The organism is Robertmurraya massiliosenegalensis JC6 (assembly GCF_000311725.1).
Taxonomy (GTDB): Bacteria; Bacillota; Bacilli; order Bacillales; family Cytobacillaceae; genus Robertmurraya; species Robertmurraya massiliosenegalensis.
The window spans coordinates 63,380-121,050 of the sequence record NZ_HE978512.1 but is presented as its reverse complement, the minus strand read 5'-3'; the positions used below and the strand labels follow the sequence as shown (position 1 = coordinate 121,050).

55 protein-coding genes, 1 tRNA gene, 1 other RNA gene and 1 pseudogene (1 of these 58 cut by a window edge) are annotated in these 57,671 nt (G+C 37.1%); 45 read left to right on the top strand and 13 right to left on the bottom strand.

The annotated features are described in order from the left end of the window. From BMSHG_RS06820 to BMSHG_RS06800, 5 genes are all read left to right on the top strand, one after another. Positions 1 to 147 carry the end of an NUDIX hydrolase gene (locus BMSHG_RS06820; RefSeq protein ID WP_019153689.1) on the top strand. 312 nt of this gene lie to the left of the window's left edge, so the window shows 147 of its 459 coding nt (coding positions 313-459); its start codon lies off the left edge, out of view; its stop codon occupies positions 145 to 147. Between the two features lie 229 nt (positions 148 to 376). Beyond that, a complete protein-coding gene (gene rapZ, locus BMSHG_RS06815) occupies positions 377 to 1,270 on the top strand; it encodes an RNase adapter RapZ (protein WP_019153688.1) in 894 nt (297 codons plus the stop codon). Beyond that, the gene (locus BMSHG_RS06810) at positions 1,267 to 2,250 is read left to right on the top strand and encodes a gluconeogenesis factor YvcK family protein (RefSeq protein ID WP_019153687.1); all 984 of its coding nucleotides are present in this window, start codon (positions 1,267 to 1,269) and stop codon (positions 2,248 to 2,250) included. Before rapZ ends, BMSHG_RS06810 begins: the two co-directional genes overlap by 4 nt. 50 nt (positions 2,251 to 2,300) lie before the next feature. Continuing rightward, positions 2,301 to 3,245 carry a DNA-binding protein WhiA gene (gene whiA, locus BMSHG_RS06805; protein WP_019153686.1) on the top strand — a complete coding sequence of 315 codons (945 nt, stop codon included), beginning with the start codon at positions 2,301 to 2,303 and terminating at the stop codon, positions 3,243 to 3,245. 64 nt (positions 3,246 to 3,309) lie between these two features. Then, positions 3,310 to 3,564, top strand: coding sequence for an HPr family phosphocarrier protein (locus tag BMSHG_RS06800; RefSeq protein WP_019153685.1), 255 nt, complete (start codon positions 3,310 to 3,312; stop codon positions 3,562 to 3,564). A gap of 449 nt (positions 3,565 to 4,013) precedes the next feature. Here BMSHG_RS06800 and BMSHG_RS06790 read toward each other — a convergent pair. Further along, positions 4,014 to 4,085: transfer RNA gene (locus BMSHG_RS06790), tRNA-Arg, on the bottom strand. A 267-nt stretch (positions 4,086 to 4,352) separates the two neighbouring features. On the opposite strand from BMSHG_RS06790, the gene clpP reads away from it, so the two are divergent. The 9 genes from clpP (at position 4,353) to eno (ending at position 14,198) form a co-directional block, all read left to right on the top strand. Continuing rightward, on the top strand, positions 4,353 to 4,991 hold the full coding sequence (gene clpP, locus BMSHG_RS06785) for an ATP-dependent Clp endopeptidase proteolytic subunit ClpP (RefSeq protein ID WP_262362258.1): 639 nt from the start codon (positions 4,353 to 4,355) through the stop codon (positions 4,989 to 4,991). Between the two features lie 303 nt (positions 4,992 to 5,294). Continuing rightward, positions 5,295 to 6,626, top strand: coding sequence for an RNA polymerase factor sigma-54 (rpoN, locus tag BMSHG_RS06775; protein ID WP_019153681.1), 1,332 nt, complete (start codon positions 5,295 to 5,297; stop codon positions 6,624 to 6,626). Between the two features lie 15 nt (positions 6,627 to 6,641). Beyond that, positions 6,642 to 6,902, top strand: coding sequence for a glutaredoxin family protein (locus BMSHG_RS06770; RefSeq protein ID WP_019153680.1), 261 nt, complete (start codon positions 6,642 to 6,644; stop codon positions 6,900 to 6,902). Positions 6,903 to 7,021: 119 nt separating this feature from the next. Next, positions 7,022 to 8,044 carry a sugar-binding transcriptional regulator gene (locus BMSHG_RS06765; protein WP_019153679.1) on the top strand — a complete coding sequence of 341 codons (1,023 nt, stop codon included), beginning with the start codon at positions 7,022 to 7,024 and terminating at the stop codon, positions 8,042 to 8,044. A 72-nt stretch (positions 8,045 to 8,116) separates the two neighbouring features. Then, positions 8,117 to 9,124, top strand: a complete 1,008-nt coding sequence (gene gap / locus BMSHG_RS06760; protein WP_019153678.1) for a type I glyceraldehyde-3-phosphate dehydrogenase — start codon at positions 8,117 to 8,119, stop codon at positions 9,122 to 9,124. Positions 9,125 to 9,321: 197 nt separating this feature from the next. Beyond that, positions 9,322 to 10,506 carry a phosphoglycerate kinase gene (locus BMSHG_RS06755; RefSeq protein ID WP_019153677.1) on the top strand — a complete coding sequence of 395 codons (1,185 nt, stop codon included), beginning with the start codon at positions 9,322 to 9,324 and terminating at the stop codon, positions 10,504 to 10,506. An 88-nt stretch (positions 10,507 to 10,594) separates the two neighbouring features. Beyond that, complete coding sequence (tpiA, locus tag BMSHG_RS06750; protein ID WP_019153676.1) at positions 10,595 to 11,356, top strand: triose-phosphate isomerase; 762 nt, start codon at positions 10,595 to 10,597, stop codon at positions 11,354 to 11,356. After that, positions 11,349 to 12,884 (top strand): 2,3-bisphosphoglycerate-independent phosphoglycerate mutase, encoded by a 1,536-nt coding sequence (gene gpmI / locus BMSHG_RS06745; protein ID WP_019153675.1) that lies wholly within the window; start codon positions 11,349 to 11,351, stop codon positions 12,882 to 12,884. Before tpiA ends, gpmI begins: the two co-directional genes overlap by 8 nt. Positions 12,885 to 12,902: 18 nt before the next feature. After that, entirely contained in the window at positions 12,903 to 14,198 is a 1,296-nt protein-coding gene (gene eno / locus BMSHG_RS06740) for a phosphopyruvate hydratase (protein WP_019153674.1), read from the top strand. A gap of 207 nt (positions 14,199 to 14,405) precedes the next feature. Here the strand turns inward: eno and BMSHG_RS06735 are convergent, their stop codons facing one another. Continuing rightward, on the bottom strand, positions 14,406 to 15,362 hold the full coding sequence (locus tag BMSHG_RS06735; RefSeq protein ID WP_235776340.1) for a nuclease-related domain-containing protein: 957 nt from the start codon (positions 15,360 to 15,362) through the stop codon (positions 14,406 to 14,408). 57 nt (positions 15,363 to 15,419) lie between these two features. Beyond that, positions 15,420 to 17,435, bottom strand: coding sequence for a molybdopterin-dependent oxidoreductase (locus BMSHG_RS06730; protein ID WP_019153672.1), 2,016 nt, complete (start codon positions 17,433 to 17,435; stop codon positions 15,420 to 15,422). 150 nt (positions 17,436 to 17,585) lie between these two features. Between BMSHG_RS06730 and BMSHG_RS06725 the strand changes: the two genes are divergently transcribed. The 8 genes from BMSHG_RS06725 to secG all read left to right on the top strand — a co-directional run bounded on the left by BMSHG_RS06725 (position 17,586) and on the right by secG (position 25,316). Then, the gene (locus tag BMSHG_RS06725) at positions 17,586 to 18,143 is read left to right on the top strand and encodes a 4Fe-4S dicluster domain-containing protein (RefSeq protein ID WP_019153671.1); all 558 of its coding nucleotides are present in this window, start codon (positions 17,586 to 17,588) and stop codon (positions 18,141 to 18,143) included. Positions 18,144 to 18,145: 2 nt separating this feature from the next. Beyond that, on the top strand, positions 18,146 to 19,651 hold the full coding sequence (locus tag BMSHG_RS06720) for a PucR family transcriptional regulator (RefSeq protein WP_019153670.1): 1,506 nt from the start codon (positions 18,146 to 18,148) through the stop codon (positions 19,649 to 19,651). A 290-nt stretch (positions 19,652 to 19,941) separates the two neighbouring features. Then, on the top strand, positions 19,942 to 20,619 hold the full coding sequence (locus tag BMSHG_RS06715) for a TorD/DmsD family molecular chaperone (protein ID WP_019153669.1): 678 nt from the start codon (positions 19,942 to 19,944) through the stop codon (positions 20,617 to 20,619). A 29-nt stretch (positions 20,620 to 20,648) separates the two neighbouring features. Further along, on the top strand, positions 20,649 to 23,213 hold the full coding sequence (locus BMSHG_RS06710; protein WP_019153668.1) for a molybdopterin-dependent oxidoreductase: 2,565 nt from the start codon (positions 20,649 to 20,651) through the stop codon (positions 23,211 to 23,213). A gap of 16 nt (positions 23,214 to 23,229) precedes the next feature. Continuing rightward, positions 23,230 to 23,784 (top strand): DMSO/selenate family reductase complex B subunit, encoded by a 555-nt coding sequence (locus BMSHG_RS06705; protein ID WP_019153667.1) that lies wholly within the window; start codon positions 23,230 to 23,232, stop codon positions 23,782 to 23,784. Positions 23,785 to 23,809: 25 nt separating this feature from the next. Further along, positions 23,810 to 24,658: a dimethyl sulfoxide reductase anchor subunit family protein gene (locus BMSHG_RS06700; protein WP_019153666.1), complete on the top strand. Its 849-nt coding sequence runs from the start codon at positions 23,810 to 23,812 to the stop codon at positions 24,656 to 24,658. A 99-nt stretch (positions 24,659 to 24,757) separates the two neighbouring features. Next, complete coding sequence (gene tatA / locus BMSHG_RS06695; RefSeq protein ID WP_019153665.1) at positions 24,758 to 24,967, top strand: twin-arginine translocase TatA/TatE family subunit; 210 nt, start codon at positions 24,758 to 24,760, stop codon at positions 24,965 to 24,967. 115 nt (positions 24,968 to 25,082) lie between these two features. Beyond that, the gene (gene secG / locus BMSHG_RS06690; RefSeq protein WP_019153664.1) at positions 25,083 to 25,316 is read left to right on the top strand and encodes a preprotein translocase subunit SecG; all 234 of its coding nucleotides are present in this window, start codon (positions 25,083 to 25,085) and stop codon (positions 25,314 to 25,316) included. A gap of 49 nt (positions 25,317 to 25,365) precedes the next feature. Here the strand turns inward: secG and BMSHG_RS06685 are convergent, their stop codons facing one another. From BMSHG_RS06685 to sigY, 6 genes are read right to left on the bottom strand one after another with little or no spacing between them, the layout of a single operon-like run. Beyond that, on the bottom strand, positions 25,366 to 26,142 hold the full coding sequence (locus tag BMSHG_RS06685) for an ABC transporter permease (RefSeq protein ID WP_019153663.1): 777 nt from the start codon (positions 26,140 to 26,142) through the stop codon (positions 25,366 to 25,368). Next, complete coding sequence (locus BMSHG_RS06680) at positions 26,139 to 27,020, bottom strand: ABC transporter ATP-binding protein (protein ID WP_019153662.1); 882 nt, start codon at positions 27,018 to 27,020, stop codon at positions 26,139 to 26,141. The genes BMSHG_RS06685 and BMSHG_RS06680 overlap by 4 nt, the downstream gene beginning before the upstream one ends. 16 nt (positions 27,021 to 27,036) lie before the next feature. Beyond that, positions 27,037 to 27,234, bottom strand: coding sequence for a PLDc N-terminal domain-containing protein (locus BMSHG_RS06675; RefSeq protein ID WP_026073354.1), 198 nt, complete (start codon positions 27,232 to 27,234; stop codon positions 27,037 to 27,039). After that, a complete protein-coding gene (locus tag BMSHG_RS29020; protein WP_019153660.1) occupies positions 27,231 to 27,437 on the bottom strand; it encodes a hypothetical protein in 207 nt (68 codons plus the stop codon). The genes BMSHG_RS06675 and BMSHG_RS29020 overlap by 4 nt, the downstream gene beginning before the upstream one ends. Then, positions 27,434 to 27,748, bottom strand: a complete 315-nt coding sequence (locus BMSHG_RS06665; protein ID WP_019153659.1) for a YxlC family protein — start codon at positions 27,746 to 27,748, stop codon at positions 27,434 to 27,436. The genes BMSHG_RS29020 and BMSHG_RS06665 overlap by 4 nt, the downstream gene beginning before the upstream one ends. Next, a complete protein-coding gene (sigY, locus tag BMSHG_RS06660; RefSeq protein WP_019153658.1) occupies positions 27,745 to 28,266 on the bottom strand; it encodes an RNA polymerase sigma factor SigY in 522 nt (173 codons plus the stop codon). Before sigY ends, BMSHG_RS06665 begins: the two co-directional genes overlap by 4 nt. 186 nt (positions 28,267 to 28,452) lie before the next feature. On the opposite strand from sigY, the gene BMSHG_RS06655 reads away from it, so the two are divergent. The 9 genes from BMSHG_RS06655 (at position 28,453) to BMSHG_RS06610 (ending at position 37,215) form a co-directional block, all read left to right on the top strand. Further along, positions 28,453 to 29,199, top strand: a complete 747-nt coding sequence (locus BMSHG_RS06655; protein ID WP_019153657.1) for an alpha/beta hydrolase — start codon at positions 28,453 to 28,455, stop codon at positions 29,197 to 29,199. A 20-nt stretch (positions 29,200 to 29,219) separates the two neighbouring features. After that, complete coding sequence (gene rnr / locus BMSHG_RS06650) at positions 29,220 to 31,544, top strand: ribonuclease R (RefSeq protein WP_019153656.1); 2,325 nt, start codon at positions 29,220 to 29,222, stop codon at positions 31,542 to 31,544. 276 nt (positions 31,545 to 31,820) lie between these two features. Continuing rightward, positions 31,821 to 32,288: an SsrA-binding protein SmpB gene (smpB, locus tag BMSHG_RS06640; RefSeq protein ID WP_019153655.1), complete on the top strand. Its 468-nt coding sequence runs from the start codon at positions 31,821 to 31,823 to the stop codon at positions 32,286 to 32,288. A gap of 303 nt (positions 32,289 to 32,591) precedes the next feature. Continuing rightward, positions 32,592 to 32,928, top strand: a transfer-messenger RNA (tmRNA) gene (ssrA, locus tag BMSHG_RS27415). Between the two features lie 728 nt (positions 32,929 to 33,656). Next, the gene (locus BMSHG_RS06635) at positions 33,657 to 34,196 is read left to right on the top strand and encodes a hypothetical protein (protein ID WP_019153654.1); all 540 of its coding nucleotides are present in this window, start codon (positions 33,657 to 33,659) and stop codon (positions 34,194 to 34,196) included. Positions 34,197 to 34,212: 16 nt separating this feature from the next. Then, entirely contained in the window at positions 34,213 to 35,193 is a 981-nt protein-coding gene (locus tag BMSHG_RS06630) for a cytochrome D1 domain-containing protein (protein WP_019153653.1), read from the top strand. 159 nt (positions 35,194 to 35,352) lie between these two features. Next, entirely contained in the window at positions 35,353 to 35,697 is a 345-nt protein-coding gene (locus BMSHG_RS06625) for a four-helix bundle copper-binding protein (protein ID WP_019153652.1), read from the top strand. Positions 35,698 to 36,093: 396 nt separating this feature from the next. Beyond that, the gene (locus tag BMSHG_RS06615; RefSeq protein WP_019153650.1) at positions 36,094 to 37,005 is read left to right on the top strand and encodes a YIEGIA family protein; all 912 of its coding nucleotides are present in this window, start codon (positions 36,094 to 36,096) and stop codon (positions 37,003 to 37,005) included. Positions 37,006 to 37,008: 3 nt separating this feature from the next. Then, entirely contained in the window at positions 37,009 to 37,215 is a 207-nt protein-coding gene (locus BMSHG_RS06610; protein ID WP_019153649.1) for a capping complex subunit for YIEGIA, read from the top strand. Positions 37,216 to 37,429: 214 nt separating this feature from the next. Here BMSHG_RS06610 and BMSHG_RS06605 read toward each other — a convergent pair whose 3' ends face one another. Beyond that, positions 37,430 to 39,007: a multicopper oxidase family protein gene (locus BMSHG_RS06605; protein WP_019153648.1), complete on the bottom strand. Its 1,578-nt coding sequence runs from the start codon at positions 39,005 to 39,007 to the stop codon at positions 37,430 to 37,432. A gap of 311 nt (positions 39,008 to 39,318) precedes the next feature. Here BMSHG_RS06605 and BMSHG_RS25865 point away from each other — a divergent pair, with 311 nt between their 5' ends. From BMSHG_RS25865 to lgt, 6 genes and pseudogenes are all read left to right on the top strand, one after another. Next, complete coding sequence (locus tag BMSHG_RS25865) at positions 39,319 to 40,620, top strand: methyl-accepting chemotaxis protein (RefSeq protein ID WP_019153647.1); 1,302 nt, start codon at positions 39,319 to 39,321, stop codon at positions 40,618 to 40,620. 96 nt (positions 40,621 to 40,716) lie between these two features. After that, complete coding sequence (locus BMSHG_RS06595) at positions 40,717 to 41,220, top strand: QcrA and Rieske domain-containing protein (RefSeq protein WP_019153646.1); 504 nt, start codon at positions 40,717 to 40,719, stop codon at positions 41,218 to 41,220. Positions 41,221 to 41,555: 335 nt separating this feature from the next. Next, on the top strand, positions 41,556 to 42,704 hold the full coding sequence (locus BMSHG_RS06590) for a YncE family protein (protein WP_019153645.1): 1,149 nt from the start codon (positions 41,556 to 41,558) through the stop codon (positions 42,702 to 42,704). A 274-nt stretch (positions 42,705 to 42,978) separates the two neighbouring features. Next, entirely contained in the window at positions 42,979 to 44,175 is a 1,197-nt protein-coding gene (locus BMSHG_RS06585) for a coiled-coil domain-containing protein (RefSeq protein ID WP_019153644.1), read from the top strand. A 186-nt stretch (positions 44,176 to 44,361) separates the two neighbouring features. Next, positions 44,362 to 44,451 (top strand): annotated as a pseudogene (locus BMSHG_RS28170) (prolipoprotein diacylglyceryl transferase family protein); the annotation flags it as partial. Between the two features lie 800 nt (positions 44,452 to 45,251). Beyond that, positions 45,252 to 46,091 carry a prolipoprotein diacylglyceryl transferase gene (gene lgt, locus BMSHG_RS06575; RefSeq protein WP_019153642.1) on the top strand — a complete coding sequence of 280 codons (840 nt, stop codon included), beginning with the start codon at positions 45,252 to 45,254 and terminating at the stop codon, positions 46,089 to 46,091. 262 nt (positions 46,092 to 46,353) lie between these two features. Here lgt and BMSHG_RS25855 read toward each other — a convergent pair whose 3' ends face one another. After that, positions 46,354 to 47,085: a class I SAM-dependent methyltransferase gene (locus BMSHG_RS25855; protein ID WP_019153641.1), complete on the bottom strand. Its 732-nt coding sequence runs from the start codon at positions 47,083 to 47,085 to the stop codon at positions 46,354 to 46,356. 177 nt (positions 47,086 to 47,262) lie between these two features. On the opposite strand from BMSHG_RS25855, the gene BMSHG_RS06565 reads away from it, so the two are divergent. Both BMSHG_RS06565 and BMSHG_RS27410 read left to right on the top strand, forming a co-directional pair. After that, entirely contained in the window at positions 47,263 to 47,532 is a 270-nt protein-coding gene (locus BMSHG_RS06565) for a hypothetical protein (RefSeq protein WP_019153640.1), read from the top strand. A 48-nt stretch (positions 47,533 to 47,580) separates the two neighbouring features. Then, positions 47,581 to 47,706, top strand: a complete 126-nt coding sequence (locus tag BMSHG_RS27410; RefSeq protein WP_019153639.1) for a YjcZ family sporulation protein — start codon at positions 47,581 to 47,583, stop codon at positions 47,704 to 47,706. A gap of 113 nt (positions 47,707 to 47,819) precedes the next feature. Here BMSHG_RS27410 and BMSHG_RS06555 read toward each other — a convergent pair whose 3' ends face one another. Beyond that, on the bottom strand, positions 47,820 to 48,395 hold the full coding sequence (locus tag BMSHG_RS06555) for a hypothetical protein (protein WP_019153638.1): 576 nt from the start codon (positions 48,393 to 48,395) through the stop codon (positions 47,820 to 47,822). 177 nt (positions 48,396 to 48,572) lie between these two features. Between BMSHG_RS06555 and BMSHG_RS06550 the strand changes: the two genes are divergently transcribed. From BMSHG_RS06550 to BMSHG_RS06530, 5 genes are all read left to right on the top strand, one after another. After that, positions 48,573 to 49,178, top strand: coding sequence for a multicopper oxidase domain-containing protein (locus BMSHG_RS06550; protein ID WP_316245664.1), 606 nt, complete (start codon positions 48,573 to 48,575; stop codon positions 49,176 to 49,178). 292 nt (positions 49,179 to 49,470) lie between these two features. Beyond that, positions 49,471 to 50,904 (top strand): MATE family efflux transporter, encoded by a 1,434-nt coding sequence (locus tag BMSHG_RS06545; protein WP_019153636.1) that lies wholly within the window; start codon positions 49,471 to 49,473, stop codon positions 50,902 to 50,904. A 33-nt stretch (positions 50,905 to 50,937) separates the two neighbouring features. Beyond that, a complete protein-coding gene (locus tag BMSHG_RS06540; RefSeq protein WP_019153635.1) occupies positions 50,938 to 51,621 on the top strand; it encodes a hypothetical protein in 684 nt (227 codons plus the stop codon). Positions 51,622 to 51,995: 374 nt separating this feature from the next. Next, a complete protein-coding gene (locus BMSHG_RS06535) occupies positions 51,996 to 52,703 on the top strand; it encodes a response regulator transcription factor (RefSeq protein WP_019153634.1) in 708 nt (235 codons plus the stop codon). Continuing rightward, the gene (locus BMSHG_RS06530) at positions 52,700 to 54,091 is read left to right on the top strand and encodes a sensor histidine kinase (RefSeq protein WP_019153633.1); all 1,392 of its coding nucleotides are present in this window, start codon (positions 52,700 to 52,702) and stop codon (positions 54,089 to 54,091) included. Before BMSHG_RS06535 ends, BMSHG_RS06530 begins: the two co-directional genes overlap by 4 nt. A 140-nt stretch (positions 54,092 to 54,231) precedes the next feature. Here BMSHG_RS06530 and asnB read toward each other — a convergent pair whose 3' ends face one another. Continuing rightward, on the bottom strand, positions 54,232 to 56,139 hold the full coding sequence (gene asnB, locus BMSHG_RS06525; protein WP_019153632.1) for an asparagine synthase (glutamine-hydrolyzing): 1,908 nt from the start codon (positions 56,137 to 56,139) through the stop codon (positions 54,232 to 54,234). Between the two features lie 493 nt (positions 56,140 to 56,632). Between asnB and BMSHG_RS06520 the strand changes: the two genes are divergently transcribed. Further along, positions 56,633 to 57,493, top strand: a complete 861-nt coding sequence (locus BMSHG_RS06520; protein WP_019153631.1) for a C39 family peptidase — start codon at positions 56,633 to 56,635, stop codon at positions 57,491 to 57,493. The last annotated feature ends 178 nt before the right edge of the window (positions 57,494 to 57,671 follow it).

The window sequence follows — 57,671 nt, the reverse complement described above, 5'->3', positions numbered from 1 at the left end:
CCGCTTGAAGAGATCAAGAATTTACCAATGGCAGAGGGTGACTATCATATATTAGATTATATGGTACAGGGTAAAGGGATTATTTACGGCACCTTTACTTACACAGAAGATTTTAAACTTTTACAATACCGTTTAGACCCAAGCTAAAAGGGGAAATTACACTATCCTTTTAAAACTCTTCAGCATATTTTATTAGAAATCATAATGGTGGGGAAAAATATTTTTCTTTAACCGTTGTGAAATTTACTCAACTTTATATTCTGTCAGAAGTAAAACTTTGGTGGGAAACATAATCTATACAAGAACAGCCTAAGAAACAGACTCGCCATAACTACAAACGGCACTCTTAGTGAAACAAATGAATGGGGGAATAAATATGAGTACCGGAGCAGTTAATGATACACAATTGGTCATCATAACAGGAATGTCAGGTGCAGGAAAAACAGTTGCAATTCAAAGCTTTGAAGACCTGGGCTTTTTCTGCGTAGATAATTTACCTCCAACATTGTTACCGAAGTTTCTTGAGTTGATGAAGGATTCAGGTAGTAAGATGAACAAGGTTGCCTTAGTCATGGATTTAAGGGGACGAGAGTTCTTTGACCATCTATTTAAAGCACTAGATGAGCTAGGAGAAACCTCTTGGATTACTCCGCAAATCTTGTTTTTAGATGCGGATGATGCCAGTCTTGTTAGACGGTACAAAGAAACAAGAAGATCCCATCCTCTTGCTCCATCAGGCCTACCACTTGAAGGAATTCAGTCAGAAAGAGAACTGTTAGAAGAGTTAAAAGGGAGAGCTCAACTCATCTACAACACTTCAAAGCTAAAACCGAAGGAATTGCGCGAACGTATTATCCAAGAATTCTCTGCCAATAAAAAATCCACATTCACTGTCAATGTGATGTCCTTTGGATTCAAACACGGAATCCCGATCGATGCTGACTTAGTTTTCGATGTACGTTTTCTTCCTAATCCTCATTATATTGATCATATGAGGCCGAAGACTGGACTTGATGAAGAAGTGTATAACTATGTTATGAAGTGGAATGAGACGAATAAATTTTTGGAAAAGGTCACTGGTTTATTGAGTTTCATGCTCCCTCATTACAAACGAGAGGGAAAAGCCCAACTCGTCATTGCTATAGGATGTACAGGTGGCCAGCATCGTTCTGTCGCATTAACGGAATATCTTGCTCGTTATTTTGAAAACGATTATCATACGCGGGCGTCACATCGAGATATTGAAAGGAGAAAGGAAAAGACAACATGACCAAAAACGGACAGCCTAAAATAGTCATCATCGGAGGCGGAACTGGCTTACCAGTTTTATTAAGAGGATTAAAAAAGTATCCCCTTGATATTACCGCCGTGGTAACAGTCGCCGATGACGGAGGAAGCTCTGGACGTTTAAGGGATGATATGGATATTCCTCCACCAGGTGATATTCGTAATGTTTTAGCTGCCTTATCCGACGTAGAGCCGTTAATTGAAGAGATGTTTCAGCATCGTTTTAAAACATCAAATGAACTTTCGGGTCATTCTTTAGGGAACTTAATTCTTGCTGCGATGACATCGATTACAGGCAATTTCGTTCATGCCATACAAGAAATGAGCAAAGTATTAAATGTAAACGGAAGGGTTTTACCTGCGGCAGGTGAAAGTGTTGTCCTCCATGCAGAAATGGAGGACGGAACGATTGTCTCGGGAGAATCGAAGATCCCGTATTCAGGGAAAAAAATTAAGCGTGTCTTTTTAACGCCAGAAATTGCCCATCCATTACCGGAGACGGTCCATGCGATCAGACAGGCTGATTTGATCATCATTGGTCCGGGAAGTCTATATACAAGTATTCTTCCTAATCTTCTCGTACCGAAATTGGGACAGGAGATTTGTCGGGCAAAGGCGAAAAAAGTATATATATGCAATCTCATGACACAAGCTGGTGAAACATTAGACTTCACAGCGAGTGATCATGTCAAAGCGTTATATGACCATATGAAGAGTCGATTTTTAGATACGATATTAGTGAACAGCGAAAATATCCCAGATACGATTTTAAGTCGATATAGTGAAGAATATTCAAAGCCTGTTCACTTTGATTTCAATCAATTATATGAGTTAGGGCTTGAAGTCGTTCAAGGCGAGATTATGACCCTTGAAAATGGTGTCATTCGCCATGATACGAAAGAAGTGGCCAATATTTTATATTCGATCTTATTAAATGAAACCAAAAAGAGATTTAAAGCGTAAATAAATGAATCCAACTGATTCAGTTTGTCGTGCTTTTAGGGGGTACAGGGATGTCATTCGCTTCAGAAACAAAGAAAGAGCTAACAAATTTAGAAATAAAGGACTGTTGTGGTAAAGCTGAATTATCAGCGCTGATTCGAATGAATGGATCCTTATCCTTCTCCAATCGTAAGCTTGTCGTAGATGTGCAAACGGAAAACGCTGCCATCGCAAGAAGAATTTATACATTACTGAAAAAGAATTATAACGCTCAAGTCGAATTATTAGTCCGTAAGAAAATGCGCTTGAAAAAGAACAATGTGTACATTGTAAGACTTTCCCAGCAAGCCAAAGAAATCTTGGAGGATTTAAAAATTCTCCAAGAGGGCTTTGTGTTTGCCCATGATATTTCTAAGGATTTAGTGAAAAAGAAATGCTGCAAACGCTCTTACCTCCGGGGATCATTTTTAGCTGGTGGATCGGTAAATAATCCTGAAACATCTTCCTATCATTTAGAAATAGCCTCTCTTTATAAAGAGCATAATGATGCCCTTTGTGAATTAATGAATTCCTTTGATTTGAATAGCAAAACATTAGAACGGAAAAAGGGGTATATCACCTATTTGAAGGAAGCAGAGAAAATTACCGAGTACTTAAATATCATTGGTGCCCATAATGCCTTGCTTAAATTTGAGGATATTCGTATTGTTCGCGATATGAGAAATTCAGTCAATCGATTAGTAAACTGTGAAACCGCTAATTTGAATAAGACGATTGGAGCGGCGTTAAGGCAAGTCGAAAATATTCGCTACATTCAGGCTACAGTTGGTTTGGAAATTTTACCTGATAAATTAAGAGAAATTGCTGAATTACGAGTAGCGTATCAGGATGTAACGTTAAAAGAGCTTGGAGAAATGGTATCAGGTGGTCAAATCAGCAAATCAGGAATTAACCATCGTCTCAGAAAAATTGATGAAATTGCTGAAAAGCTTCGAGCAGGGGAACCTGTTCAATAACAGTTGAAATTCATTTTTTATATAGAGAAACAAAGAGAGAGACTTTTCAGGGAGGAAGAAGGATATGGTAGAGAAAAAGGTTGAAGTCAAACTTAAAACGGGTTTGCAAGCACGTCCAGCTGCCTTGTTTGTCCAAGAGGCCACACGATTTTCATCAGACGTATTTATCGAAAAAGATGGTAAACAAGTCAATGCCAAAAGCATCATGGGCCTCATGAGTCTCGCCATTAATTCAGGCGCAGATATTAAGCTCATCGCAGAAGGCAGCGACGAGCAAGAAGCATTAGAAGCACTGGCAAAGTACGTCCAAGAGGATTAAAAATTGATTTCGAAAAGGGGGAAGCTGCTATGGTTTGTGAGGTACTGGCGGCTTCTTTTTTTTGGTTATTCATACAGGCACTCAGAACTGATGCTGATACATAAAAGGAAAAATTCCGCCTAATGAGCAACTTTCATGAAAAAGAGCCTATTTAACAGGAGAAATTCCGCCTATTAACTCCAAAAATGTGAAAAATGGCAACTTCGCACGGCATAAGCGGAAATTCTTCCCTTATACACCCCAAAAAGAGCTCTATAGAGCATATAACCGGAAATTCTCCGCTTATATTAAGGTGGAGTTTGGAGTTCGTGGAGGAGTGTTTGTGAAGGGTGAGAATCATGAGGGGAAGAGCGATTAGAAAAATGTTTTTCTAGAGAACCAAAAAGAGCTTTCAAAAATAAAAAGTTCCTATGCTTGTATACAAACATAGGAACTCATTGACATTTTAACGCCCTCGGAGGGAATCGAACCCCCATTTTAAGAACCGGAATCTTACGTGCTATCCGTTGCACCACGAGGGCAAATCTAAAATCCATCATTTTTAGACGCTTCCCTATTATATGTCATGTTTTGTGGTTTTTCAAGGGTCAAAATCTCTCCTCTGCTACAATTCCATGTGTTTAAATCACTTAAGTTTGGTTATGATGAGAAATGGGATTATACATAGAATGACATGGTGAAAAAAGTCGAATAAATCTTCAACAATATCCAATCGTATTGTTTGACCTTTTTTGACTATCAGTGTATCATAACATACATAACAGTATACTTAAGCTTTACTGATTCTTATGGAAGAATCGATAACCAATCAAAGGAGGAACATAAAAATGAATTTGATCCCTACAGTTATTGAACAGACAAATCGCGGTGAACGTGCATATGACATTTATTCTCGTCTTTTAAAAGATCGCATTATTATGCTTGGAAGTGCGATTGATGATAATGTCGCTAACTCCATTGTAGCTCAATTACTTTTCTTAGAGGCAGAAAATCCTGAAAAAGATATCACACTTTATATTAATAGCCCAGGTGGAAGTATTACTGCTGGAATGGCTATTTATGATACTATGCAATACTTAAAGCCAGATGTGCAAACCATTTGTATCGGGATGGCCGCTTCCATGGGTGCATTCCTTTTAGCAGCCGGGGAAAAGGGAAAGCGTTATGCGCTTCCAAATGCGGAAGTCATGATTCACCAACCGCTTGGTGGTGCTCAAGGTCAAGCAACAGAAATTGAAATTGCGGCAAAGCGTATTCTTTTCCTTCGTGAAAAACTGAATGGAATCTTATCAGAGCGCACAGGTCAACCACTTGATGTTATCGCGAAAGATACTGACCGTGACAACTTCATGACGGCTGAAAAAGCAAAAGAATACGGTCTAGTTGACCATATTATTACGCGTAATAATTTAGACCAGAAAAAATAAGGAATAATCTAAAGACTGTTTTCACAAGGTGTATGTTGCTCCTTGAGGAAACAGTTTTTTTATGGGGAATTTTAACTGTTACATATGTAGATGTTGGAACAATAAGTATCCATCGAAATGAGAAAGAAACTAATGAAGTGAGGACTATTTTCCATTGAAGAAAATTTAAAATAGTATGTTGCTGTTTAAAAGTCTTCTAGTCTTCAAAGTTTAGAGGACTTTTTTGTTCGATCCTTTTAATATAAACATTTCAATTCACCAATCTCCACCCATAAGGTAAAATAGAAGCAGGGGGGATATGAGATGAATTTGAAGCCTGGTTTATGGCAGCAGCAAACTCTGAAGTTGACGATGACGCAAGAATTATCTCAAGCGATTGCTTTATTGCAATACTCCACGCAAGAGCTGACTTCTTTTTTGGAGGAGAAGGCGAATGAGAATCCCCTATTAAAAATTGAAGCTGAGCATGTCCGGACGATGGATCCGAGAAAAGATCGTTCCACGAAAAAGACGGTGAAAGTGGAGAAGGACAAACAAAGCTGGATTGAACAAATTGGAACAGAGAACAAATCATTGGATTCGTATCTCTTATCACAAATAAATATGAAGCAAGTAAGCGATGAACAAAGGCATATTGTTCAAGAAATTATTTTCAATATTGATGAAAATGGTTATCTTTGTGCCACAGTTGAAGAAATCGCCGAAAGCATAAAAGTTAGAGAAGATCAGGTTGAAGCGTGTTTAGCCCTGATTCAGGATTTAGATCCTGCCGGTATTGGTGCAAGAGACTTAAAGGAATGTTTGTCCCTTCAGTTGCAAAGACTTGAAAAGAGAAATGGGCTTGCCGAGACGATTGTGCAAGAGCATTTTTCCTTATTTGCTGATAAAAAATGGAAGGAACTTGGGAAAATCCTTGGTGTCCAACTTGCGGAAATTCAACAAGTATTTGATTTTATTCAAACATTAAACCCTCGACCAGCGATCGCTTTTCAAGTTGAAAAATCGGTCTACATTACACCAGATGTAGTGGTAAAGTGGGATGGAGAGGCATTTGCGATTAGTATTTTTGATGAAGTGCTGCCGAAGATAAGTTTTAATGATGAATACTATAAGCAATTTTCCACTTATGAAGATAAGCAGGTCAGTCGCTTTTTACATGAAAAGCAACAAGATTATTTCTGGATTGTTCGTGCCCTTGAACAGCGTAAAGAAACCCTCACGAAGGTCGCTGTCAAAATTGTTGAGAAACAGCATGACTTTTTTATCAAAGGCCCAACCTATTTAAAACCGATGACGATGCGAGATATTGCTGAAGAGATTGGTGTTCACGAATCAACGGTTAGCCGCGCTGTGAGAGAAAAATATGCACAAACGCCATTTGGGTTATTTGAATTAAAATATTTCTTTTCCAGTACGATTCAAACGGTTTCTGATGAAAGCGCATCTTCGCAGCAGGTGAAGGACATTATTTCTAAACTAATTGAAGAAGAGAATAAACAAAAACCATTATCGGATCAAGTGATAGTGAAAATGCTTAACACAAAGCACGGCATCGTCGTCTCGAGAAGAACGATTGCGAAATACCGGGACCAACTTGGTATTCCTTCCTCTTCAAAGAGAAAACGTTATGAATAATGAAAGGAATAAGTTATGGAAACGATTGTAAAACTATACACAAGAAATGGCTGTCATCTTTGCGAAAAGGCGAAGGCGATTCTTTTGAATTTAAAGGGAAAGTACGGATTTCGCTATGTAGAAGCAGATATTGACCGTAGTGATGAATTAACGGAAAAGTATGGATTAATGATTCCGGTTGTAGAAATTAATGGAGAAGAAGTGCAATTTGGTCATATTGATGAACTTTTTGTTGAAGATTTGTTAAGAAAAAATAAATCGAGCTATTTAAGTTGAAATCTCAGATCGCCTCTGCTAGAATGAACTTGTGGCAAGGGTGATTTTTTTTGGCTGATGCGGGACATATTATGTCCATAGGGGACAAAAAAAGACCACTCGAATAAAAGGAGCAAATCATGAAATACTCATTGATGGATATTCAAAAAAGATTATTACCTGATTTACTTCCTGTTATGCAAAGGCGATTTGACATTCTGCAATACATAAGTTTGATGGAACCAGTTGGGAGAAGGAGTTTATCCGTTAGTTTAGGGATAACGGAAAGAATTCTCAGAGCTGAAGTTACGCTACTAAAAGAGCAAAACCTGATTCGCATCACAAGCGTGGGGATGAGCTTAACGGCTGAGGGGCAAAAAGTATTAGAGGGACTTACAAGTACGATGAGAGAACTGAAAGGTTTGAACTCATTAGAACTTCAGGTTCAGAAAAGCCTCAAGCTTGAAAAAGTAATCATCGTTTCAGGCAATAGTGATGATTCGCCATGGGTGAAGAGTGAATTAGGGCGAGCGAGTGCGAATTGTATGAAAGACATGCTTGCAGGAGAAAATATTATTGCTGTTACTGGGGGTACCACTATGGCTGCTGTCGCAGAAATGTTAACTCCAGAATTAAGCAAAGATATCGTCTTCGTACCGGCAAGAGGTGGAATTGGGGAAGATGTTCAAAACCAAGCCAATACCATTTGTGCAAAAATGGCTGAAAGAACGCAGGCCAAGCATCGAGTTCTTTACGTACCTGACCAAGTAAGTAGCGAGATGTATCAAACGATTGTGAAAGAACCACTCATTCATGAGGTTTTGACCTTAATTAAATCTGCTAACATTGTTTTGCATGGAATTGGAGATGCTATTACAATGGCGGAACGCCGTAAAACAAGTCCTGCGGATGTGGCGAAGCTTCTTGAACAAAAAGCAGTCAGTGAAGCGTTTGGTTACTACTTCAATGAGGCGGGGGAAATCGTTCATAAAGTCCATACCATTGGAATGCAATTGGACGACTTAGCGAATGTTGAACATGTTATGGCAGTAGCAGGAGGGGCTTCAAAGGCAAAAGCCATCCGCTCCTATATGAAGCAAGTGCGGCCGAACACGATTTTAATTACGGATGAAGGCGCCGCAAAGGAATTGTTAAATATGTAAATTTCACTAAGTGAACTTTACTTAAAGGCTAAAATTTTTGGCCTAATTTATAAATTTGAGGAGGAAATTATAATGGCAGTAAAAGTTGGTATTAATGGATTTGGAAGAATAGGTCGTAACGTTTTACGTGCAGCTTTAAAAAATCCGAATGTTGAGATCGTGGCAGTTAACGATTTAACAGATGCAAACATGCTTGCACACCTTTTAAAATATGATTCTGTACACGGAATCCTTAACGAAGAAGTGTCTGTAGATGGAGATGCTTTAGTAGTAGGCGGTCACAAAATTAAAGTTCTTGCTGAACGTGATCCAGCTCAACTTGGATGGGGCGACCTAGGAGTTGAAGTGGTTGTTGAATCTACTGGACGTTTCACAAAGCGTGCAGACGCTGCAAAACATTTAGAAGCAGGTGCAAAGAAAGTAGTTATCTCTGCTCCAGCATCTGATGAAGATATTACAATCGTTATGGGTGTTAACCATGATAAGTACGATGCAGCAAATCATCATGTTATCTCTAACGCATCTTGTACAACAAACTGTTTAGCTCCATTTGCTAAAGTTCTGAACGATAACTTTGGAATCAAGCGTGGTATGATGACAACTGTTCACTCTTACACAAATGACCAACAAATTCTTGATTTACCACATAAAGACTACCGTCGTGCTCGTGCAGCTGCTGAAAACATCATTCCAACAACGACTGGTGCTGCAAAAGCTGTATCTCTAGTATTACCTGAATTAAAAGGTAAATTAAATGGTGGAGCAATGCGTGTTCCAACTCCAAACGTTTCTTTAGTAGATTTAGTTGCTGAACTTGACAAAGATGTAACTGCTGAAGAAGTAAACGCTAAGCTTAAAGAAGCTGCTGAAGGTGAATTAAAAGGAATTCTTGGTTACAGCGAAGAGCCATTAGTTTCTGGTGACTACAATGGTAACCCAAATTCTTCAACAATCGATGCTCTTTCTACAATGGTAATGGAAGGTAGCATGGTTAAAGTAATCTCTTGGTACGATAACGAGTCTGGTTACTCTCACCGTGTTGTAGACCTAGTAGATTACCTTGCACAAAAAGGTCTATAATTTAACCATTTTTTCATAAAATTCAGGTGAATATTAACAACTCTATGTCTATAATGGAAAAGGGAGAGCGTGCATAAATTTTCCACCATTTGTGCATTGCTAAAAGGTGTTAATAGTCGAATGATTTGAAAGCGGGGAGCGGGGAAGATTCCCCCCTCCTTTTTTTATGTAATCTCTTATTATAAGGAGGTCTTTAAATGAACAAGAAGAGTGTCAAGGATGTTGATTTAAAAGGCAAACGCGTCTTTTGCCGTGTGGATTTTAACGTTCCTATGAAAGACGGCCAGATTACTGATGAAACTCGTATTAAAGCGGCAATTCCGACGATTCAGTATTTAGTGAATGCAGGAGCTAAAGTACTTTTAGCGAGCCACTTAGGACGTCCAAAAGGTCAAGTTGTAGAAGAACTACGTTTAACACCAGTAGCAAAACGTCTATCTGAATTACTTGGAAAAGAAGTAAAGAAAACAGATGAAGCTTACGGTGAAGCTGTTCAAGCTGAAGTTGCTCAAATGAACGATGGTGATGTTCTACTTCTTGAAAATGTTCGCTTCTACCCTGGTGAAGAGAAAAATGATCCCGAATTAGCGAAAAATTTTGCTGCATTAGCAGATGTATATGTGAACGATGCTTTTGGAGCTGCTCACCGTGCCCATGCTTCCACAGAAGGAATTGCGCATCACTTACCAGCGGTGTCAGGCCTTTTAATGGAAAAGGAATTAGAGGTGCTTGGGAAGGCATTATCCAATCCTGAAAGACCTTTTACTGCCATTATTGGTGGTGCAAAGGTGAAGGATAAAATCGGTGTTATCGACAATCTTTTGGAAAAAGTAGATAACTTAATTATTGGCGGCGGGCTTGCTTATACATTTGTGAAAGCTCAAGGTCATGAAGTAGGGAAATCTCTTTTAGAAGAAGATAAAATTGAGTTAGCGAAAGAATTCATGAAAAAGGCTGAGGAAAAAGGTGTTAAGTTCTTAATGCCGGTTGACGTCATTGTAGCGGATGATTTTTCAGAAGAGGCTAATACGCAGATCGTTTCAATCGAAGAAATTCCTGCTGATTGGGAAGCTCTTGATATCGGGCCAAAAACACGTGAAATTTATGCAAATGTTATTGAAAAGTCAAAGCTAGTCATTTGGAATGGACCGATGGGCGTATTTGAAATCAATAAATTCGCTGGTGGTACAAGAGCGGTAGCGGAAAGCTTAGCTGAAGCAAACGATACATATTCTGTTATCGGTGGAGGAGATTCTGCGGCTGCGGTTGAGAAATTCCATCTTGCTGATCGAATGAGCCATATTTCTACAGGTGGCGGTGCTTCCTTAGAATTTATGGAAGGAAAAGAACTACCAGGTGTCGTTGCTCTTAATGATAAATAAGAAGGCTCTTGTTCAAAACAGAGCTGAAACAACGATAAAAAACGGCTAATTTATGAAAATAGCCAATAAGTAGAAAGGATGAATTCTTTTGCGTAAACCAATTATTGCAGGGAACTGGAAAATGCATAAAACGATCTCTGAAGCGAAAAGCTTTTTGGAGGAAGTAAAAGGCCTAGTTCCAGCAAAAGATAAAGTAGAATCTGTTATTTGTGCACCTGCGCTATTTTTAGATAGTCTTGTTGACCTTTCTAAAGAATATGACGTAGAAATCGGTGCTCAAAACATGCACTTTGAAGAAAGCGGTGCTTTTACAGGGGAAATTAGCCCTGTTGCTTTAGCGGATCTTGGTGTGAAGTATGTTATTCTTGGTCACTCTGAACGACGTGAAATGTTCAATGAAACAGATGATGCCGTTAACAAGAAGACGTTAGCAGCATTCAAACATCAGTTAACACCAATCGTTTGTTGCGGTGAAACGTTAGAAGAGCGTGAAGCTGGGCAAACAAATGAGCTTGTTGGAAATCAAGTGAAACAGGCATTTGTTGGACTTACTGCTGAACAAGTGAAGCAAACGGTTATTGCTTATGAGCCAATCTGGGCTATTGGAACGGGTAAATCTTCCACTGCTGAGGATGCCAATGAAGTATGTGCACATATCCGTAGCGTGGTAGCGGAGCAATTTTCACAGACGACTGCGGATGCTGTACGCATTCAATATGGCGGAAGTGTCAAACCAGCAAATATTAAAGAATATATGGCGCAGCCTGATATTGACGGTGCCCTCGTGGGTGGAGCAAGCTTAGAAGCAAGCTCATTCCTTCAATTATTGGAGGCAGGACAGTATGAGTAAGGCACCTGTTGCATTAATCATTTTGGATGGATTTGCTTGCCGTGATGAGGTTAAGGGAAATGCTGTTGCCCAAGCAAATAAGCCAAATTTTGATCGCCTTTGGAAACAATTCCCTCATTCTCATTTGATAGCGTCAGGTGAGGCAGTCGGCCTTCCTGATGGCCAAATGGGGAATTCAGAGGTGGGGCACTTAAACATTGGTGCGGGCCGAATTGTCTACCAAAGCTTAACACGTGTGAATGTTGCCATCCGTGATGGGGAGTTTGGTGAAAACGAAACGATCAATGGAGCAATGGATCATGCGAAAAAGAACGGAACAAATCTTCACCTTTTCGGCCTTTTATCCGATGGTGGGGTTCATAGTCATATTCAGCATATGTACGCTTTATTAAAGATGGCTGCTGAAAAAGGTGTGGAGAAAGTCTATGTACATGGCTTCTTAGATGGTCGTGATGTTGGTCCACAAACGGCGCCTACATATGTGAAAGAAACATTGGAGAAAATGAAGGAGTATGGTGTTGGAGAGTTTGCGACGATTTCTGGACGTTACTATTCCATGGACCGTGATAAGCGTTGGGAACGTGTAGAAAAATCTTATCGTGCAATGGTGTACGGTGAGGGTCCAACATACTCTGATCCTTTAGAATTAATCGAGGATTCTTATAAAAATGGAATCTATGATGAGTTCGTCCTTCCTTCAGTTATCACGAAGGAAAATGGCGAACCTGTTGCCACGATTCAAGAGAACGATGCGGTTATTTTCTATAACTTCCGTCCTGACCGTGCGATTCAGATTTCTAACACGTTCACAAATAAGGACTTCCGTTCCTTTGATCGTGGGCCAAAGCATCCTGATCATTTGTATTTCGTTTGTATGACTCACTTTAGTGAGTCAGTAGACGGATATGTAGCATTCAAGCCAACAAACCTAGATAATACACTTGGAGAAGTGTTATCTCAAAATGGTTTGCAGCAGCTCCGCATTGCGGAAACTGAAAAGTATCCACATGTGACGTTCTTTATGAGTGGAGGACGTGAAGCAGAGTTTCCTGGTGAAAAGCGGATCTTAATCAATTCACCGAAGGTTGCTACATATGATTTGAAGCCAGAAATGAGCGCATATGAAGTAACAGATGCTTTAATTGGTGAAATTGAAGCAGACAGCGTTGATGCGATTATTTTAAACTTTGCGAACCCTGATATGGTTGGACATTCTGGAATGCTTGAGCCAACAATTAAAGCGATTGAAACAGTGGATGAGTGTCTAGGTCGCATTATTGATTTAATTTTACAAAAGGGTGGGGCAGCGATTATTACTGCTGACCACGGAAATGCCGATGAAGTCATCACAATGGAAGGCAATCCGATGACGGCCCATACGACAAACCCAGTTCCTGTCATTGTCACGAAGGAAGGGTTAGAGCTACGTAACGATGGTATTCTTGGAGATTTAGCTCCAACGATGCTTGATTTATTGAAGTTGCAAAAACCAGCCGAAATGACTGGTACGAGCTTAATTAAAAAATAAATTTTAGGAGAGATGAACATGCCTTATATCCAACATGTATACGCACGTGAAGTGCTAGATAGCCGCGGTAATCCAACTGTAGAAGTAGAAGTTTTAACTGAATCAGGAGCTTTTGGTCGTGCCTTAGTACCATCTGGTGCTTCAACTGGTGAATACGAAGCAGTAGAACTTCGTGATGGAGACAAGTCTCGTTACCTTGGTAAGGGAGTTCAAAAAGCAGTTGATAATGTAAACAACATCATCGCTGAAGAAATCATTGGTTTAGATGTAACGGACCAAGTTGGAATCGACCGTTTAATGATCGAATTAGATGGTACTGAAAACAAAGGAAAATTAGGAGCAAACGCAATTCTTGGTGTTTCTATGGCATGTGCCCATGCAGCAGCAGATTTTGTAGGTCTTCCATTATACCGTTACCTTGGTGGATTCAATGCGAAGCAATTACCAACTCCAATGATGAACATCATCAACGGTGGTTCTCATGCTGATAACAACGTTGATTTCCAAGAGTTCATGATTTTACCTGTTGGTGCTCCAACATTCAAAGAAGCAATCCGTATGGGTGCTGAAGTATTCCATGCATTGAAAAAAGTATTATCTGGAAAAGGTTTAAATACAGCTGTTGGTGACGAAGGTGGATTCGCTCCAAACCTTGGTTCTAACCGTGAAGCACTTGAAGTGATCATTGAAGCAATTACGGCTGCTGGTTATGAAGCTGGAAAAGACATTTTCTTAGGAATGGACGTTGCTTCTTCTGAATTCTTCAACAAAGAAACAAAGAAATATGATTTAGCTGGTGAAGGTCGTACAGGCTTAACTTCTGAAGAAATGGTTAATTTCTACGAAGAGCTAGTAAATGAATTCCCAATCCTTTCAATCGAAGATGGATTAGACGAAAACGACTGGGAAGGTCACAAGCTTTTAACTGAGCGTATCGGCGGCAAGGTTCAATTAGTTGGGGATGACTTATTCGTAACAAACACGAAGAAGCTTGCTCAAGGGATTGAACAAGGTGTTGGTAACTCCATCCTAATCAAGGTTAACCAAATCGGTACCCTTACTGAAACATTTGATGCAATCGAAATGGCGAAGCGCGCTGGCTACACAGCTGTCGTTTCTCACCGTTCTGGTGAAACAGAAGACGCAACAATCGCTGACATCGCTGTTGCAACAAACGCTGGTCAAATCAAGACTGGTTCTATGTCTCGTACAGACCGTATTGCGAAGTACAACCAATTACTACGCATCGAAGACGAATTAGGCGATTTAGCTATCTATGATGGTTTGAAGAGCTTTTATAACTTGAAGAAGTAAGAGAAATTTTGGTGAGGCGGTCCCCCTTTTGTGGGGGACCGCCTTTTTTTGGTGGGTTTTGTTTGGTGCAAGTTTGGCGTTTCGCCGATATATTTGATTTTTCGCCGATATAATTTGATTTTCGCCGATATAATTGAAAAAACGCCGATATAATCAAATTTTCGCCGATATATCTTAAAAACCGCCGATATATCCCTTGTGTAGAAATCAACCCCTAGGTTTTAGGTACTTTCTGCCTTTGTTCGTACCTATTGTTGGTAAGTTTATCGCATTTAATAGTCTTTTTGCAGTATCCTCGGATTCCAAATGCACGAAATCCCGAAATTGTTTGTTTGTAATGGTCTCATTCACTAAATGAAAGTAATCCTGAACTGCCGAAGCGTGTGCATTTTTGTCTTTCACACCACAGGAACTACAAAACCATTTTCCACGGTGTCTAATCATGGGGATCTGACCACATTCGGGGCATTGTACCCCAGTTAAAATCTGATTTGTCTTCAAGCTATATTTCCCTAATGCATCGAATTTCTCCTCCACATGGCTCCTCATCAATTGTTTGTTTATTTTTCGCATACCTCTAGAATCGAGTATTTCAGTTCTGTACATTTGGTCCATTTCTGCAATCTTATTTAGCAAACTGTGCCCATGGATTACTTTTTTTAAGGCTTGTCGGTTTTGAGGAGTTGTTTTCACAATGGTGGAAGGGTTACTGATGACGACGAAATAGTCAATGGGGAGGGAGATGTGATGAGAATGAAGCCAATTCTTTAATTGCTGCTGGTGCCACTTTGCTTGGGAAATAGGATCCTGGAATCCTTCTTCTTTTTCATTGGCTGTACGGATCATTTGATTAAAGGTTTCGTCGAAAAATAGGGTTCCGAAGAAGTTTTTGCATTCGAGGATTAAGGCGTAGCGGGACGTAATAATAAGGTAATCCACTTGAAAATGATATTTACCGCTAGGGAGACGAAGGGAATGAAAGAGGCAGTACTTTTTATCAGATAAAAAATCAAGATAATACTTAACTGCTTTTTCCCCACGATATCCTTTTAAAAAACGTGCATAATCTGCTTGAACCTCAGGATATCGTGGATGGGTTTCGGGAAGTCTCCGCAGCAGGCATTCAAGAGACAAGACTTTATCCGGAATTGATAATTCTTTCATATGCAAGGGCAACACTCCTTTCTACTCAATTAATTCGAGAAATGCTCGGCAATTCCTTCACATTTTACTAATATTTACAAATGTATCGTAATAAGCAATTCCTTTTGCACCAGAAACATTCTCTCCCATATCTGTCTCCAAAACAGGAATTAAGCGGTTGACAATAATTTGTGAACGTTGGTACCAGCCCTGATAAATTAAAAGAATATCTTCGGGAACTTGGGCACTATAGACCGCTTTAATTTCGAGTGTATCCTGTGAATTATACACTTGAACGACTTCTCCATTATAAATATTAAGCATTTTCGCTACTTTTGGATGAATGCCAACAAAAGCTTCGCCATCATCGGTTAAATCAATCGAAAATGATTGTGAGTTAATGGTATATGGATGGTGTGGAGTAAGAAGCCAGAAAGGGTGCTCCACTGTCGGAGACTTTCCTGAAGTGAATTTCGGAATGGCTGAGAATCCATTCTTCTTTGCCTCCACTGAATAAAAGTGGTATCTCCCTGTTTTTGTCTCAAAAGTTTTGTCCCTCCAAGCAGTGGTTTCCTTCATATTCGGTATAGATTTTTTTCGTAAATCCGAACACTTCCGAATCTTATGATGCTCAAAAATTTCTTGATTAAATTGCTTATTTAAATATTCCTCTTCTGAACTATAGATCGGAAAAGAACATAATTCCTCATCGAATTGCTTTAAACGAATTGCAAGTTCGTTCATAATATTCCACTCACTCCGACTTTCATAATACGGAGGAAGGGCTTTCTCATTAAAGGCTATTTTGTCATGCCAAAAATTCGTTACAATATCATGTTCCTCAAAATGGGTGGTAGTAGGTAAAACAAGATTGGACATGGCTGCTGTTGGTGTCATAAATTGCTCAACGGTCACTACAAATGGGATCTTCATAAGATGTTCTTGTATTAAACGAGGATTTGGATCCTGTGTTAAAGGGTTTCTACAGCTAATCCACATCATCTCAAGGGTTGGTTGACCTTGTGTAATCCATTTATTCATATCGATGTCCCGATTTGATGTTTCTTGTTGGTTCGTAAACTTCATCGTGTCTCCACGTCCAAAAAAGATCCCGCCAGCATATGTTCCAATATCACCATGGGCAGCTGCTAATGCCTGGATGGCGCGTATATTTTGTCCGCCATTACTATGACGTTGTAATCCGATTCCAATTAGATGAGCGACCGTTCCAGCTTCTATTATCCAAGTTAACAACAATTCAAGGGAGCTTTCAGCAATTCCGCAAATCTGCAAATATTCTTGCAGATCCATTTGATCAATCCACTCATAAAAATGATCAAATCCAAAAGAATGTTGAGCAAGAAATGCCTTATCTAAAGCATCAGATTCGTATAAACGTTTGAGTAAAACGTTTGAGAGAGCGCCATCAGTGCTAGGACAAAGCTGGATATACATATCAGCTAGTTCTGCTGTTTTCGTAAAAAGAGGGTCAATGACGACGATCTTTGCTCCCTTATCTTTAGCTTCCAAGATAAACGGAATGAGGTGTATATTCGTGACAGCAGGATTCGAGCCCCAAAGGATGATCATCTTAGCCTCTTTAAGCTGTGATGGATCAGACATTTTGGCGCTACCCATGTCATATTGAATTGCTTCAAAACCTGCAGATGCACAAGGAGAACCTACAATTTTCGTTGTCTCACCGATACTGGAAAAAAACTGTTCTGCCACAAAATGTTGTACACCTAAGTTACCAGTATACTTATAAAGGCCAATAGGAAGGAAGTTTTCATAGCGTTCATGTATGCTCATTATTTCACATAAAATTAGTTCAAAAGCTTTTTCCCATGTGATTTGTTTAAATTTTCCTGAACCTTTGACTTCTTGATAATAAGGGAACTTTAGTCGACTAGGATGATGATTTTTTTCTCCATAGGTATACCCTTTTGCACAGAGCTTCCCCTTTGTATATGGATGACTAGTGTCTCCAGAAATATGAATAAGCTGATTATTTTCGACTTCTGAAATCATCGTGCAAGAGCTATAGCAATTTCGAGGACAAACATTTTTAAAATGGTGTGTTGCCATACGCATCTATACTTCCCCCTATCAGCAATAAAGTTTATAGGATTGTCAGTCCATTTTCTTTCTTTCCTTTAATTGTAATATAAACTATTAAGTAAAGGCCCATATATAGATCCCTATCATTGTAGAAAAATTGACACAATAAGGAAGTGTCTTGTGATGGCAGAACAATTTATGTTTTACATTGATGTGAATAGATGTATCAATTGCAAATCATGTGAAATGGCCTGTAATGAATACTATGGGCTCACCGAAATTCATCGTAGAAATGTAGTAACGATTGATATGAAAAATTCCGCTAATTCTATTAGTGTATCGTTATCATGCGGTCATTGTAGTAATCCCCTGTGCATCTATGTTTGTCCAGAAAATAATTTCTATAAACGACACGATGGAATTGTTGTTCATAATTCTATCCATTGTAAATCTTGTAATCGTTGTATTACGACATGCCCGTTTCAAGCACCTAAATTAAATCCGAAAACGAATAGAGCAGATAAGTGCAACTTCTGTGTAGAGCGCATTGATGAAGGTTTGAAGCCAATTTGTGTGGAGGCTTGTGTAACTGGGGCACTAAATATAATCAAAATGAATCCAGATACTATAAATACCACCTTGCTGATTCAATCGGGTTTTCCACTTGCAAGTTACACAAAACCCTCAATTTTTATTAAAGAAAAACAAAATGGAATCGTTTTTTTACGAGAAGGGTGTTAATAATGAAAGATTCTATTCAACATATATTGCTCACGACGCCTATTCATCAGCTATCTTTTTTTACCTCAATCCCTAGAAAGGAAATTAGCTATGAACGGAGATTAGAAGCTATTCCAAAGCATTCATTACAAGTCCCGACGCTTTTAGTGCTAACAGATGTGAAAGATTGGAATAAAATAAATGATAGAAATATAACGGAACAGCTACTTCAAGATCCCCATTTAGTTGGGATTGTATTATGTTGTCTTGAAAAAATAGTTATAGATGAAGACACGATCCAACTTTTTGAGGAATGTCAAGTACCTCTTATACAAGTATTTGAGAGCAATTTATCTAAGATGACGGAGTATCAACCCTCCTACAGTCAATTAAGTTTAGAATTGATAGGATATGAAGAAAAAGGATTTGTTCAATTGGCGACAGAGCTCTCGAAAGGATTAAATACCCCGCTTCTATATTTGAATGAAATGAATCAGATTATCTGGCAAACTGCAACAAAGGAAGTACAACAAGAGGCAAATCGCTGGCTCAATACTCGCCGTTTTAGCGAAAATGAAGAGGGGATTTTTACCCCCCATTATATTCATTTAAACGAATCTTCCAGACAAACGCTCCTTGCTTCAGGTGAATTAGCTATGTGGCAAAGACAGATGCTCGATCGATTAGCAGCTTTGACCGCTCTCTATATTCAAAAGGAAAGCAGATACATAGAGTTGCAAGAAAAAATGAAGGAACATTTTATTTATGATCTTTTATATCATAAATTTGAATCGAAGAAAGAAATGATCAGACAAGGAAAAGCTTGGGGGTGGAATTTAGAAAGGCCTCATTATTTGCTCGTCATTAATACTGCTTTTTCGGACTCTTCTCTATCGGAAATAGATTGTCTTGATCAAATTGTGGACGACTTGCAAATTAGTAAAAATCAAATTATTCCATTTCAATTTCAAGAACAAATTATTATATTAGTCGAAGATCAAGAAAGGCTCCCCCTAAATGAAAGGAAAACGGCTATTGTGGAAAAAGCAGAGATCTTACATAAAGATCTCACAATGAAGTGGAGGCAATTTCAATTTACGATTGGAATTGGAAAATGGTATGAGGATACGATTTATTTAAATAAAAGCTATCAAGAAGCTAAATTAGCATTAAAATTTGGTCAAAGGTGGTTTGAAGACAAATTTATTTTTCATATTCGAGATTTAGGGATTCTTCATTTACTCATTCATCTACATCATGAACTTCTCTTTGATTTCAGTCAGGAGTATTTATCCGAATTAATATGTGCTGATGAGAGTAATGGAACTGAGTATATAAAAACGCTACAAGTGTATATTCAATATGAGGGGAAAATAACGGAAGCATCAGATGCATTGTTTATTCATCCAAACACATTAAGAAACCGAATCAAAAAGATTGAAGAAATTACAGGTACTCATTTACAAGAACCAGAAGAATATATGAATCTTACGATAGCGACGAGAATACTATCCTTTTTAAATATGTAATACCTTGCTGAAACATAAGCAAGGTTTTTTTGTGCTTTTGTTGAGAATGGTTAACTGTTAATACTAGAAATTAAGTTAGAAAGAATGTAAACATTCAAAGTTTATTCACCTATCTAAGGGTGACACTGTTATTGCTTCACAAAGTGGTAGATAGAAGTCTGTATATCTCTACACTCCTAAAAGGATAATCCTTTCGATAGAATGAGAGTGTAGTTACAAGATGATACAAAATTACCTAATTTTCTACACATTTATGTGAAAATAATCACAAAACAGGAGGTGTATGATCAATGGTTGTGCAAGAGCAGCACATGTTAGTAAATAACTATTTTCATTTAAGGTCAAGTGCTTACGATTTACTAAGACGATTTTTTCTCGAAGAACCTAATAGACAACTATTAAGGTCATTACAAGGAGGGTATATTGGTTCTTTTCCTTTTAAACAAGAAAACGCTTTAATTCAAGAGGGAGTAACTGATATTTCTATCTTTCTTGCCCAGCATGATTTGGATGAGGTCTTTGATTCATTGCATTGGGATTACACGAAAATGTTTATTGGTCCATATGAATTACCAGCGCCCCTTTGGGAATCCGCTTATTTAAACGAAGAGCGACTATTATTTCAAAAAGAAACGTTGATAGTACGTCAAGCTTACTTAAAATACTGTTTTCTCCCAGCTCAATTTGGAAAGGAAGCAGATGATCACTTAGGTTATGAACTCGATTTTCTCTATCAACTAAATGAATTAACGATGACAAAGATAGAAGAGGAAGAGTTTCCAACAGAAATGATCATCGATCAAATTCGATTTATTGAAGAACACCTATTGAAATGGGTGCCTATTTTAAAGGAAAAGATTGTTCAACACGCTCAATTTGATTTTTACAAAGGAATGGTTAAAATCCTTCAGGGATTTTTGGAAATAGATAAGGTTTGTCTGGAGGAGCTTGTAACCATTAAAAACTAGAGAGTTTTAACATTATTGGAGGTGACGAAATGTCAAACTTGATCAAAAAAGCGATGGATTATTCCATGAGTCGCAGATCCTTCTTAGGTTGGTCAGCTGCATTAACAACCGCAGCGGTTGTCCCCACATACGGATTAAAAAAGATTGACGAAGCCCGTGCAGCTGAACAGGCAGCAGAGGAAGGGGAATGGATCACAGCAGCATGTTGGCATAACTGTGGTGGCCGCTGCTTAAACAAGGCATTAGTTGTTGGTGGGGTTGTTGTAAGACAAAAAACAGATGACACACATCCAGATAGCCCGGATTATCCGCAACAAAGAGCATGCTGGCGTGGTCGTTCTCAAAAAGAGCAAGTATTTGGAGTGGATAGAATTAAATATCCTATGAAGAGAAAAAATTGGGAGCCTGGTGGTGGAAAAAAGGAACTACGTGGAAAAGATGAATGGGTGCGTCTCTCTTGGGAAGAAGCACTAGATTTAACAGCAAATGAAATAAAAAGAATTAAAGAGACATACGGAAATAGCTCAATTTTAGGAGAAGTGAATTCTGGATTAGATAGAACACTGAAACTCTACGGAGGACATGCTACTTCGTGGGGATCTACATCATGGGGTACTTGGGTAGATGTAGGGCCAACTCTTGTTGGACCATATGCGGACAGTTATTCCAATACCGGAAATGACCGACTTCGATTACGTGAATCCAAGTTAATTATCATGTGGGGAGCCAATCCAGCATGGAGTTCTGGAGGAAACCCAACATATAATTTCCTTCAAGCAAAAAAGGCAGGAGCTAAATTTATTTTTATTGATCCAAAATACTCTGATTCAGCTCAAGTACTTGCTGATGAATGGATCCCTATTCGTCCAGCGACAGATGCAGCTATGCTGATCGGTATGGCCTATGAAATTATAATGGAAGACAAAAAGAGGCCTACGATTGATTGGGAATTCCTTAACAAGTGTACAGTAGGATTTAATGCGGATAATATGCCTGAAGGGGCTGATCCAAAAGGGAGCTTTCAAGATTATGTATTAGGTACGTACGATGGGGTTCCAAAGGATTCAAACTGGGCGTCTGAAATTTGCGGAGTGGCTCCTGAGAAAATTAAAGCTTTAGCTATCGAATATGCAACAACAAAACCTACTGCAGTAATATGTGGTGGAGCAACATCCAGGACCCATCGAGCAGAGCAAACTGCACAAGCTTTTATTACTCTAGCTTGTATGACAGGAAATATCGGAATTCCTGGGGCTGGAACAGGTTTAAGTTGTCATAATCGTGCAGGAAATGCTGGTCCACCACTTGTAAAAGCAGGTCCAAATGGTATTGATCAGATTGAAAATCCGATAGAAGTAAACATAAATCAAAATGAAATATGGGATGCTGTTTTAACTGGTAAATATACTGCTGGAAAGAATGATATCAGAGATATTGATATTAAAATGGTTTGTTATGATGCAAGAGCTACGCTCAACCAAAAGATGGGAGCGACTAAAGGGATTAAAGCGCACAGAGAAAAACTTGAATTCGTTTTATCACAGTCTCATTTTCTTACTACTCAATCCAAATTTGCAGATATTGTTCTCCCAGCTACAACTCCGTGGGAAAGATTCGGAAGTTTTACAACTGGGAATAGAGAAATATTGATTTTTAACAGTCAGGTTACTCAACCGTTGCATGAGGCAAAGGATGATTTGTGGATCGCAACAGAGATCGGTAAACGATTAGGAATAGATGAGAAAAAGATTAACCCGCTTTCCGAGCAACAAACAGTTTTTAATCAGCTCGCAGGAGCAATGGTTGTAACAGCTGATGGTAAAGATTATGAGCCATTAGTAACTATTACCCAAAATGATATTAACGATTGGGGAGTAGTCGGTAAACCTCAGTCTGGAAGAATTACTTTGAAAGAATTTAAAGAAAGAGGAATTTATCAAGTTGAACGATCTCCAGGAGATAATTATGGATTTACAGAATTTGAGGATTATCGAAAGGAACCAGAAAAATTTCCAAGAGAGACACCAAGCAAGAAAATAGAAATATATTCTCAAACATTAGCAGATTTAATTGGGAACTATGGTTGGAATGAGAAATCACCAATTGCAGAATATGATAAACCTGAAGAAGGGTACGAAGATACATTTAGTGATTGGGATGCTAAAAAGAAAGGTGATTTTCCTTTACAACTTTACACAATTCATTATAGAAGAAGATCCCATTCCATATTTGATAATATACAGTGGCTCAGAGAAGCGTTTCCTCAAGAGTTTTTTATGAGTAAAGAGGATGCAGCGGATAGAGGGATTGAACACGGAGACATTGTGAAAATTACAAGTCGGCACGGAGTAGTTATTCGACCTGTGTATTTAACTGAAGGAATGATGCCAGGAGTAGTAACTCTCGGCGAAGGAGCATGGATTGAATTAGATGAGGAAACAGGGATAGATAAGGCAGGCAATGTCAATATTTTAAACGGTGCAATTCCAACTGGACAAGGTCATATGGGGGCAAACTCTTGTAATGTACAGGTAGAAAAATACGATAAATCATTAGCTCCAGATGTCGAATGGCCACAAAGGATTGTTTTATAACTAGGAGGTGAAGGCAGTGAAACAGAAAGGCTTTTATTACGATTCTACTATATGTACGGGGTGCAAAACATGTGCCATTGCTTGCAAGGATAAGAATGAGCTACCTGTAGGAGTGAATTTTAGAAGAGTTTACTCTTTTGAGGGAGGCAAATATCCGAAACCTTGGATATACCATCTTTCCCTCGGCTGCAACCACTGTGAACATCCGAAATGTGCAGAAAACTGTCCGACGGGTGCCATTTATAAGCGTGAAGAGGATGGCTTAGTTGTCCAAGATCATGAGAAATGCATTGGCTGCCGGATGTGTGTATGGTCATGTCCATATGAGGGCCCGCAATACATTGAAGAGGAAGGAAAAGTCGGCAAATGTGACGGCTGTGCAGACCTCGTTGATAAAGGGGAGAACCCTGCATGTGTGGACGCTTGCCTAATGAGGGCGATTGAGTTTGGCGATATTGAAGAACTTCGTGCGAAGTACGGGGATCATACAAACTTGAAAGTGTTGGCGGACTTTAAAATAACAGATCCGTCGATAACCGTAAATGCTATCCCAGAAGCAAAAATTGACTAAAGTCTAAAATGAAGGAGGTTTCACCATGTTTAGCGAAGAATGGCCATTATTGATGTTTACGTTGCTTACGCAATTAGCTGTTGGCTCTTATATATTTTTGGTCGTCATCCGTTCCTTAAATAAAACAAGTATGGGACCAACGAAAATTGGAATGCTTCTTGTTGGACCTGTGATGGGGATTGCGATTATTTTATCGATTTTTCACTTAGGAACCCCGTTAGGAGCTTACCGAGCCTTGCTTAATCTAGGTAGTTCATGGTTAAGTCGCGAAATTTTATTTGCGGGCCTATTTTTTGGCTTATGGCTTGTCGGCTATATTTTAGAAAGAATGGGAAAATGGAGTCAAGTACTTGGTTGGATCAACTCGATTGTCGGAATTGGAACGGTTTTTTCAATGGCGAGTATTTATGGAGCGTCCATCTTACCAGCTTGGACAAACGTCAATACGTATCTCTCCTTTTTTGGAACAACGATCGTGTTTGGAGCAATCGGAACGGCATTCACAATCTTGATAAGTAAAGAAGAGACGTCGCCGCAATTAAATTCTATTTTAAAGATTACAAGTTTAATCGGATTATTGGCGATTGCGTTCCAGCTAATTTATTTACCAGTTTATACGTCTGGATTATCTGTTAGTGGTTCAGCGGGTTATGAATCTGCCCAACTTGTAGCGGGAAGCTATCTATACCCTACTATCATTCGTTGGGTCTTTACGATTGCGGGAGTGTCAATTTTGATGTTTGGTTTATTCCAAAAGACACAAAGAACAGCGGTATATCGATTATCCTATGTCGCTTTTGGGCTTGTGATCGTAGGAGAGTTTCTCGGAAGATATATTTTCTATGCAACTGGAGTGCCGATTATCGTCGGATAGTCTGAAGTGGATGTGATTGGAGTGTAAGTAGGTGCCTGTGTAACAACTTACTTGCACTCTTCTTTTTCAACGACTTATTACGAAAATGAGGGGATAAGAATGTTATCTAATATTGGAATTCCAGGTTTAATCATCATCTTAGTACTGGCCTTGATCATATTTGGTCCAAAAAAACTTCCTGAAATCGGAAGGGCATTTGGACAAACCTTGAAAGAATTTAAGAGTTCAACAAAAGGTCTAGTTGATGATGAAAAAGAGGAAACGGTAGAGAAAATGGCAGAATTAAGTGAGGATGTTAAAAAAGCCTAATCCATTTTTTTGTGAAGTCTAAATCAGCAGTGAAAAATGACTTAGTATTGCGATAAACCGCCGCCTATGATAAAATATGAGATACTGTGAAATGTTCGTTTCAGGAGGTGGACTCATGCATACTCTATTTATTACATTATTGGTTATTGTATCAATTGCTTTAATCGTTGTAGTACTTTTACAATCGGGAAAAAGTGCAGGACTTTCTGGTGCCATCTCTGGTGGTGCGGAGCAGCTTTTTGGAAAGCAAAAAGCACGTGGACTTGATTTAATTCTCCACCGCATTACCATCGTATTAGCTGTATTATTTTTTGTATTAACATTTGTAGTCGCTTATTTAGGAGTTTAAGAAATAATCAAAACCTGGCCCCCCATTGAAGGAGCCAGGTTTTTTATTTCTAATATCGTTCAAACCGTCGAAATCGGGCAGTTGCTAGTATTAAGCATAGTAGAGATAAAGCGATAGTAGTTATGATGACAGTTAGGCCATGGTCGAGCAGTTTCCCGTCGATTAGAATGGCAGAAGCGTGCGCTCTAAGATTAGTTGGACTCCACGCAGTATATTTCGTAAAGAGGTTGCTTACAACCGATAGTCCACCTAGGACCACGATGCTAACTGCTGCAATTCCACTTGCAGATTTAAGGAGCGTTCCGGCTAGAATCAAGACCGAAATAATAAATATGATCCACAAGCTATAGATGAGAAAACTAGAGATGACGAGCTCCCACTCGATAGGGTCAAATAGCAAGTTTGTGTAATAAAAGGTCAGCCCATAGCTTAATAAAAATGCGATGAGAGCAATGAGTATTTGGCCAGTCCATTTGCTTGCTATATATTGAATGGCTGAGACGGGACGAACCATCACGAGTGTTAGCGCTCCATTTTGACGCTCGTTGGCGATCACGCCCATTGCTGCAAGAACAAATAGTAATGAGCCGATCGTTCCAAATTGACTTAAGGTAGTAGCTAACACCTCTGAGCCTGATGGAACAGGAATCTCGATCACTGTTCCCTCTGGGAGATTGCCTGCGCTTTCGAGAATCTGCGGCATATAATAAGTCGTAATGGGCTGAGAGATGCCAATAATCATAAAAGCAATCGGGAGCCAAATCCATTTCCCATTTCGAAAACTTTCGGTAAGTTCTTTTTGAAGTAACGTTACATAATTTTTCATTGGTTCATCACCTTCATATAGGCATCCTCTAGTGAATCTTGCAAACGTTCAAAATGTAAGAGTGTGCGATTTTTTTCCATTAGTCTTTTTAAAAATAAATTGCTGTCAAAAGTTGAATCAACGAATAGTGTTGCCGTGTTAGCGTCCTTGTATTGGACATTGGCTAGGTCGTCAAATACATTTTCTAAACTCTCTGCTGTACGAATTTGAATGGCTGATGTTGCTTGGCTGTTTTTTAGTGAATCCAAGCTCCCGTTCCATTTAATCAATCCTTCTTTGAGGATTATGACTGAGTCACAAACTTGCTCAGCATCATGAAGCACATGGGTTGAAAAAAGAATCGTCATTGTCTCTTTTAATTGTAGTAAAATTTCGAGTACATCGCGTCTACCGTTTGGATCAAGAGCAGATACAGGTTCGTCTAAAATGAGCAGATCAGGCTCATGTAATAAAGCTTGAGCAAGGCCCAGTCTTTGCTTCATTCCCCCTGAGAAACCACCAATTCTTTTGTTTCGCACATCTGTTAGACTGACAAACTCTAGTGTTTCTGTGATTTTTTCTTCTAGCTTTGCTTTAGAGAGATGCGATAATTTTCCCGCAAATTGCAAAAATTCTTTTGCTGTCATCCATGAAAAAAAGGTAGGATGTTGGGGGAGAAATCCAATTCGATGTCTGAAATCTTTTTGTGTACCGGAAAACTGAATATTGCCTGATGTAGGTGATAACAATCCTGCAAGCATCTGCAAGGTGGTTGTTTTTCCTGCTCCATTTGGACCAAGTAAAGCGGTGCATTTCCCTTTTTCAATTTGAAAAGAGATTCCTTTTACGGCCTGATCTTCTTTATATGTTTTAGTTAAGCTATGAATGTTGACTAGCATATTTTTGGCTCCTATTCTACTCTTTTTTCGGTCCCATAATGAAATAGATAATCGGTCCAAAGAGGCTAATGCATAAAATAATGATGACCCACATCCATTTCGGTCCGTTTGTTTCTTCTTGCTTAAAACAGTTAACTAAAGCTGAGATGGCGAGGATGGCTTGTAAGATGATTAATGGCATTACAATTGCCCAATTGATGTCTGACACTTTCATTCACTCCTTTTTTGTTTTCTTTTATAAGGAAGGACGACGAATAAGAGGTAGAACAAGGTCGGCATAGGCAATTGGATAAGACCCCAAATACCCCAAAACCAAGCGTATGTACCTCTCTTTTTGGCATCGATAAAAAGTAGGATGCTTTGTAGTAATAAAAAAGGTAGAAGCAGTAATACAATGAGTAACTTTTGTTCGGTCATGATAATGGTCTTCCTTCCGATTGGCGTTTTCTTAAAAAGAAGAAAAGAACAGGAGCACCGACAAGCGCAGCGATTTGTATTACGACAAAAATTATAGGTGCTTTAAATACGACCACTGTAAAGGCAGTTAAAATAAATAGAGCTGTCAAAACAAATACAATTAGTTCTTTGCGAAACGCTCTCCTTTTTTCCATTTGAGCGACGATAAGCTGTTCTTTGAGAGTGTGGACTGATGGAGTCGAATGTCCGCTTAATTCATCAAGCTGTTCCATGTCTTCTTTCAGCTGTTTGAAAAATTCTTTTTCGTTCATGAATCCCACTCCTTTCTTAATCGTTGAATTCCAATGTGGACTCTTGATTTGACGGTCCCAGTTCGAATCCCAAGCATTTTTCCGATTTCTTCATAGGTGTACCCGTAGTAATGACGAAGCAAAATAGGCATTCTCACGTCTGCATCAAGCTGGTTAAAGTCTGCAAATGTGTCACTCCACTCAATTCCTTTAGATTGGGCGTTCCAGCTTAGCTGACGGGAGAGAAGGTTAATCTTCTTCTGCTCTCGTTTTTGCTTTCTAATTGAATCGATGTATAGTCTAGAAGCTATCGAAATCATCCATGTTGAAAACTTCCCTTCTCCTTTAAAGGAAGATAGGTGGGTATAGCATTTCATCATCGTTTCTTGAGCAAGCTCTTTACTCGTTTCTTCATGTAAGGTAAGTTTTAATAAATATTTAAATAAAAAGGAATAATGCCGGTGAAAAAGAAGGGCAAAGGCCTCGTCGTTTCCCAATCTTGCTTTATGAATTAAGGATAGATCATCATCTTGCTCCATCTTGAGACCTCCTTTCTAACTATAAGACGACAGATTCTTTTCTAGCGTTCATTTTTTTATAAATTTATTTTAGCATGGGCAAAAAACGATTGAATCATGATGGAGTCGAGTCCTTTCAGTGGATTGAACCGATCACTATTGTTTACACTAAGATAGGAATGTTTTTCGATAAAGGAGTTTATACATATGAAAATTTCACAACCAAAGCCTTTTCTTTTTGAAAGAGGAAAAAGAGCAGTATTATTTTTGCACGGTTTTACAGGGAATAGTGCGGATTGCCGCATGATGGCTCGTTTCCTTGAGGGAAAAGGCTATACTTGCTACGGTCCACAATATAAAGGGCACGGTGTACCACCAGAAGAGCTCGTTCATACAGGACCGGAAGATTGGTGGCAAGACGTGATGGACGGTTATCATTTTTTGGAAAATAAAGGATATAAAGAAATTGCGGTTGTCGGACTTTCACTAGGTGGCGTATTTTCTTTGAAATTGGGTTACACTGAGCATATTAAGGGGATTGTCCCGATGTGTGCGCCGATGTTTCTTAAAAGTGAAGAAGTGATGTACAAGGGTGTGCTTGCCTACGCTCGTGAATATAAAGAGCGCGAAGGAAAGACTCCAGAGCAGATTGAACAAGAAATGGCAGAGTTTCAAAAGACGCCAATGAACACATTATGTGCGTTACAGGAATTAATTGCAGAGGTCCGAAACAATATTGATATGATTTATGCCCCGACATTTGTTGTACAGGCGCGTCATGACAGAATGATTAATACGGAAAGCGCCAATATCATCTATAATGAAATTGAATCACCAGAAAAAGAAATCAAATGGTATGAAGAATCTGGTCATGTTATTACCTTTGATAAAGAGAAAGATCAGCTTCATGAGGATGTGTACAGGTTTTTAGAATCACTAGATTGGGAAGAATAAAGATAAGAGGAGGGATCATAATGGATGATCATATAAAGCAGCATATAGACAAGCTTCTCCATTATATGGAGGATGAAGCGTATAAACCTCTGACTGTTCAGGAATTGGAAGCGGCTTTTGGAATTGCTGATTCTACTGAATTTAAAGAGTTTGTCAAAGCTCTTGTCATCATGGAAGAAAAAGGTTTAGTGGTTCGCACTCGTAGCAACCGTTACGGTCTTCCAGGAAAAATGAACTTAATTCGCGGGAAGTTAACAGGTCATGCGAAGGGATTTGCCTTTGTTATACCTGATGAGCCGGGATTAGATGATATTTTTATACCACCGAATGAAACAAATAACGCCGTTCATGGTGATACTGTTTTAGCAAGAGTTACAACTGAAAGCTCTGGTCAACGTCGTGAAGGTACGATTGTCCGAATCATTGAGCGGGGGATTAAGCAAATTGTTGGTACATATACCGAAAGTAAACATTTTGGTTTTGTCATTCCCGATGATCAAAAATTTGCGAGTGATGTCTTTATCCCGAAAGCTGCTTCAAAAGGGGCAGTTGAAGGGCATAAAGTCGTCGTCAAAATAACGACATATCCAGAAGGTAGAAAAAGCGCAGAAGGAGAAGTTATCGAAATTCTTGGTCATAAAAATGATCCAGGTGTCGATATTTTATCCGTTATTCATAAGCACGGACTTCCTGGGCCATTTCCAGACGATGTTATCGAGCAAGCAAACGAAACACCGGATACCATATCTGAAGATGAAATTAAAAATCGCCGTGATTTACGAGATGAAACCATTGTTACGATTGACGGAGCTGATGCAAAGGACTTGGATGACGCCGTAACCGTTACGAAACTAGAAAACGGAAACTATAAGCTTGGAGTCCATATCGCCGATGTTAGCTATTATGTGGAAGAAGGTTCAGCGATTGATCGGGAAGCAGCGGATCGTGGGACAAGTGTCTACTTAGTAGACCGTGTGATCCCGATGATTCCGCACCGTCTTTCTAATGGGATCTGTTCCCTTAATCCGAAGGTCGATCGATTGACGTTATCTTGTGAGATGGAGATTACTTCTGATGGGCAAGTCGTCAACCATGAGATTTTCCAAAGTGTGATTAAGACAACGGAGCGGATGACGTATAGTGACGTTAATAAAATTTTAACGGAAAAAGATGAAGAACTTATCGAACGTTATAAGCCGTTAGTGCCAATGTTTGAGCTCATGGAAGAGCTGGCTCAAATTTTACGTGAAAAAAGAATGCATCGTGGAGCAATCGACTTCGACTTTAAGGAAGCAAAGGTGCTCGTTGATGAAGAAGGGAAACCAACGGATGTTGTCTTGCGCGAACGTTCTGTTGCAGAACGACTTATTGAGGAGTTCATGCTTTGTGCCAACGAAACGGTGGCGGAGCATTTCCATTGGTTGGATGTCCCGTTTATTTATCGAATCCACGAGGATCCGAAAGAAGACAAGCTACGAAGATTCTTTGAGTTTATAACGAATTTCGGTTATATCGTAAAAGGGACAGCTAATGAAGTACACCCTCGCGCTTTGCAGGAAATCATTGAAGAAGTTCAAGGGAAGCCAGAGGAAATGGTCGTTTCAACCGTGATGTTACGGTCAATGCAAAAGGCCAAATATGACCCTGAAAGTCTAGGTCACTATGGCTTGTCAACCGAATTCTATACTCATTTCACTTCACCTATTCGCCGTTATCCAGATACGATTGTTCACCGTTTGATTCGTACCTATTTGATTGAAGGGAAAATGGATCAGGCGACACGGGAAAAGTGGGATGCCCAGCTTCCGGAAATTGCGGAGCATACTTCGAAAATGGAGCGTCGTGCTGTTGATGCTGAAAGAGAAACCGATGAGCTGAAAAAAGCAGAATACATGGAAGACAAGATTGGTGAAGAATATGATGGGATTATTAGCTCGGTGACTAATTTCGGAATGTTTGTCGAGCTCCCAAATACGATCGAAGGTCTTGTTCATGTTAGCTATATGACGGATGACTATTATCGCTATGATGAGCGTCATTACGCCATGATCGGCGAAAGAACGGGCAATGTATACCGCATCGGTGACGAGATTACCGTTCGTGTCGTCAAAGTTGATAAAGATGAGCGTTCCATCGATTTTGAAATAGTCGGGATGAAAGGAACTCGTCCTAGACGACCAGAAGAAGGGGCACGCAAGGTTTTCAAAACGGGAAGCTCTGAGAAAAAGCCGCGTAAAGGTTCTGGTAAACCATCTGAAAGAGATGGCAAAAAGCCAAATGGCCAAAGAAAAAAGAAAAAGCATTACGAAAATGCTCCAAAGGCCAAGCGAAAGAAGAAAAAGTAGGAGGAAGGAGCCATTGAATTGGCTCCTTTTACAGTTGGTTTGGTGGATATCGGCGATTTTTTGAATATATCGGCGAAAAACATGATTTATCGGCGATTTTTTGAATATATCGGCGAAAATCTAAATATATCGGCGAACCTATAAAGTGGATATCGGTCCAAAATAAAATATATCGGTCAAAGCATAAAATTTAGCAAATCCCATTTTTCAGCATTGCATTTGAGGCTGCGTCTTTTTTTTGTTAAAATAAAGAGCAGTATGTTAGGGGGAAGTCATATGCCTAAAGGCGCTGGTAAGGTTATTGCCCAAAATAAAAAAGCGTACCACGATTATTTTATTGAGGAGACGTTTGAAGCAGGACTCGTTTTACAAGGGACAGAGATTAAGGCCATTCGTGCTGGAAGAGTGAATTTAAAGGATTCTTATGCACAAATCATGAACGGTGAAATGTTTTTAATAGGAATGCATGTCAGTCCGTACGAGCAAGGAAATCGTTATAATCATGATCCACTGCGCACGCGAAAGCTACTCCTCCATAAAAAGGAAATTGACAAGTTGATTGGAGAAACGAAGCAAGATGGTTATTCGATCGTTCCTGTTAAACTTTACTTAAAAAATGGTTTTGCGAAAGTATTGATTGGTCTTGCTAAAGGTAAGAAAAAGTATGATAAACGTGAAGATCTGAAGAAAAAGGAAGCCAAACGTGATATTGAGCGTGCTTTCCGCGATAGACAGAAGATGTAAGGATAGGCTAAACATTTTTTACAGAACCTTACAATTGATTCACGGTCTATTTGTGATATAATAATAAATGTCACCAAGAGTGACGCAAACTGATAGCTCATCTATTTCGAGCATTCCGTTTCATTCCATAGTCTTGTTTGTGTGAAATACCATGAACAGACATTTGATGTCTAGCTGCAGGCACCATCGGCTCGAGGTCATAAGCCAATCCGTCCCGAAGGTTAAAGAACAACCTTCAAGCCGGCTCGTCTTATGCTTGTCGCCGATAAACAGGAGCCTTCCGCTTTTCTAACATGGGGACGCTACGGATTCGACAGGGGTAGTTCGAGCTTAGGTTGCGAGTCGCGGGGATCGGCCGCGTACCAACGTCAACGCCTATAACTGGCAAACAACAAAACAACTTCGCTTTTGCTGCTTAATTAGCGCATAGCGGTTCCTCCCTCCATCGCCCATGTGGTAGGGTAAGGGACTCAACGATAGTGGGCTACGCCGGATCTCACCGTCTGAGGGAAAAGGAAGAGCATAACCAGACTAGCTGACCGGGCGCCTGTCGATAGGCAGATGGCTCAGCGAAACACGAATATGTCGACTACACTCGTAGAAGCTTAAGTGCCGATATCTTTGGACGTGGGTTCGATTAGTTCATAGTCGCCTTATGTGGTAACGCATAAGTGAAAATTCGGCTTTATCGGTGAAACCTAAGTCGTGAAAAACGATAGGGCAATGCCGAGCGGTATGTGGAGCAATCCAACAGCCGTGTATCGACTTATAGGCTGCCATCTTGGTAGTACTAGGATGCGAATTCCTATCTGGAATCAGATAAAAATTACGGTTCGCATAATACGCCGAAGGACCTGATACATGTCAGGTTCAAGATATAGTCAGTGCCATGACGAAAGCATGGAATAGCACGTCCCACCGTCTCCACCAAATACATATTTGGTGGTTTTTGTGCGCTTGTGTGACTTAAACCATAATTTTGCCGTTTTGGCAAGGAAATGCTTCAATAAACTCTTGGCAAAAATATGCTTCAATTAGATTATTAAGAGATATAATTATATTAAAAAGAAGGATAGTAAAGAGTTCAGCTCACTCCACTATCCTTTTCTTATTTATATTATTTGTACAACACAGTAGACTATATTTTATTTTTTAAAAATTAATGTAAAATGCAAGGATAGTGAGGGAATCTATTTTCCTATACTATCCTTTTCGCTCTTATTTAATGCTAATTTAGAAGGGGCTTATTAATTATAGAGATAACATAATGCAATTTTTTCTGCAAATAGACATCAAATCTCAACCAAATCTGCACACATTCTTGCGATTATAAACTTGTTAGATTAAAGCAAGAGTGGGGGATATAGTATGGACGGGAAGAAAATATCAATGATTGTAGGAGCAGCGATTATTGTCTTGTTTATAGGCTGGTTTTATATTGGCCAGTTAAGTGTTACGGAAAAAGTTGTTGAGGAGGATACCATTGCGGAACAAGTCGAAAGCGGAGCTTCAAATAACAAGGAAGAAGATGAAGGAATTGAACCTTCATTTCAAAGAACTGACAGCCAAGGAACACTTGCTATTCAAGCAACACTAATACCTGAAAAAAGTTCTTCGAAACAGCTCTTTTTTGAAATTGTTTTTAATACACATTCCGGTGATTTACTTCAATATAAAATAGAACAACTTGCAAAACTTTCTTTTCAATCAAGTGAAAATCCTTCGGGAACATTTGAGTGGGATTTAGCTAATGAAGACTCACATCATATGGTGGGCTATTTAAGTTGGAGCGGAGAGGTTTTGGATGAAAATATAACTTTAAAATTAGATAATATTGAAAACGTTTCATCAAGAGAGTTTATCTGGGAAAAAAATGATATAGCATTAATTACTCAAACAGATCAGTGAGAGGAGTAGCAAGAATATGAAGAAGGTAGGAATCATACTAATTGCTGTATTTCTGATAGCGGCAATTATTTATATTACTGACAAAGGAAGAGCCTCCTTAGCATATATACCTAATGCTGATGAGGGGACAATATCGGTTGTTGATACTAAGAAGGATGAAGTCATTAGGACATTAAAAGTGGATAGCCAGCTGTCAGATGGTATTGAAGTAAGTATTGATGGGAAGAAAGTTTATGCTGGCAATTATGACAAAGGAGAGCTATTTATTATCAATGCTGATTCCGGAAAAATTAAAAATACAATCGATACTGGAGTAAATCTCCATGGAATCGACATTACTCCAGATGGACGTTACCTATACCTAGCAAGCGGTGATTTAAAGGAAGGAGAACAATATAATTATATTAAAGTGGTAGATACAGAAAGTGAGGAAGTCATCAAAGAAATTAAATCTACATCAAAAAGCCCAGCTCATATTGATTTTAGTAATGATGGCAGTCTTGCATATGTATCGAATGTTATGTCAAACGATATTTCTTTAATAGATACGAAGAAGATGGAGATTATTGCAACGATTCCTGTTGGTACTACGCCGAATGAATTAGAACCATCAAAGGACGATAAATATTTATTCACTGCCAATGTTACTGATGGAACGATTTCGGTTGTCGATATTATTCTGCAGAAAGAAATTAAAACAATTAAAGCTGGAGATGGAACACACGGCTTAGAGCTTTCACCAGATGGGAAGTTTTTATATGCATCCAATCGGAGTTCCAATGATCTTGTTAAAATAAATCTTGAAAACTATGAAATTATTAAAAAAGTTGTAACGGGAGAGACAGCTAACCACGTATCTTATGTACCTGGTGCAGATAAACTTTATGTAACAAATAAAGATTCCAATGACTTAACGGTAGTTGATGATAATAGTTTTGAAGTGATTAAAAAGATTAGACTTGGGGAAACTCCTCATGAAATAAATTTTTCAATGTAGATGTTTTTTTGAAGTTTGAATATTGTTTTTTCCGAAATCCTGTATAGTACAGGATTTTTTTTGTTCAGTAATAATAACCATTAGTAAGAAAATCTTATGTATAAGAAATAGCAAATGGAAAATAATAACTTAGACAAAACTATTTGGAGGTTTTTTAACATGGGTGTTCTCTCTGTTTCACCAAAAGATATGGATCAATGTATTGAAATTTGTGTAAAATGTGCTAGGGCTTGCGAAGAATGTACAACTGCTTGCTTACAAGAACCAGATGTACAAGCAAGAATAAAATGTCTTCAAATGCTAAATGATTGCGCTGAAATTTGTCTACAATCAGTTGCTTACATGGCTCGCAATAGTACATATGCAAATCAACTTTGTCAGCTTTGTGCAGATATTTGTGAAGCCTGTGCGATGGATTGTGAGAAGTTCCAAGACGCGCATTGTCAAGAATGTGCTAAAATCTGTCGTGAGTGTGCAGAGGCTTGTAGAAATATGGCTTCTTAATTATTTTAACCCCTCCTTATAGAGGGGTTTTTCAGGCAACTTATAAACTATAGTAAGCTTCGGCATTCTGAGATACATTCTTCTAAATCTTTTGCAGCATGTTGCATTCTCTCTTTAGACCCAGCGTGGGCTTTGCTCATGGCTCTATTCAAATGTGTTAATGCACTTTCACACTCGGTTATACACTCTTGAAGGTCATTTTTATTCACTATCACTCATCTCCTTTCTATATGATATTGTTTGTTATTGAAAGTTTTTTTATAACTCAAAAATAGGTTGAATTTATATTAAGATTTTGAAGGTAGTCTTTATATAATCCTGCCTGCTGTTATTTCGAATTATTATTTTTAGAGCAATAACAAATAATACAGAATGAATAAAAAATGGAGTGAAATTATGAAGGATGGAATGATCTCAACCGAATACCTTACTTTAATTGTAACAGCAACGATTATAGGAACATTGGCTCGTATATTAACGGTTAAAGAAGATTTTAGACAGTATCCAAGCTACCCAAATGGGTATATGCTTCACCTAGTAACGGGTTTCGTTGCAGCTTCATTGGGGGCATTTGCTATACCAGCTCTTATGACCAAAAACTTTACGGCTGTTACTTTTCTTACTCTAGCAATTCAACAATTTAGAGACGTTAGAAAGTCTGAAAGAGAAAGTTTAAAGGATCTTGAGAACACAGAATATGCATACCGTGGAGATGCTTATATTGATGGAATTGCAAAGACATTTGAATCGAGGAATTATTTTTCTTTAATTGTTTCCTTAGTTACGGCTCTAACGATGCAAATTATCGATAGCAACATGGCTTGGTTCAATATTCTTTCTGGTGCCATTGTTGGTTTCGTTGTTCTTTACATATTAAAACGTTTCTCAAAAGGAAAAACAATTGGAGATATTGCTGAGGTGAAAGAAGGAAATATTGAAATAAAAGAATCAGAACTTTTTGTGGATGGAATCTATGTATCAAATCTGTTAGGTTCTGAAAATGCTTCAAAACTGTTTCAAAATGAAGGTTTGGCAGTTGTAATATCCCCTCATGAAGAACATTTTCGTGTAGCATTAGATAATTTCGGACAAAGGCAGGCTGCTTTGTTTGAAGCTACAAGGTCGTTGGGTGTAAAGAGATATCATTTCACAAGAAAAGAATATGGGGAAGGGAAAATTGTTATCACACTCGTCCCAATTATCAAGGATATAGAGAAGTTAATTGAAGCTGTTAAAAACACTCCTTTACTTGAAAGTGTAAAAAAGAGTCATGCTGTAATGGATACAAATTTAGTGGGGAGGGAATAAGAAATGGGGAGAGAAGCAACAGAAAGACCAAATTACGAGATATTAGCCTTCGTTACGTTACAAAAAGAACGAGTGTTAGGAGGAAAACAACTTACTCTATTAGCGCTGGATGAAGAGGAACAAAAAACCATCGTCCAAGACATAGCAAAAGCTATGAAAGCAGATGTAGTTAAAATGAAAAATGGGGATTATTTAGTTTTAAGAGTATAAGAAGGACAATTTAACTAAAGAGCAAAGATATGCTCAATACCCTGTATAAATGTATTAACACCCTGTGTTGATGTGAATTAAACATCAGAATAAAATACTTATTCTTCTAATTCTAGCACATGTAGACTGTAATCTAGTTGAAGTACTGCCCTTAATAAATGACATAATAGTTATGAAAAAAATGCGGTCAAGTTTTATGACCGCATTTTTTTACTTACTCTGGTTTATTATTAGCATTTGGATCAGGAGTAAAGTTCGGTTCAAAACCGTCATATTTGATTAAGTCTACCATTCCTGCTGTTGCATGGTGCAAATCGTGGCAGTGGAATAACCAATTACCAGGGTTATCGGCTTTAAACGTCACTACGTATTCATCACCTGATTTTAAATTAATCGTGTCCTTTAAGATTGGAGAACCTTCTAACGGTTTTCCATTTTTACTTAATACTTGGAAGAAGTGTCCGTGTAAATGCATTGGGTGGTCGGCACCTTCCGGAGAATTATTCTTTAATGTTACTTTGATTAAATCCCCTTCTTTTACAGTTAGGCCATCAATATCTGGAAAGGACTTTCCATTGATTGACCAAATATTGTCCATATCGTTTCCATTAAGATCCATCGTGTACTCAATATCATACTCTTGTTCTAAAGTAAATTCGCCGGCTGCTGCACCGCCATAATTTGCAAAATTGAAAACTGGAAGACTTTCACTTTGATTAGACTGATCTGCTGAATCACTATTTCCTTCATATTGAATCAATGCTTTCATGCCTTCTGTCCCTTCCATATCACCATGACACTCAAGATACCATTCCCCAGGATTGTTTGCTATAAATTCAATATCATAACGTTCACCTGGAGCAATAGTAATTAACTCATCTTCAATTTCTTTCGGTTCATTCAATTCTTGACCATCAACGGCTACCACTTTAAATTTATGACCATGAAGGTGTATATTGTGCGACATATATCCAACATTGGCTAAACGAATTCGAACGGTTTCACCTTCTTTCACTTTTAAAGGCTCAATTGCGTCACCACTTTTTCCATTCATGGTAAAGATGTCATACCCAGACATATCGTGTCCCATACTCTCACTACCATGTTCATCGGTTTCAGAACTACTATCCTGATTCATACCACTCATATTGCTGTGATCCATTCCATCCATTTCATCCATACTTTCGCCCATAGATTCAGATTCTGCTTGATTACTCATCCATTCATCTAACATAATCGTGTAATCCCGGTCATATGTTTTTTCTTTCGGTTCAACAACAAAAGAACCATATAGTCCTTTATCCATCTGACTCACAGCTTCCTGATGTGAATGGTACATATAGGTACCTGGTACCGTCGCTGTAAATTCATAGGTGAAAGTTTCTCCAGGTTGAACTGCATTCTGAGTTACCCCTGGTATGCCATCCATTTCATTCGGTACAGGAATCCCGTGCCAGTGAATGGAGGTTGGATCTGGTAGTTCATTTTTAAGATTGATTTTGACCTTTTCTCCCTCTTTAACTCGTATTTGTGCTCCTGGAACAGAACCGTTAATAGTCCAGGCAGTTACAGTTACTTCACTATTTAATGGGTGGGAGACTTCTTTTGCTACTAGATCAAATTCGTTTCCAGTTAATGTTTCAGTACTCGTTGAGGTCAAACCTTCTACTTTACTTTCTGTTTTTTCTGTTTCCTTTTGATCTATATTCTCTGTTTTTGAGCCTTGCTCTGAAGAACAAGCGGCTAGAAAGAGAATAATTGCTGCTAATAATATAGTCAATTTAAACTTCATCTAAAACCCTCCAAATTTTTATTTCCGAATTGAGCTTAATAGAAATATTTGCAGAAATTGAGGATTTTTTTTGATGGATTATAAAAAGCAAGGGTAAAAATCACAGTTTTTAATAAAAGTTCATTAAATATTCAAATTCCAAATGAGAGCGTGTATTCTCCCGTTTTACTAATTTTGAAATAAAATTTGATGTTATTATGCAAGAACCATGTAGGGATACTTGTTCTTTTTGATACTTTCTGCATATTTGTTTTATACAGTAACTATGTCCATATTGGATATTTTAGAGATACCTCGGGAGGAAGATGTGTATGGGAAAGAATACAAAATTAGATTTAATTAAAAGAAATCATTTCCTTAGTTTAACGGTTAAAATGAATCTTGTAATAATAGTGGCACTCCTAATAAGCGTACCATTAACCAACTATTTAAATTCATTATTAGAGCATAGTGTTCAGATAACCTATGGTATCTACATAAGTACTGTTATTAATATTATTTTAACAACGGTAATAGCCTCATTTTTCATACGCAGGATTGTGGTTTCTCCTATAAAAACATTATTAAGCTTAACTGGGGAAGTAGCTGAAGGAGATTTAATGGTCACAATACCTAAAAAATCTAATGATGAAATAGGTCACTTGGTAGGATCCTTCGAAAAAATGGTAGGAAGTTTGAAAGATATAGTAGAAAAAATAAATTTTGCTTCCCTTAAAATAGCTCATTCTTCTGACCAACTTTTGGAAAATGCCAATGAAACTAACATAGTATCCATGAAAATCTCAAATTCGATCCAAGAGGTAGCAACCGATACGGAAGGCCAAACTAGTGGTATTGAAAAAATTGCTAATGCTTTTACAGATATGAATGAAGGGATTAATAAAATAGCAGGAAACACGGAACAAGTTTCTCTTTTTTCTCAACAAGCAACAGGATATGCCTGTGACGGAGAACATGCTGTAGACAAGACTGTTCGCCAAATGATGTTAATTCAAAATTCCGTAAGTGAGTCAGATACATCCATTCAATTTCTTCAAATAAGTTCTCAAGAAATTGTACAAATATTGAACGTCATTTCTGATATAGCAAATCAAACAAATTTACTAGCGTTAAATGCAGCTATCGAAGCAGCGAGAGCAGGTGATTTAGGAAAAGGCTTTGCTGTTGTTGCAGAGGAGGTAAGGAGGCTGGCGGTACAATCCAACCAATCTACAGAAAAAATTGCTACACTCATAGAGCAAATTCAAAAAGCCACTGAAGATTCTGTGCAATCTATGAGAACCGTGATTAAAGATGTAAAGAAAGGTATTGAGATTACAAATGATACAAAAGAGAAATTCTCAATAATTTCTCAATCAACGTCAAAAATAAATCTTGAAATGGAAAGTATTTTAACAGCAGCCAAATACATGTCCGCAAGCTCTAGAGAAATTACAGGAACAATGGAGGGAATTTCTTCAGTTGCAAGAAAAAACACTCAAAATTCTATTCATGTTTCTGCATCCAGCCAAGAGCAACTTGTAGCAATTGGAGAAATAACTGATTCAACCAAGGTATTATCCAACATTGCAAGTGATCTAAAGGGAATGACGAAAAAGTTCAAAGTATTGTAAAAGGACTCCAATCAGTTTCTAACATTTATGTGACATAATTAAAATTCAAATTTTCTGCACAACTGAGTGCTAACTTAATAAAAAGGAGGGAACTTTATGCTAAAAAGGAGAGATTTTCTAAGTAAATCGTTGAAGGGTACAGTGGGGTTATTTGCTGTTTCAGTGCTGCCTATCGGGTTGGCAGCCTGCAGTGATGACAAAAGGAATATTGATACGAGCACGATGGCCAACCTTGGGCCCTTAAGCGAATTAGAAAAAGGAGAATTCCCAAAAAAGGTGCCTTATAAAGTGACTATTCAGGATGCTTGGGAAGAACAAGAAATGGAAAGTTTTGTTTATATCAATAAAGACAAAAAGGATAACTCTTTATTGATTATGTCTCCAATCTGTACCCATCTTGGTTGCACTGCTGGAGATGCTGATGTGAAAATGCAGGAGAATGGAGTGCGATTTTATTGCCCTTGTCATGGGGGACAATACGATGAATATGGAATTAATGTGGGGGGTCCTCCGCCAAGACCTTTAGATACATTCGAATCCTTTGTTCAGGATGGCAATATTTATATAGCTGTACTGAGTCCGATGAAAAGGGAAAATTAAGAAAAGTAATTGGTGATTGAAGGTCAAAAAAACTTTTTCTGATATAAAGATGAATATTGGACTCAAGAGCTTATTCTAACTAACGAATAAGCTTTTTTGTTGTATTTAATTCTTAGATAATAACTAAAGATGTAAACATCGGAGCTAAACTAGAATCACTAAAGACTTGCTTTTAATAAATTTATCTATTTTAAGATTAGATTATGCAGTTTTTATGGATTTTCACAATATTTTAAGATGTTTCCTCTCTATTTTTTTAAAGTGAAGTAAATCACATTTTGAATCTATGAGACTCATTATCATTACAATAGATTCAAAAAAGGAGGAAGTATTACATGAATAAAACAAAATTAAGTTTAATTACTTTACTAATATCAGGAGCTGTCTTAGCAGGGTGTAGTTCTAACTCTAATCAAAGCTCGGCATCTGCAGTAAAGGGGCAAGAAGAAACAAAAACATCTGAGGAAGTAAAAGAAACAAATATTTCTGAAACAGAAAATGTAAAATTCTATTTTACAGCCGATGAGGGAGGGAGTATTACCAAAATAAACGCAGCTACAAATGAAGTCGATGAGATTATTGAAGTGGATGGTACAGTTCACAACGTACAGGTTTCCCCAGATGGAAAGATCCTTGGTGCTACGGTAGTTCCAGCCATGGGTCATGGTGGAGAATCACAAAGTGAAGATAACCATGGTGAGGATTCGCATGGCGGAGATGCACATGGGGATGCGTCAATGGAGATGAATGGTAAAGCTTTATTTTTTGATATAGAAACAAATGAACTATTAAATACGGTTGAAGTAGGGAATCACCCAGCTCATTTTGTTTTTACTGAGGATGGAAAATATGCATTGGTCACAAATACTGAAGATAATAATGTATCGGTAATTGATATGGAAAGTTTATCAGTAACTGAAACAGTTGATACAGGAAAAGGGCCGCATGGATTTAGGATTTCATCAGATAGCAGGAATGCTTATATTGCGAATATGGCTGAGGACTCCGTCAGTGTTGTAAATCTTGAAACAATGAAAGAACAGAAAAGAATTACAGTGGGTTCCACTCCTGTGACAACAGGAATTACGTCTGATGGGAAAACACTTGTAGCGACCTTAAATGCAGAGAATATACTTGCCATTGTAAACCTAGAAACAGATGAAGTTGAAAAAGTAGAGGTAGGGAAAGGACCAGCACAAGTATATATTGATGGGAATAATCAATATGCATATGTAGCTAACCAAGGAACAGAAGATGACCCATCAAATACCGTTACTGTTGTCGATTTGTCTACTAAAATGGTTACAGCAACTATTGAAACCGGGAAAGGTGCCCACGGAGTGGTTACAAGTTCTGACAGCAAGCGTCTTTATGTAACAAATATGTTTGATAATACAGTCACAGTAATTGATACAGAACAAAATAAAGCGATTGAAACTATTGAAGTTGGTAATGTTCCAAATGGGATTAGTACTATGGAATAATCAGCAATCGCTAAATATCTATTAATAATAAAGAATACTACTGTACCGTTTCTTAAATTAGAGGAACGGTATTTTCATATTTTTTTGACCTAGTAGTAATAAATGAAACATAACTGTAAAATTATTATCTTTGAACGCGATAATAGATTGCTATATTCTAAAAAAGAAGAAATTTGTTTTAAAAGACTGAAATTTGTCATTTAAAGAAGAAAACACTAACACCCTTTACATTCTCATAGAATTTGTCGAAAATAATAGGTCGGAGGAAGAAGACATGTTGAAAAAGAAACTATTAGTCCTTAATACGTCAATCATTTTAGGAGCAGGGAGTTTAATTTCAATCCCTTCTGTTTATGCAGATTATTCTACACAAATTCAACAAGTAGAAAAAAGTATTGATGAAACAAAGAATAAATTGTCTGCTTTGGAAGAAAAAATTAAAAAAACAGACGCAGCTATTAAAGAAAATAATGAAACAATCGTAAAGACAGAAAATGACATAAAAGCAACACAAGCTGAAATAAAAGTACTTGAAGAAGAAATAGCAGTCTTAAATGAAACAATTGATAAAAGAACAGAAGTGTTAGCTAAACGTGCCCAGTCTTTCCAAGAGTCTGGCGGAAAGGTTAGTTATGTTGAAGTTCTATTAGGATCTGAAAATTTCAGTGACTTTATAGATCGTGTATTTGCAGTTACACAAATAGCTAATGCAGATAGCGACCTAATTAAGCAACATGAGTTAGATAAGCTAGCTGTAGTAGAGAAACAAGCCGTTCTTGATCAAAAACTAAGTAAACTAAATGAAAACAAGGTTGAGCTTGAAGGTATGAAAGTCTATATGCAACAACAAAAGGAAGAAAATGATGCTTTGAGTAAGGATCTCGAAGAAGCTCAAAAAGGTAATATGGAGAAACTAAGTGAGTTAGAGGCTAAGGTACAAGCTGAACAAGAGGCTCAACGTGCGGCACATCAAACACAACAAACAGAAACTTCAAACAGTTCCCAATCTACAAAGGGAAAAAGCAGTACTTCTAGTACTAGTGGTGGAAAAGTTGCCTATACACCACCTGCAAATGATGGAAGTCTAAACACTGTTTTAACAGCAGGAAATAAATATATTGGAAACTCTGTCTATGTTTTTGGTGGTGGTAGAAACGCTTATGATATTGCCAATGGAAGATTTGATTGCTCGGCATTCGTGAGTTGGGCATTTAGACAAGCTGGTATTAGTATTGGCGCAAGTACAGAAGTCTTAAGAACTCAAGGTACAAAGATATCTCTTAGTGAGGCACGACCTGGGGATTTAGTATTCTTTGATACGTACAAGAGGGATGGACACGTTGCAATCTATCTTGGTGGTGGAAAATTCATAGGATCTCAATCTTCTACAGGTGTGGCAATTGCTAACATGAACACTGGCTACTACCAAAAAACATTTAAAGGGCATGTACGAAGAGTAGCGAATTTCTAATTAGATAAATTTAGGCTTATCTTTTTGTAAAAGGATAAGCCTTTTATTTTGTATCAAATGAGGAAATATAATAATGCTTGTATGTTTCTCAAAATATACAGAATCCCGGTAGAAATCATGTATTATATCATAAAGTTAGTATAGAGGTGAGGTGAAAAATTGGAGAATATATAACCATTAAACAGAGTGGCTCTCGAAATTGGACCATTCACTATATATTGGTATGGCATAATTATTGGAATTGGAATTGTACTAGGATGGCTACTTGCAACAAGAAATTAGATAGACATATCAGTATCTCTTAAGTGTCTATCTTTTTCTGGTAAGATTATTATTTTATCATTGCAACTGTTAGTCTGTACTTTTAATAAAGTATTTTGGGTAATACCCGTTAATTTACGTAATTCAACGGGGATTGATATCTTACCGTTTCGAAAAATGCATTGGTTAAGAGTTGTGTTCTCATGGTTCTTTTGAATTACAACACTATTTCTGTATTTGTAAATAAATAAGTACTCACCTTCTATAAGGTTCAAATTTGTGCAAATCTCCTTTGTGAGAGTAATTTGACCTGTTTTTGATATCTTCCTATAAAATATCATTTTTAACCTCCATAATTATTTTCTTAACTATTTACTATGCGAAGATTATTTTTCATAAAGGATAATTTATAGAAAATATACATATAAAATATGAAGAAACTTTGCAGATTTATAATTTATTTACTATGAAAATAATGGTTTCTAGATTTGATTGCTCTGATTTTGGGCATGGGTATTTAGACTAGTTGGGATTAGTATTGGCTCAAGTATAAGTGTCTTAAGAATACAGGGGACAAAGGTATCCTTTAGTGAGACTATCCCTAGAGAATTAGTGTACTATATAAAGACGTTTACGGACATGTAAGAAGAGTAGTAAATTTCTAATAGATAATTTAAGCTTATTCTCAAGTAAAGAGAGGGGCTTTTTTAAATAGGTTCAAATAAAAGTAAAGCCAGGTTGGGGTCCATAATGCATAAAATCTCCACATATATATAATACTCTATGACTATATTTTAAAGAAATGAGGAATAGTTATGGAAAGTATTCAGCCGTTAAATAGAGTTGCGCTTGAACTCGGACCATTCACAATTTATTGGTACGGTATTATCATAGGGGCAGGAATAGGATTAGGTTGGTTACTTGCGACAAGAGAAACGAAAAAGTTAGGGCTTCAAAAGGATATTTTTACTGATCTTTTACTTTGGGCGATTCCGATTGCAATTATTAGTGCCAGAATTTATTATGTAGTATTTAAGTGGGAGTATTACTCGATTAATCCTGGTGAAATCATCGCAATTTGGGAAGGCGGAATTGCAATTCATGGAGCCTTAATTGGAGCTATTATAACAGCGATTATTTTTGCAAAAAGGAGGGGTGTTTCATTTTGGCAACTAGCAGATGTGGCAGCACCAAGTATTATCCTCGGTCAAGCCCTTGGTCGGTGGGGAAACTTTATGAATCAGGAAGCGCATGGGACAGAAGTAACAAGGTCTTTTCTGGAAAGCCTTTATCTTCCTGACCCTATAATTAATCAGATGTATATAGAAGGAGCTTATTATCATCCCACTTTCTTGTATGAATCTCTCTGGAATTTCATAGGTTTTTTTATTTTAATCATATTTAGAAAGTTTCAGCCAAAGATTGGAGAAATTTTCCTCTCATATGTTGTGTGGTATTCTCTCGGAAGGTTTTTTGTTGAGGGCTTAAGAACAGACAGTTTAATGCTTACAGATTCATTGCGTATTGCTCAAGTTGTTTCTTTAGGCTTAATTATAGGAGCAATCTTTACAATTTGGTTTAGGCGTGGTAAAGGATTAAAAAACTACAAATATAAAGAAGATTCTTCTCATCAGAACAAACGATTAAAGAATTAATGGGTTAGAAATTATCTGAATTATTAATTGAAAGATGTCTTAATAAACAATATAAAATTGAAATCTACTCCTAGATTATCTTTTGTGTGGTGAAGAAGTGTTCCGTTGCTTTTTCATCACACTAAATTCATCAAACTGGACACAATTTGAAAACCCCGGGAAAAAGTTATCCCGAGGTTTAAGATTAATATAGTTTTGGTTTCTTTATGTGAACTTATTGGTCCCTACAAGAAAAATGAAAACAGTATTAAGACGGCAACAATTACATTTTGACAGCCCTAAATACACTGTACCCAAGTTTTTCTGCTAAATTCATCATCATTCTGCTATGTTCGAATAGTATTTCCTCAATTTGTGGGTCTGTTCTTTGCAATTCCTTACGCTCATTCAGTTCAGATAATTTTCCATTATAATCCTCTAATTCTTGTAAAATTGAATTCACTTGAAGGATATCAATCTTCTTAAAACCTGCCTTTTTAAATGCCTGTCCCCATTCTACTTCTGATGGAAATTTTTTTATATTATAAAATTGTTGAAGACTTGTTTTATCTTCTCGTTGTAAGGATTCCTTACTGATCATTTCAATATCAATGACAACACCTGATGGTTTAAGAACACGGTGATATTCTTTTAATGTCTTAGAAATATCAGTGAAGATTGTCGAAGATTCAGCGATTACATAATCAAAACAATCGTCGGGAAAGGGTAATTTTTCAATGTTTCCATTGATGATTTTTACCGGGAGTTTATCCTTTTTTATTCTTGTAGTGGCAATTTTAATCATTTGCTGATGCTTATCAATCGCGTATACTTTACATTTTAATTTTCTTGCTAAATAGGCTGATGTCAGCCCCGTGCCACAACCAGCATCTAGCACAGTTGAACCTAAATTAATTCTTTCATTTTTTAATATTTTTTTTGTTAAAGAATGTCCTCCTGGGTGCGCTTCTTCTACACCACTATAAGCTAAAGCATCTTGATAATCATACATCATTTTATCTACTTCCTTTATAGTTTTTACATATCTTATGTTAATAAGGCAATAGGAGTACGCCCTCTTAAACCTATAGACGATTTTCCGCTGATGTCTTGTGCTTATGTCCAATCATTTACTAGAAAAACACATAGGATGATTGTAGTCATAAAAGTGAATTTTCCAGGAGGTGTAAAAATGTCTGTAGGACAATATTACAACATGTGTTGTAAAGGAATTGGAAGACCAGTTCAGATTAGAACATATGACGGACGTACTCATCGTGGAGTGATAGAAAGAGCTACACCAAACAGAGTATTCTTAAGACCGTTTGGCGGAGGAAGAAACTTTGGAGGGTATGGATATGGATATTATGGAGGTGGCTTCGGCGGTGGGGGCTGGGGCTTCGGTTGGGGGATTGCCCTTGGTACCATTGCTGCACTAGCGTTTATTCCTTTTTTCTTCTAGATAAATATAGTGACATGGAAACTAAAATTAATTGAAAGGATGATAGATATGGGCTATGGATATGGATTCGGAGGATATGGCTATGGTGCAGGTTACGGGGCTGGTACTGGATTCGCTTTAATTGTTGTATTATTCATATTGTTGATCATTGTTGGTGCAGCATTTATAAATTAGGGTGGAGCCTCCTTCGAAAAAAGGAGCATCACGGAAATGTCTAATACTAGCAATTCTGTGATGCTCCATAATAAAGTATTCCTCTATTGATAAGCTCTAGGTTAATGGACGGATTAATTTATATTATTTTGGTTATTCATATAGAGGTTGGTAGAATTATTTTTATTTACCATGGTTGGGTGATTGGGAACGGGATAGTTAGGACTAATTGCTGCGTTTCTCTCCATATCGGATGCATTGGGGTGTGTTAACCAGCCTAATTGTTGAGCTAGCATTTCATATTGTTTTGCGATTTCTAACTGTTGTAAAGCCATTTCTACATGCAATTTTTTTGCTTGTGGATCTTTCATATTTGATGCTGATAAAAAATTCTCCTTTGCCATAGCTGTCGCAGTAAAATGTACATCTAGAGCGACAGAGCTATCTTCAAACATCGTATCAGGCTTCATTGTATGGTTATTATTCATTGGGACGTCTTGAGGGATTGGTGGTAGAACAATATTCGGTGTTTGATTTAAAAGTTGGTTCATTACTTTAACATGATTCTCCATAATGATGATCTGTTTCTTTAATATAACATTTAGTTGTAAGTCCTTTGTATTATTTTCGTAAATTTCCAGTCTATGAATTACTCCTTTATGAGCAGGCAAATGATTTGCCATTAGTCCCACATCAATTGTTTTAAGCAATTTAAATACCTCCCGATTGTGATAATAAAAGTAGCTTTTCCTAAGATGAACTATTTTATAACCCTATAAAAAGTCTTATAATAATGGAATTTTAGAGAAAGTAGTTTAAGTATAGGATAGTATGTAATCCTTTATTAAGAATAACAATTTTTTTGCTTTCCTAAATTGTATAGTTGAATTTTATATCTAAATAATGCTCGTTATTTCAAACTGACTGCAGAACCCTTTAAACACAATATATTAGGTGATATTACCTTAGACGCTTTGGGGTATAATGGAATTACCCTAGGACCAATTATAATTTTAAAACAAGGAGAGGTTGTTTTACTTGAACTAGAGAACAAACTTGATAAACCAACAGTTCTTCATGTTCATGGATTATCAAATCCGAATAGTCAAGACGGAATGCCAGAAATAGAGCCAACACCTAAAATCAAACCAGGTCATTCTTTTACGTATCAATTTTCCGCATGGCAAAGCGGTACTTTCTTTTATCATTCATCTAATCCAGAGCAAGAAAGCAATGGCTTAATTAACAATTCAAATCAATCCCACACCATGCACATTCATGGCCATGATTTTAATGTAGTTGGAGAAGATGCTTTTTTGCGCAAAGGAAAAATGATGGATACAATTAATGTAGCTTCTGGGAAAAGATTTGACATTGATTTTACTGCAAACAACCCAGGGAATTGGCCGGTGAACGGAACTAAACCATTTCACAAGACAAACAATGGTATTTCACCAGGTGGAATGCTAACACAATTAAAATATTTAAGATAAAAAAATACAATAGCTTAACGTTAAATAAGTGGAAGTCAGAAAATGACTTTCACTATTTTTGTTTTTCGTGCTGGGAAGATGAAGTGAGTTTACAGAAGATATATTTCAAAAAATTAAAAAGATAATAAAGGTAATTTAAAAGAGTTTTGAACACTGGAAAAGGATAACAATAGACCTCTTTTAGATTACGCGAATATTCATCAAAGATTAAGTCAAATAATAAGAAATATTAAGGGTATCTGGGTATCTGCTATAGGAACAAAAGGGAAATTCATTAGGAGGCAGATAATTATTGAATGATCATATTGAAGCAACCAAGGAAATTAAAACCAATAAAGAACGTTTAAGAATTATTATTATACTTGCAATCCCTGCAGTAATCGAAAATTTTTTCCAAACAATTCTTGGCTTTGTTGATACATATTTTGTTTCAAAAATTGGCCTAGCTGAAGTCTCAGCAGTTGGGGTAACTAATGCAGTCCTAGCTATCTATTTTGCACTGTTTATGGCAATTGGGGTAGCTGCAAATGTTAGAATAGCAAACTTTCTTGGAGCTAATTTACCAGAAAAGGCAAGACATATTTCTCAGCAGTCCATAGTTTTGGCTGTCTTGTTTGGTCTTTTTACAGGAGTAGTGACAATATTTTTTGCAAACCCCTTACTTAAAGTAATGGGGATAGAAGCAGAGGTGTTAGAGGCTGGCTCTCTTTATTTCAGAATCGTTGGCATTCCCTCTATTTTTATGTCTTTGATGTTCGTGATCAGTGCTATTTTAAGAGGTGCTGGTGATACGAAATCACCCATGAAGGTTAGTATTATTATAAATATCATCAATGCACTATTGGACTATGTACTCATATTTGGATTTTTAATTATTCCGGGAATGGGGATTGTTGGGGCTGCACTTGCAACAGTGATTTCCAGAATAGTAGGAAGCATATTATTATTTTATTTTGTTTCAAGGACAAAGGGATTGGCCTTTCGAAAAGAATACTGGAAATTAGATAAACAGCATCTGATGGAACTTTCGTCACTCGGAGCTCCTGCAGCAGGAGAGAGATTGGTAATGCGGGCAGGTCAAATAGTATATTTTGGTTTTGTAGTAGCTCTAGGTACAAACGCTTTTGCTGCTCATCAGATTGCTGGGAATGTTGAGGTATTTTCTTACATGATTGGGTATGGGTTCTCTACTGCAGCTACAATTCTCGTGGGTAAAGAAATAGGAGCAGGAAACCTAGATGAAGCAAAAAAATATGCAAGATTGTCCGTGATTTTATCCTTTACAGCCATGACCATCTTAGGACTAGTGCTCTTTTTCTTCGGAGAGTGGGCAAGTGGATTTTTTACAGAGGATCAAGATGTAATCGAAAATATCGGGATTGCTTTGAAGATATCAGGCGTTTTTCAACCGTTCTTAGCAGTGTTGCTTATTCTAACAGGTGTTTTTCAAGGAGCAAATAATACAAAGTTTCCTATGTATCTCACAGCAATTGGAATGTGGGCAATCCGAACGGTTTTGGTTTATGTATTAGGAATCAAACTTGGATGGGGATTAGCTGGGGTCTGGATAGCAATTGGGATTGATATTGCGGTTCGCGCAATTGTATTAGTCGTCCAGTTTCAAAGAAACAAATGGATGGCTCTTGATAAAGCACCAGAAGCAGAATCACATTGTCACCCGCAAACATCAAAAGAAAATATGTCAGGTTGTGCAAACAATTATTAGTCAGTCTAAATTTATAAGAAGGAGTGAAGTAATATGGAACAACATCATCACCATTCTAATGAGCATCTTCAACATTCAAATGCAGTAAATAGAAGCGTTGAGGTATCAGCCACATTCCAAAATGGAGTTTTAAGTTTGCATATAATGGACGAGGAAGGTCTTGGTCCAAAACTTGAACTTACGCACGAAAAACTGATGCATTTAATTATCGTTAGTAATGATTTAAATGAATTTTATCACCTTCATCCAAAACAAGTCAGTGAGCATGAATTTAAGATTGATGTTTCTTTATCAAACTCTTCCTATACGGCATTTGTTGATATTTTGCCAATAGGTAATAATTACCAGATCAGACCAATCCGACTAAGCGATTCGGTTGAACAAAATAAATTCGCTAGTTTAAGAAAAGACATCGATTTTAAAAAAGAAGTAGATGGAAAAATAGTTGAATTAGTTGTTAGTCCATTAAAAGTGGATGAAGAAATTATCCTTTCTTTTCATATGAATAATGCAATACCAGAACAATACTTAGGGGCATTAGGACATGTTGTTATCATTGATCAAAAAGTGGAGCAGTTTTTGCATGTTCATCCAGTATCTGAAAATGAAACTGTGTTTAAGACCCAATTTGGAAGACCTGGTACATATAAATTATGGGCTGAATTTAAATTTAATGATGAAGTCATTGTTTTTCCATATGTTATTGAGGTAATGTAGTTAGTTTGTTTCAGCAAAAGTCCTTATTCTCAATATTTCAAGTGTTTTTTATTGAGAAAGAAAGGCAATAACAGTAGTTATAGTTCTCAAAAAGCAAAGTCCGATTTCCTTAAGAGCGAAATCGGACTTTTATGATATGGTGGTTAGCCTCGTTTATTTTTTCTTTCTCCACATTTTCTTCAAAATTTAGTGTTATTTCTACAATATATGGTCATTAGATTTGTAACAATTCCAATTTATTCTTTTTTCAAAGAAAAATACATTCATGAAGACATTTAATGGATATTTAATTCTTTTTGTTGATGTTGTAAGAAGGTTAATAATTAATGTAACGTTTTTTGCGAATATTTAAGTCAGTTACGAGGGGGATGTAGATGAAAAAAATATTAATAGTTGAAGATGAAACATATATGATGGATTTACTTAAGATTCACTTAAGAACTGAATATGATATTTTGGAAGCAAAAGACGGACAAACAGCCATAGATATACTTCAAGAAAAATCCTTTGATGCAATTATATTGGATGTAATGCTACCGTATGTATCAGGCTGGGAAGTATGTAAAAAAATTAGAGAACATGACGCAGAGACGCCTATTCTTATGCTAACAGCTAGATCTGAACTATCCGATAAAGTAATGGGGCTAGATATGGGTGCTGATGATTACCTCGTAAAACCATTTGAGTTTGAGGAACTGAAGGCAAGAATAAGAGCCTTATTACGAAGGTATGAACATAGGAAACCTGAATCATCAGAAGAGAATAAGTACGTTTATTTTAACGGTTTGTTTCGAATTGACCTTAACAGCCGACAACTTTTTCTGGATCAGCAGCAAATAGAATTGACAGCAAAGGAGTTTGATTTACTATCATTGCTCGCTTCAAATCCAAATCGAGTTTTTACAAGGGAACTATTACTAGATAAAATTTGGGACTTTAACGAGGTTAGGGATTTGAGAAACGTTGATTCTCATATTAAAAATATACGAATAAAGCTTAAAAAGGTAATAGAGGATTTAACTTTTATACAGACAGTATGGGGAGTTGGCTACAAATTTAATTTACACGAGGATATGAAATGAAAGTTAATGGAATATTTCTAAAATTAGGATTCATCATGATGGTCTTATTTCTTGTCATTTTATTGCCATTGGGTTTTATTATAGATCGAATTTTCTTGGAGGTATACTCTGAACAGGTACATCAAAATGTAAATCAACATGCTGATAAATTAAAAAACACATTAGAAAATAACTTTCCGGTTGATTCGAAAGCTTTTGATTATCTAAGTTCTACAACTGAGGGAGAGATACTTGTTTTTGATGAAAAAGGAGTTATTCTTTCAAATTCGGTATTAGAGTTCCAAAAAGGCCAACAGATTCAAAATGATTTCTTACAAATTTTAAGAAAAGGAAAGTATTTTGATAGAGGCTACAAGAATCCTGAAACAAATGAAGAATTTTTTTTTGTTGGCAGACCATTAATAGTGGAAGGTAAATTTAGTGGAGGTATCTTTGTTTTTTCGTCAATTGATAAAATACACCAGCTTATGCATAGTATAAGAAATTGGATTATTGTATCCATTATTGGTTCTATTATGTTAGCTCTATTTTACACTCTATTTGTTTCAAGGAAGATTTCCAAACCTCTAATATTAATGGAGAGAGCAACAAGAGAAATTGCTAAAGGTAATTTGACAACACAGATTAAAATCAAATCAAACGATGAAATAGGATCACTGGGTAAAGCTATTAATAAACTCAGTTTAGAATTAAATAATTATCGCACTAATCGAAGCGAATTATTAGCCAATATTTCACACGAACTTCGTACACCAATTTCATACCTAAAAGGATATGCACATTTAATAAAGACTCACCAATACTATGATGAAAAAGAATTGGAGTCCTACTCAATTATTATTGAAAATGAGTCTGATCGACTATCGAAACTTATTCAAGATTTATTTGAATTATCTAAAATGGAAGAGGGTAAAGTCAAATTATATTATCAAATGGTTGATATTGAAGAATTAATAGATTTAACGTCCCGAAAAGTGAAAGTTAAAGCCCAAAAAAAAGATCTAGAAATATTAATTATTAAGAATGACTTACCTTCTATTTACTCCGATGGTACCCGTATTCATCAAGTTCTCCTCAATCTGTTGGAGAATGCTATTAACTATACTGAAAAAGGAAGAATAGTTGTTAAGGCTGAACAAAAAAATGAGTTTATCTTAATCACCGTAAAGGATACTGGTACTGGGATACCAGAGGAGGACCTTCCCTTCATTTTTGATCGTTTTCATCGTGTAGAGAAATCGCGTTCAAGAGAAATGGGTGGAACGGGATTAGGACTCGCCGTTGTTTATGAATTGGTTAAGCTGTTACATGGAACTGTCACAGTTACTAGTAAATATGGATATGGTACAGAATTTTGCGTAAGCTTACCGTTGAGTATTGAACAATAATAAATGAAAGTGAAAAATTAGTTAGAAGAGACAAAAACTCTTTGAATAGTCTTAAATAGGAGTTAATGTTACTTGAAGTCAAATGGAAAATACCCAAGCTAAGTCTTAAATTGCTTGGGTATTTTTAAAATGTTGGGGAGTTAACTTATAAGGACTGTTTGTTTTTCATTTCCACTCTTCACTTTTTCAAAGCCAAAGTCATAAAGATTTTCAACATAAATTTGATGCCAAATCATAAAGACGAGGAGGGTCCATAATTTACGGCTGTTATCCTTCCTATTTGCTACATGCTGTTCTAACAAATTAAGGACTTCTTGTTTATTAAATAAGTAATCAGTTTGACTTTCACGAATTAATTCCAAGGCCCATTCGTATAATTCATCTTTAAGCCAGTAACGGATTGGAACAGGAAACCCTAATTTTTTTCGGTTCAAGACATGTGCTGGGACAATTCCCTCCGCCGCCTTTCGTAAAATATATTTTGTAGTATGATTGTTAATTTTATGTTTGTAATGGATTCTTGAAGCTATATTGAACACTTCTTTATCCAAAAAGGGAACCCGAAGCTCAAGGGAGTGTGCCATAGTCATTTTATCAGCCTTTAATAAGATATCCCCTCTAAGCCATGTATAAATATCAAGGTGTTGCATCTTGGAGACTGCATCGTATCCATCAGATAGTCTATATATTCGTTTGGTTATATTTCTATAGTCTAAATAAGTTCTATAATCTTTAAGCAGCAATTTCTTTTCGCTTTCTTCAAACATTTTTGCATTACCGATATATCTCTCTTCCAAAGGAGTCACTCCACGTTCAATAAAGCTTTTGCCTTTAACTCCATCCGGGAGTATGTTGCCAAGGGTTTTCAGCAACTGCTTGACTGGATATGGAATGTAGTTAAATAGTCGTAGTGATTCGGGTTCTCTGTAAATATTGTAACCCCCAAATAGTTCATCTGCACCTTCCCCAGATAATACCACAGTAACATGATTTTTGGCCTCTCTGGCAACAAAATACAATGGCACTGCAGCTGGGTCAGCTAATGGATCATCCATGTGCCAAATAATTTTAGGAAGCTCATTTCGAAATTCTTCAGGTGTAATTATATAGTTAATATTCTCTAGCTCAAGGGCTGATGCCGTCTCTTGGGCAACGTTTATTTCACTAAAACCTTTAGTTTCAAATCCAACCGAAAAAGTTTTTAGACGAGGATTCACTTGTTTAGCTAATGAAACTATAAAAGATGAATCAATTCCTCCTGATAAAAATGAACCAACAGGCACATCACTGCGCATATGCTTACTAACCGAGTCTATTAGAACTTCTTGAATTTCCTTAATTAGTTGTGATTCTGGTAAAGCTTTATGTTGAAATTGAGGTTTCCAATATTCCACGGTTCTAAACATTTTGCCAGGCTTTTTAATAAAATAATGGCCAGGTTGGAGTTTTTTTATGCCTTTTGTAAGGGTATCTGGCTCAGGTACGTATTGAAAGCTAAGGTAGTGTTGCAATGAACCACGATCTAAATAAGAAGAAGTAGCTAATAGAATACTCTTTTTTTCAGAGGCAAAGTACAAAGCTTCATCTTGTTCTGAATAAAAGAATGGTTTTATACCAAATTGATCTCTTGCCCCAAATAACTCTTGATTAATTTTATCCCAAATAACAAAGGAAAACATACCTCTTAGTTTTCTTACAGTTTGTTCTTTAATATCAGAGTATAAAGCAATTATCACTTCCGTATCAGATTCCGTTGAAAATTTATGGCCCTTCTTTATTAATTCTTCCCGTAGTTCAATATAGTTGTAAATTTCACCATTAAATATCATCCAATAACGTTCATTTTCATACGATATCGGCTGATTACCACTTTCTATATCAATAATACTAAGTCGTCTAAACCCAAAGTTAATATACTCATCGAAATAATACCCCTCAGAATCAGGTCCCCGATGAGTAATCATTGTATTCATCTTTTTTATTTTGTTTTTCATATCTTCTTTTATTTTTTGAGGCTTATTATAGACACAACCAACAAATCCACACATAAATTCCACCTACTTAGCATGTTTAAAATTATTTATTTCCTATTGGCTAATTTTGTACTAGAGAATAAATTACTAGGTAAATTTGTAGAATCTATGAAGAAATAAAAATATAGTGGTTCAGTCAAAATGCTTCCCTAGGGTTTTAAAATATAACATTAAAGTTGAATATTTTAGCTACTAGCATCGAACCGTTCGTAATGTTGGAAAAAAGTCATCCCTACATGAAAATGGTAATAGCATTTAAAATTCCTGAACTCTATTTTGTGCGGATAATTTTTCACAGTTTCTCCATATTTAATTGATATATATATGGGAAAGGTGAGTGCCTATGGGAATATTCGGTCCCATTGATAGAGTTGCTGTTGTATCAAAATAGGTCCATTCCTGTATATTGGTTTTGCATTATTATAATTTTGGAAAAACAAAGAGGCACTTGATGCAGAAGAATAATCAAAAATAAACCTTATGATTAAGTATAAACGGAGTTAGGAAGATGATTTTATTAATAGTTTTGTCAGGTTTAATAAGTATGGCCTTATCTATTTTTCTATTCATTAAATTTCAAAGCTCAAAATACCCATTCTTTGTTTGTTTTACTTTTATGGTTATTTCTGTGTTGCTAATATTAATAGCGGAAAAAGCCGAGAGAGTGAATATAATGGATATCTCCATTGATAGAAAACCGGAAGTAATAAAAGCTTCTGAACAAGAAAAAAGTAGCGCAAAGACCGTACTGGTGAAAGTTAAAGACCAAGTTCTCTTAGATGCGCCAAATATTAGGCAATTCCCAGAGTTACCAAGAGGCTGTGAAGTAACTAGCCTTGCTATGCTATTGCAATACAAAGATATTAATGTAGATAAAATGGAACTCGCAGATAAAGTAAAGAAAAATACAGTTCCTTTAAAAGAAGAAAATGTAAACCTTTACTGGGGTGATCCCAATGATGGTTTTATTGGGGATATGTATTCCTATGCTAATCCGGGATATGGAGTTTATCATAACCCAATCAAAATACTGGCAGAGCAATATCTGCCAGGAAAAATAATTGATTTAACCGGCAGAGAATTTTCAGAACTGCAAACTTTTCTCTCTCTCGGCAATCCAGTATGGGTTATTACTAACACAACTTTCAAAAAGCTTCCTGCTACTGCTTTTGAAAAATGGAATACTCCGAATGGGGATATAAAGATCACTTATAAAGAACATTCGGTGTTAATTACCGGTTATGATAATCAAACAATCTATTTTAATGACCCAATAGATGGGGTGAAAAATAAAGGGGTTAAGAAGGAGGATTTCATAGAAGCTTGGAAGCAAATGGGGAGTCAGTCATTAACCTTCTTGGGTGAGTAGGAACGATTTTATTTAAGCAATATGGTTCAGTATTAAAGAGTGGTAAGTTTAAGTCTAACCAACAAAGTTGCATTAAGGAAAAAGATTAGTATTCAACAAAATAACAGTGATAGAATATAATAAATATAGATGCTTGAATACAATTTTATTAGGGCCTTTTTTGGATTTTAATTATATC

Coding starts and splice junctions, on each gene's coding strand:
- rapZ (WP_019153688.1), top strand. CDS start 377: ATGAGTACCGGAGCAGTTAATGATACACAATTGGTCATCATAACAGGA.
- BMSHG_RS06810 (WP_019153687.1), top strand. CDS start 1,267: ATGACCAAAAACGGACAGCCTAAAATAGTCATCATCGGAGGCGGAACT.
- whiA (WP_019153686.1), top strand. CDS start 2,301: ATGTCATTCGCTTCAGAAACAAAGAAAGAGCTAACAAATTTAGAAATA.
- BMSHG_RS06800 (WP_019153685.1), top strand. CDS start 3,310: ATGGTAGAGAAAAAGGTTGAAGTCAAACTTAAAACGGGTTTGCAAGCA.
- clpP (WP_262362258.1), top strand. CDS start 4,353: ATGGAAGAATCGATAACCAATCAAAGGAGGAACATAAAAATGAATTTG.
- rpoN (WP_019153681.1), top strand. CDS start 5,295: ATGAATTTGAAGCCTGGTTTATGGCAGCAGCAAACTCTGAAGTTGACG.
- BMSHG_RS06770 (WP_019153680.1), top strand. CDS start 6,642: ATGGAAACGATTGTAAAACTATACACAAGAAATGGCTGTCATCTTTGC.
- BMSHG_RS06765 (WP_019153679.1), top strand. CDS start 7,022: ATGAAATACTCATTGATGGATATTCAAAAAAGATTATTACCTGATTTA.
- gap (WP_019153678.1), top strand. CDS start 8,117: ATGGCAGTAAAAGTTGGTATTAATGGATTTGGAAGAATAGGTCGTAAC.
- BMSHG_RS06755 (WP_019153677.1), top strand. CDS start 9,322: ATGAACAAGAAGAGTGTCAAGGATGTTGATTTAAAAGGCAAACGCGTC.
- gpmI (WP_019153675.1), top strand. CDS start 11,349: ATGAGTAAGGCACCTGTTGCATTAATCATTTTGGATGGATTTGCTTGC.
- eno (WP_019153674.1), top strand. CDS start 12,903: ATGCCTTATATCCAACATGTATACGCACGTGAAGTGCTAGATAGCCGC.
- BMSHG_RS06735 (WP_235776340.1), bottom strand. CDS start 15,362: ATGAAAGAATTATCAATTCCGGATAAAGTCTTGTCTCTTGAATGCCTG.
- BMSHG_RS06730 (WP_019153672.1), bottom strand. CDS start 17,435: ATGCGTATGGCAACACACCATTTTAAAAATGTTTGTCCTCGAAATTGC.
- BMSHG_RS06725 (WP_019153671.1), top strand. CDS start 17,586: ATGGCAGAACAATTTATGTTTTACATTGATGTGAATAGATGTATCAAT.
- BMSHG_RS06720 (WP_019153670.1), top strand. CDS start 18,146: ATGAAAGATTCTATTCAACATATATTGCTCACGACGCCTATTCATCAG.
- BMSHG_RS06715 (WP_019153669.1), top strand. CDS start 19,942: ATGGTTGTGCAAGAGCAGCACATGTTAGTAAATAACTATTTTCATTTA.
- BMSHG_RS06710 (WP_019153668.1), top strand. CDS start 20,649: ATGTCAAACTTGATCAAAAAAGCGATGGATTATTCCATGAGTCGCAGA.
- BMSHG_RS06700 (WP_019153666.1), top strand. CDS start 23,810: ATGTTTAGCGAAGAATGGCCATTATTGATGTTTACGTTGCTTACGCAA.
- tatA (WP_019153665.1), top strand. CDS start 24,758: ATGTTATCTAATATTGGAATTCCAGGTTTAATCATCATCTTAGTACTG.
- secG (WP_019153664.1), top strand. CDS start 25,083: ATGCATACTCTATTTATTACATTATTGGTTATTGTATCAATTGCTTTA.
- BMSHG_RS06685 (WP_019153663.1), bottom strand. CDS start 26,142: ATGAAAAATTATGTAACGTTACTTCAAAAAGAACTTACCGAAAGTTTT.
- BMSHG_RS06680 (WP_019153662.1), bottom strand. CDS start 27,020: ATGCTAGTCAACATTCATAGCTTAACTAAAACATATAAAGAAGATCAG.
- BMSHG_RS06675 (WP_026073354.1), bottom strand. CDS start 27,234: ATGAAAGTGTCAGACATCAATTGGGCAATTGTAATGCCATTAATCATC.
- BMSHG_RS29020 (WP_019153660.1), bottom strand. CDS start 27,437: ATGACCGAACAAAAGTTACTCATTGTATTACTGCTTCTACCTTTTTTA.
- BMSHG_RS06665 (WP_019153659.1), bottom strand. CDS start 27,748: ATGAACGAAAAAGAATTTTTCAAACAGCTGAAAGAAGACATGGAACAG.
- sigY (WP_019153658.1), bottom strand. CDS start 28,266: ATGGAGCAAGATGATGATCTATCCTTAATTCATAAAGCAAGATTGGGA.
- BMSHG_RS06655 (WP_019153657.1), top strand. CDS start 28,453: ATGAAAATTTCACAACCAAAGCCTTTTCTTTTTGAAAGAGGAAAAAGA.
- rnr (WP_019153656.1), top strand. CDS start 29,220: ATGGATGATCATATAAAGCAGCATATAGACAAGCTTCTCCATTATATG.
- smpB (WP_019153655.1), top strand. CDS start 31,821: ATGCCTAAAGGCGCTGGTAAGGTTATTGCCCAAAATAAAAAAGCGTAC.
- BMSHG_RS06635 (WP_019153654.1), top strand. CDS start 33,657: ATGGACGGGAAGAAAATATCAATGATTGTAGGAGCAGCGATTATTGTC.
- BMSHG_RS06630 (WP_019153653.1), top strand. CDS start 34,213: ATGAAGAAGGTAGGAATCATACTAATTGCTGTATTTCTGATAGCGGCA.
- BMSHG_RS06625 (WP_019153652.1), top strand. CDS start 35,353: ATGGGTGTTCTCTCTGTTTCACCAAAAGATATGGATCAATGTATTGAA.
- BMSHG_RS06615 (WP_019153650.1), top strand. CDS start 36,094: ATGAAGGATGGAATGATCTCAACCGAATACCTTACTTTAATTGTAACA.
- BMSHG_RS06610 (WP_019153649.1), top strand. CDS start 37,009: ATGGGGAGAGAAGCAACAGAAAGACCAAATTACGAGATATTAGCCTTC.
- BMSHG_RS06605 (WP_019153648.1), bottom strand. CDS start 39,007: ATGAAGTTTAAATTGACTATATTATTAGCAGCAATTATTCTCTTTCTA.
- BMSHG_RS25865 (WP_019153647.1), top strand. CDS start 39,319: ATGGGAAAGAATACAAAATTAGATTTAATTAAAAGAAATCATTTCCTT.
- BMSHG_RS06595 (WP_019153646.1), top strand. CDS start 40,717: ATGCTAAAAAGGAGAGATTTTCTAAGTAAATCGTTGAAGGGTACAGTG.
- BMSHG_RS06590 (WP_019153645.1), top strand. CDS start 41,556: ATGAATAAAACAAAATTAAGTTTAATTACTTTACTAATATCAGGAGCT.
- BMSHG_RS06585 (WP_019153644.1), top strand. CDS start 42,979: ATGTTGAAAAAGAAACTATTAGTCCTTAATACGTCAATCATTTTAGGA.
- lgt (WP_019153642.1), top strand. CDS start 45,252: ATGGAAAGTATTCAGCCGTTAAATAGAGTTGCGCTTGAACTCGGACCA.
- BMSHG_RS25855 (WP_019153641.1), bottom strand. CDS start 47,085: ATGATGTATGATTATCAAGATGCTTTAGCTTATAGTGGTGTAGAAGAA.
- BMSHG_RS06565 (WP_019153640.1), top strand. CDS start 47,263: ATGTCTGTAGGACAATATTACAACATGTGTTGTAAAGGAATTGGAAGA.
- BMSHG_RS27410 (WP_019153639.1), top strand. CDS start 47,581: ATGGGCTATGGATATGGATTCGGAGGATATGGCTATGGTGCAGGTTAC.
- BMSHG_RS06540 (WP_019153635.1), top strand. CDS start 50,938: ATGGAACAACATCATCACCATTCTAATGAGCATCTTCAACATTCAAAT.
- BMSHG_RS06535 (WP_019153634.1), top strand. CDS start 51,996: ATGAAAAAAATATTAATAGTTGAAGATGAAACATATATGATGGATTTA.
- BMSHG_RS06530 (WP_019153633.1), top strand. CDS start 52,700: ATGAAAGTTAATGGAATATTTCTAAAATTAGGATTCATCATGATGGTC.
- asnB (WP_019153632.1), bottom strand. CDS start 56,139: ATGTGTGGATTTGTTGGTTGTGTCTATAATAAGCCTCAAAAAATAAAA.
- BMSHG_RS06520 (WP_019153631.1), top strand. CDS start 56,633: ATGATTTTATTAATAGTTTTGTCAGGTTTAATAAGTATGGCCTTATCT.